This is a genomic window from Pseudomonas sp. 14P5.3.2 (assembly GCF_057799175.1).
Genome location: NZ_JBYOKU010000010.1, coordinates 112,527 through 167,054 on the forward strand (window position 1 = coordinate 112,527; position 54,528 = coordinate 167,054).

At 58.2% G+C, this 54,528-nt stretch carries 59 protein-coding genes and 2 pseudogenes (2 of these 61 running past the window's edge); 37 read left to right on the top strand and 24 right to left on the bottom strand.

The window, feature by feature from the left end; all coding sequences use genetic code 11:
• Positions 1-451, bottom strand: the 5' portion of a protein-coding gene (locus AC27VU_RS10800; protein WP_488724028.1) for a CAP domain-containing protein. The gene continues 401 nt to the left of window position 1, outside the view; 451 of the gene's 852 nt are visible here — the first part of the coding sequence; its start codon is at positions 449-451; its stop codon lies beyond the left edge, outside the window.
• A 199-nt stretch (positions 452-650) separates the two neighbouring features.
• Here AC27VU_RS10800 and AC27VU_RS10805 point away from each other — a divergent pair, with 199 nt between their 5' ends.
• Positions 651-1,271 carry a cell wall hydrolase gene (locus tag AC27VU_RS10805; protein ID WP_488724029.1) on the top strand — a complete coding sequence of 207 codons (621 nt, stop codon included), beginning with the start codon at positions 651-653 and terminating at the stop codon, positions 1,269-1,271.
• Here AC27VU_RS10805 and AC27VU_RS10810 read toward each other — a convergent pair.
• Complete coding sequence (locus AC27VU_RS10810; RefSeq protein ID WP_488724030.1) at positions 1,268-2,155, bottom strand: LysR family transcriptional regulator; 888 nt, start codon at positions 2,153-2,155, stop codon at positions 1,268-1,270. The two genes, AC27VU_RS10805 and AC27VU_RS10810, sit on opposite strands and share 4 nt — an antisense overlap.
• A gap of 101 nt (positions 2,156-2,256) precedes the next feature.
• Here AC27VU_RS10810 and AC27VU_RS10815 point away from each other — a divergent pair, with 101 nt between their 5' ends.
• A complete protein-coding gene (locus AC27VU_RS10815; RefSeq protein ID WP_488724031.1) occupies positions 2,257-3,645 on the top strand; it encodes an MFS transporter in 1,389 nt (462 codons plus the stop codon).
• On the opposite strand, the gene AC27VU_RS10820 is transcribed toward AC27VU_RS10815, so the two are convergent.
• Positions 3,593-4,306: a murein L,D-transpeptidase catalytic domain family protein gene (locus AC27VU_RS10820; protein ID WP_488724032.1), complete on the bottom strand. Its 714-nt coding sequence runs from the start codon at positions 4,304-4,306 to the stop codon at positions 3,593-3,595. The two genes, AC27VU_RS10815 and AC27VU_RS10820, sit on opposite strands and share 53 nt — an antisense overlap.
• A gap of 150 nt (positions 4,307-4,456) precedes the next feature.
• Here AC27VU_RS10820 and AC27VU_RS10825 point away from each other — a divergent pair, with 150 nt between their 5' ends.
• From AC27VU_RS10825 to AC27VU_RS10835, 3 genes are all read left to right on the top strand, one after another.
• On the top strand, positions 4,457-6,073 hold the full coding sequence (locus AC27VU_RS10825; RefSeq protein ID WP_488724033.1) for a L,D-transpeptidase family protein: 1,617 nt from the start codon (positions 4,457-4,459) through the stop codon (positions 6,071-6,073).
• 483 nt (positions 6,074-6,556) lie between these two features.
• The gene (gene glsB, locus AC27VU_RS10830; RefSeq protein ID WP_003226050.1) at positions 6,557-7,465 is read left to right on the top strand and encodes a glutaminase B; all 909 of its coding nucleotides are present in this window, start codon (positions 6,557-6,559) and stop codon (positions 7,463-7,465) included.
• Between the two features lie 200 nt (positions 7,466-7,665).
• A complete protein-coding gene (locus AC27VU_RS10835; RefSeq protein ID WP_488724034.1) occupies positions 7,666-9,168 on the top strand; it encodes an aldehyde dehydrogenase family protein in 1,503 nt (500 codons plus the stop codon).
• 123 nt (positions 9,169-9,291) lie between these two features.
• Here AC27VU_RS10835 and AC27VU_RS10840 read toward each other — a convergent pair whose 3' ends face one another.
• The 3 genes from AC27VU_RS10840 to cynS form a co-directional block, all read right to left on the bottom strand.
• Positions 9,292-9,951 carry a carbonic anhydrase gene (locus AC27VU_RS10840; RefSeq protein ID WP_488724035.1) on the bottom strand — a complete coding sequence of 220 codons (660 nt, stop codon included), beginning with the start codon at positions 9,949-9,951 and terminating at the stop codon, positions 9,292-9,294.
• A 12-nt stretch (positions 9,952-9,963) separates the two neighbouring features.
• The gene (locus AC27VU_RS10845; protein WP_103521585.1) at positions 9,964-10,200 is read right to left on the bottom strand and encodes a DUF2790 domain-containing protein; all 237 of its coding nucleotides are present in this window, start codon (positions 10,198-10,200) and stop codon (positions 9,964-9,966) included.
• A gap of 80 nt (positions 10,201-10,280) precedes the next feature.
• Positions 10,281-10,748, bottom strand: coding sequence for a cyanase (gene cynS, locus AC27VU_RS10850; protein WP_003226042.1), 468 nt, complete (start codon positions 10,746-10,748; stop codon positions 10,281-10,283).
• Between the two features lie 119 nt (positions 10,749-10,867).
• Between cynS and cynR the strand changes: the two genes are divergently transcribed.
• Positions 10,868-11,746, top strand: a complete 879-nt coding sequence (cynR, locus tag AC27VU_RS10855) for a transcriptional regulator CynR (RefSeq protein ID WP_488724036.1) — start codon at positions 10,868-10,870, stop codon at positions 11,744-11,746.
• Between the two features lie 189 nt (positions 11,747-11,935).
• Here the strand turns inward: cynR and AC27VU_RS10860 are convergent, their stop codons facing one another.
• From AC27VU_RS10860 to AC27VU_RS10870, 3 genes are all read right to left on the bottom strand, one after another.
• Positions 11,936-12,265, bottom strand: coding sequence for a hypothetical protein (locus AC27VU_RS10860; protein WP_007966852.1), 330 nt, complete (start codon positions 12,263-12,265; stop codon positions 11,936-11,938).
• Between the two features lie 511 nt (positions 12,266-12,776).
• On the bottom strand, positions 12,777-13,280 hold the full coding sequence (locus AC27VU_RS10865) for a GNAT family N-acetyltransferase (RefSeq protein ID WP_488724037.1): 504 nt from the start codon (positions 13,278-13,280) through the stop codon (positions 12,777-12,779).
• A gap of 202 nt (positions 13,281-13,482) precedes the next feature.
• A complete protein-coding gene (locus AC27VU_RS10870; protein ID WP_488724038.1) occupies positions 13,483-15,414 on the bottom strand; it encodes a DNA topoisomerase III in 1,932 nt (643 codons plus the stop codon).
• Positions 15,415-15,452: 38 nt separating this feature from the next.
• Between AC27VU_RS10870 and AC27VU_RS10875 the strand changes: the two genes are divergently transcribed.
• The 3 genes from AC27VU_RS10875 (at position 15,453) to AC27VU_RS10885 (ending at position 17,668) form a co-directional block, all read left to right on the top strand.
• Positions 15,453-15,623, top strand: a complete 171-nt coding sequence (locus tag AC27VU_RS10875) for a hypothetical protein (protein WP_201137277.1) — start codon at positions 15,453-15,455, stop codon at positions 15,621-15,623.
• Between the two features lie 70 nt (positions 15,624-15,693).
• The gene (locus tag AC27VU_RS10880; RefSeq protein WP_488724039.1) at positions 15,694-17,100 is read left to right on the top strand and encodes a serralysin family metalloprotease; all 1,407 of its coding nucleotides are present in this window, start codon (positions 15,694-15,696) and stop codon (positions 17,098-17,100) included.
• 199 nt (positions 17,101-17,299) lie between these two features.
• Positions 17,300-17,668, top strand: coding sequence for a DUF427 domain-containing protein (locus tag AC27VU_RS10885; RefSeq protein ID WP_262142602.1), 369 nt, complete (start codon positions 17,300-17,302; stop codon positions 17,666-17,668).
• Between the two features lie 157 nt (positions 17,669-17,825).
• Here AC27VU_RS10885 and AC27VU_RS10890 read toward each other — a convergent pair whose 3' ends face one another.
• The gene (locus AC27VU_RS10890; protein ID WP_003226027.1) at positions 17,826-19,448 is read right to left on the bottom strand and encodes an MFS transporter; all 1,623 of its coding nucleotides are present in this window, start codon (positions 19,446-19,448) and stop codon (positions 17,826-17,828) included.
• Positions 19,449-19,575: 127 nt separating this feature from the next.
• Entirely contained in the window at positions 19,576-21,243 is a 1,668-nt protein-coding gene (locus tag AC27VU_RS10895) for a GMC family oxidoreductase (RefSeq protein ID WP_488724040.1), read from the bottom strand.
• A gap of 133 nt (positions 21,244-21,376) precedes the next feature.
• Between AC27VU_RS10895 and AC27VU_RS10900 the strand changes: the two genes are divergently transcribed.
• From AC27VU_RS10900 to AC27VU_RS10970, 15 genes and pseudogenes are all read left to right on the top strand, one after another.
• Positions 21,377-22,261, top strand: coding sequence for a LysR family transcriptional regulator (locus AC27VU_RS10900; RefSeq protein WP_488724041.1), 885 nt, complete (start codon positions 21,377-21,379; stop codon positions 22,259-22,261).
• A gap of 122 nt (positions 22,262-22,383) precedes the next feature.
• Positions 22,384-22,521: pseudogene (locus AC27VU_RS10905) on the top strand (LysR family transcriptional regulator); the annotation flags it as partial.
• A gap of 197 nt (positions 22,522-22,718) precedes the next feature.
• Positions 22,719-23,066, top strand: coding sequence for a metalloregulator ArsR/SmtB family transcription factor (locus AC27VU_RS10910; protein ID WP_488724042.1), 348 nt, complete (start codon positions 22,719-22,721; stop codon positions 23,064-23,066).
• 25 nt (positions 23,067-23,091) lie between these two features.
• The gene (locus tag AC27VU_RS10915; protein WP_488724043.1) at positions 23,092-23,562 is read left to right on the top strand and encodes an arsenate reductase ArsC; all 471 of its coding nucleotides are present in this window, start codon (positions 23,092-23,094) and stop codon (positions 23,560-23,562) included.
• A gap of 12 nt (positions 23,563-23,574) precedes the next feature.
• Positions 23,575-24,273 carry an arsenical resistance protein ArsH gene (gene arsH / locus AC27VU_RS10920; RefSeq protein ID WP_201137284.1) on the top strand — a complete coding sequence of 233 codons (699 nt, stop codon included), beginning with the start codon at positions 23,575-23,577 and terminating at the stop codon, positions 24,271-24,273.
• A gap of 72 nt (positions 24,274-24,345) precedes the next feature.
• The gene (locus tag AC27VU_RS10925) at positions 24,346-25,185 is read left to right on the top strand and encodes a helix-turn-helix domain-containing protein (RefSeq protein ID WP_488724044.1); all 840 of its coding nucleotides are present in this window, start codon (positions 24,346-24,348) and stop codon (positions 25,183-25,185) included.
• A gap of 68 nt (positions 25,186-25,253) precedes the next feature.
• Positions 25,254-25,832 carry a LysE family translocator gene (locus tag AC27VU_RS10930; RefSeq protein WP_488724045.1) on the top strand — a complete coding sequence of 193 codons (579 nt, stop codon included), beginning with the start codon at positions 25,254-25,256 and terminating at the stop codon, positions 25,830-25,832.
• A 174-nt stretch (positions 25,833-26,006) separates the two neighbouring features.
• A complete protein-coding gene (locus AC27VU_RS10935; protein WP_007966874.1) occupies positions 26,007-26,555 on the top strand; it encodes a cytochrome b in 549 nt (182 codons plus the stop codon).
• Positions 26,556-26,759: 204 nt separating this feature from the next.
• Entirely contained in the window at positions 26,760-27,653 is an 894-nt protein-coding gene (locus AC27VU_RS10940) for a tetratricopeptide repeat protein (RefSeq protein ID WP_488724046.1), read from the top strand.
• Between the two features lie 127 nt (positions 27,654-27,780).
• Complete coding sequence (locus AC27VU_RS10945) at positions 27,781-27,996, top strand: DUF4287 domain-containing protein (protein WP_488724047.1); 216 nt, start codon at positions 27,781-27,783, stop codon at positions 27,994-27,996.
• Between the two features lie 13 nt (positions 27,997-28,009).
• Positions 28,010-28,495: a GNAT family N-acetyltransferase gene (locus AC27VU_RS10950; protein WP_488724048.1), complete on the top strand. Its 486-nt coding sequence runs from the start codon at positions 28,010-28,012 to the stop codon at positions 28,493-28,495.
• A gap of 158 nt (positions 28,496-28,653) precedes the next feature.
• The gene (locus AC27VU_RS10955; RefSeq protein ID WP_488724049.1) at positions 28,654-29,175 is read left to right on the top strand and encodes a GNAT family N-acetyltransferase; all 522 of its coding nucleotides are present in this window, start codon (positions 28,654-28,656) and stop codon (positions 29,173-29,175) included.
• A gap of 579 nt (positions 29,176-29,754) precedes the next feature.
• The gene (locus AC27VU_RS10960; protein WP_041062930.1) at positions 29,755-30,117 is read left to right on the top strand and encodes a DUF6124 family protein; all 363 of its coding nucleotides are present in this window, start codon (positions 29,755-29,757) and stop codon (positions 30,115-30,117) included.
• Between the two features lie 108 nt (positions 30,118-30,225).
• Positions 30,226-30,822 carry a GIY-YIG nuclease family protein gene (locus tag AC27VU_RS10965; protein ID WP_488724050.1) on the top strand — a complete coding sequence of 199 codons (597 nt, stop codon included), beginning with the start codon at positions 30,226-30,228 and terminating at the stop codon, positions 30,820-30,822.
• 450 nt (positions 30,823-31,272) lie between these two features.
• The gene (locus AC27VU_RS10970; protein ID WP_488724051.1) at positions 31,273-31,635 is read left to right on the top strand and encodes a DUF6124 family protein; all 363 of its coding nucleotides are present in this window, start codon (positions 31,273-31,275) and stop codon (positions 31,633-31,635) included.
• Between the two features lie 125 nt (positions 31,636-31,760).
• Here AC27VU_RS10970 and AC27VU_RS10975 read toward each other — a convergent pair whose 3' ends face one another.
• The gene (locus AC27VU_RS10975; RefSeq protein ID WP_488724052.1) at positions 31,761-32,480 is read right to left on the bottom strand and encodes a hypothetical protein; all 720 of its coding nucleotides are present in this window, start codon (positions 32,478-32,480) and stop codon (positions 31,761-31,763) included.
• A 327-nt stretch (positions 32,481-32,807) separates the two neighbouring features.
• Here AC27VU_RS10975 and AC27VU_RS10980 point away from each other — a divergent pair, with 327 nt between their 5' ends.
• The 6 genes from AC27VU_RS10980 (at position 32,808) to AC27VU_RS11005 (ending at position 39,314) form a co-directional block, all read left to right on the top strand.
• Positions 32,808-34,349 carry a phospholipase effector Tle1 domain-containing protein gene (locus AC27VU_RS10980; protein ID WP_488724053.1) on the top strand — a complete coding sequence of 514 codons (1,542 nt, stop codon included), beginning with the start codon at positions 32,808-32,810 and terminating at the stop codon, positions 34,347-34,349.
• Positions 34,349-35,005 carry a DUF2931 family protein gene (locus AC27VU_RS10985; protein ID WP_488724054.1) on the top strand — a complete coding sequence of 219 codons (657 nt, stop codon included), beginning with the start codon at positions 34,349-34,351 and terminating at the stop codon, positions 35,003-35,005. The genes AC27VU_RS10980 and AC27VU_RS10985 overlap by 1 nt, the downstream gene beginning before the upstream one ends.
• A 32-nt stretch (positions 35,006-35,037) precedes the next feature.
• On the top strand, positions 35,038-35,694 hold the full coding sequence (locus AC27VU_RS10990) for a DUF2931 family protein (RefSeq protein ID WP_488724055.1): 657 nt from the start codon (positions 35,038-35,040) through the stop codon (positions 35,692-35,694).
• 10 nt (positions 35,695-35,704) lie between these two features.
• Positions 35,705-36,361 (top strand): DUF2931 family protein, encoded by a 657-nt coding sequence (locus AC27VU_RS10995; RefSeq protein ID WP_488724056.1) that lies wholly within the window; start codon positions 35,705-35,707, stop codon positions 36,359-36,361.
• 392 nt (positions 36,362-36,753) lie between these two features.
• Entirely contained in the window at positions 36,754-37,842 is a 1,089-nt protein-coding gene (locus AC27VU_RS11000; protein ID WP_488724057.1) for a nucleoid-associated protein, read from the top strand.
• A gap of 2 nt (positions 37,843-37,844) precedes the next feature.
• Positions 37,845-39,314, top strand: coding sequence for a hypothetical protein (locus AC27VU_RS11005; protein WP_488724058.1), 1,470 nt, complete (start codon positions 37,845-37,847; stop codon positions 39,312-39,314).
• A 374-nt stretch (positions 39,315-39,688) separates the two neighbouring features.
• On the opposite strand, the gene AC27VU_RS11010 is transcribed toward AC27VU_RS11005, so the two are convergent.
• The 4 genes and pseudogenes from AC27VU_RS11010 to AC27VU_RS11025 form a co-directional block, all read right to left on the bottom strand.
• Positions 39,689-40,984 carry a hypothetical protein gene (locus AC27VU_RS11010; RefSeq protein ID WP_488724059.1) on the bottom strand — a complete coding sequence of 432 codons (1,296 nt, stop codon included), beginning with the start codon at positions 40,982-40,984 and terminating at the stop codon, positions 39,689-39,691.
• Positions 40,985-41,347: 363 nt separating this feature from the next.
• Positions 41,348-42,454 (bottom strand): DNA alkylation repair protein, encoded by a 1,107-nt coding sequence (locus AC27VU_RS11015; RefSeq protein WP_488724060.1) that lies wholly within the window; start codon positions 42,452-42,454, stop codon positions 41,348-41,350.
• A gap of 2 nt (positions 42,455-42,456) precedes the next feature.
• Positions 42,457-43,055 (bottom strand): annotated as a pseudogene (locus AC27VU_RS11020) (glutathione S-transferase).
• Positions 43,056-43,116: 61 nt separating this feature from the next.
• Positions 43,117-44,025 carry a MurR/RpiR family transcriptional regulator gene (locus AC27VU_RS11025; RefSeq protein WP_103520071.1) on the bottom strand — a complete coding sequence of 303 codons (909 nt, stop codon included), beginning with the start codon at positions 44,023-44,025 and terminating at the stop codon, positions 43,117-43,119.
• Between the two features lie 571 nt (positions 44,026-44,596).
• Here AC27VU_RS11025 and AC27VU_RS11030 point away from each other — a divergent pair.
• The 3 genes from AC27VU_RS11030 (at position 44,597) to AC27VU_RS11040 (ending at position 47,144) form a co-directional block, all read left to right on the top strand.
• A complete protein-coding gene (locus AC27VU_RS11030; protein WP_003225981.1) occupies positions 44,597-45,001 on the top strand; it encodes a TraR/DksA family transcriptional regulator in 405 nt (134 codons plus the stop codon).
• 606 nt (positions 45,002-45,607) lie between these two features.
• Positions 45,608-46,831, top strand: coding sequence for a methyl-accepting chemotaxis protein (locus tag AC27VU_RS11035; RefSeq protein WP_488724081.1), 1,224 nt, complete (start codon positions 45,608-45,610; stop codon positions 46,829-46,831).
• 112 nt (positions 46,832-46,943) lie between these two features.
• Complete coding sequence (locus AC27VU_RS11040) at positions 46,944-47,144, top strand: hypothetical protein (RefSeq protein WP_003225978.1); 201 nt, start codon at positions 46,944-46,946, stop codon at positions 47,142-47,144.
• 6 nt (positions 47,145-47,150) lie between these two features.
• Here the strand turns inward: AC27VU_RS11040 and AC27VU_RS11045 are convergent, their stop codons facing one another.
• Together AC27VU_RS11045 and AC27VU_RS11050 are read right to left on the bottom strand one after the other, a co-directional pair.
• Positions 47,151-47,387 (bottom strand): DUF2789 family protein, encoded by a 237-nt coding sequence (locus AC27VU_RS11045; protein WP_003225976.1) that lies wholly within the window; start codon positions 47,385-47,387, stop codon positions 47,151-47,153.
• A 46-nt stretch (positions 47,388-47,433) separates the two neighbouring features.
• On the bottom strand, positions 47,434-47,709 hold the full coding sequence (locus AC27VU_RS11050) for a hypothetical protein (RefSeq protein WP_103520069.1): 276 nt from the start codon (positions 47,707-47,709) through the stop codon (positions 47,434-47,436).
• Between the two features lie 424 nt (positions 47,710-48,133).
• Here AC27VU_RS11050 and AC27VU_RS11055 point away from each other — a divergent pair, with 424 nt between their 5' ends.
• From AC27VU_RS11055 to AC27VU_RS11065, 3 genes are all read left to right on the top strand, one after another.
• Entirely contained in the window at positions 48,134-48,583 is a 450-nt protein-coding gene (locus AC27VU_RS11055; RefSeq protein ID WP_051018090.1) for a hypothetical protein, read from the top strand.
• A gap of 8 nt (positions 48,584-48,591) precedes the next feature.
• Positions 48,592-48,789: a hypothetical protein gene (locus tag AC27VU_RS11060; RefSeq protein ID WP_103484200.1), complete on the top strand. Its 198-nt coding sequence runs from the start codon at positions 48,592-48,594 to the stop codon at positions 48,787-48,789.
• Between the two features lie 128 nt (positions 48,790-48,917).
• Positions 48,918-49,934, top strand: a complete 1,017-nt coding sequence (locus AC27VU_RS11065) for an ABC transporter substrate-binding protein (protein ID WP_488724061.1) — start codon at positions 48,918-48,920, stop codon at positions 49,932-49,934.
• Positions 49,935-50,031: 97 nt separating this feature from the next.
• Here AC27VU_RS11065 and AC27VU_RS11070 read toward each other — a convergent pair whose 3' ends face one another.
• Positions 50,032-52,164 carry a TonB-dependent receptor gene (locus AC27VU_RS11070; protein WP_488724062.1) on the bottom strand — a complete coding sequence of 711 codons (2,133 nt, stop codon included), beginning with the start codon at positions 52,162-52,164 and terminating at the stop codon, positions 50,032-50,034.
• 92 nt (positions 52,165-52,256) lie between these two features.
• The gene (locus AC27VU_RS11075) at positions 52,257-52,646 is read right to left on the bottom strand and encodes a DUF2946 domain-containing protein (protein WP_262142581.1); all 390 of its coding nucleotides are present in this window, start codon (positions 52,644-52,646) and stop codon (positions 52,257-52,259) included.
• A gap of 94 nt (positions 52,647-52,740) precedes the next feature.
• Between AC27VU_RS11075 and AC27VU_RS11080 the strand changes: the two genes are divergently transcribed.
• Positions 52,741-53,181, top strand: coding sequence for a DUF3995 domain-containing protein (locus AC27VU_RS11080; RefSeq protein WP_003225962.1), 441 nt, complete (start codon positions 52,741-52,743; stop codon positions 53,179-53,181).
• 127 nt (positions 53,182-53,308) lie between these two features.
• Here the strand turns inward: AC27VU_RS11080 and AC27VU_RS11085 are convergent, their stop codons facing one another.
• The 4 genes in view from AC27VU_RS11085 to AC27VU_RS11100 are tightly spaced (each overlapping or abutting the next) and all read right to left on the bottom strand, a layout consistent with a single transcriptional unit that may run on beyond the window.
• Positions 53,309-53,671: a Na+/H+ antiporter subunit G gene (locus AC27VU_RS11085; protein WP_003225960.1), complete on the bottom strand. Its 363-nt coding sequence runs from the start codon at positions 53,669-53,671 to the stop codon at positions 53,309-53,311.
• Positions 53,668-53,946 (bottom strand): K+/H+ antiporter subunit F, encoded by a 279-nt coding sequence (locus tag AC27VU_RS11090; RefSeq protein ID WP_003225959.1) that lies wholly within the window; start codon positions 53,944-53,946, stop codon positions 53,668-53,670. The genes AC27VU_RS11085 and AC27VU_RS11090 overlap by 4 nt, the downstream gene beginning before the upstream one ends.
• Positions 53,943-54,431: a Na+/H+ antiporter subunit E gene (locus tag AC27VU_RS11095; protein WP_488724063.1), complete on the bottom strand. Its 489-nt coding sequence runs from the start codon at positions 54,429-54,431 to the stop codon at positions 53,943-53,945. Before AC27VU_RS11095 ends, AC27VU_RS11090 begins: the two co-directional genes overlap by 4 nt.
• Positions 54,428-54,528, bottom strand: partial view of a monovalent cation/H+ antiporter subunit D gene (locus AC27VU_RS11100; RefSeq protein ID WP_003225955.1) — the 3' portion only. The gene runs 1,579 nt beyond the window's last position; 101 of the gene's 1,680 nt are visible here — the last part of the coding sequence; its start codon lies off the right edge, out of view — the gene reads right to left on this strand; it ends in the stop codon at positions 54,428-54,430. Before AC27VU_RS11100 ends, AC27VU_RS11095 begins: the two co-directional genes overlap by 4 nt.

The following is a 54,528-nucleotide window of genomic DNA, read 5'->3' on the forward strand; positions in this document are numbered from 1 at the left end:
TCTGGCCTTCAGCCTGCGCATCACCGAGCTTCGCCGAGAGCAACGGTCGCGCCAGCACGATTCGCCAGTCGCGATCGGCGCGGCTGACCCCGACATCGACGAACTGCGGGTCCAGCACCACCTGACAGAAACTTTCCTCAATCGCCTTCATCGCCGATGCCGCATCCCGTGGGCCGTTGAGCGTAATCGCCTGCACATTGACCATCGGGTAACTGGCGCTGGCCATGGCCTGTTGCAGATCGACCGCACCGCTGGCCGGCAGTCTCAGCCGTGGGTCGGCCGACAGCGGTGGCAACTCGTTGGACGCCTGGCTGCCGCAGCGCTGCGGCTGACTGCGATAGTTGTTGATCGACTCGATCAGTTGCGACTCGTCGGCAGCCATGGCCGAGGCGGCCACGACCAGACCCACGGACAGCGTGGCAAAACGCAAGACGGATGGCATGAAGCGCATGGAAATCTCCCTTGAGCTGAGTGCGCTCATGATGCGCGAAATGGCCCGGGGGAATGCAATGTCTTTTTCTTTACCGCGCGGATTTTTCTGCGGAACGTTACTGCGGTATTTGCCGTCTACACTCTCCGAAGGCCCCGGGAACCGGGCGTCTCCCCCACGAAATACCCCGCCCGGAACGGGCGCTGCCGGAAGAACTGACATGGGATTGAAATGGTTGGCTGGCTGTTTCGCATTAACCCTTATGGCCGGCGTTGTGAACGCCACCGATCAGACCCCGATCAAGGCCAAGGCCGAAGAGAAAGCCCAGGTGCTGGAAGAAAAAGCCGCCGATAAAGTCAGCGCCGCACCGGCACCCAAATCCGAAGCGATCACCCCCACTGAAGTACAAGCCGTGGACCCCGCCGGCACCGCGCCGCTGGACGATCCGATCACCTGCCTGGCACGCAGTATCTACTGGGAAGCCAAGGGTCGCGCCACCCCGGAAATGGAGGCGGTGGCCAATGTGGTGATGAATCGCCTGGGGCACGATGGCTTTCCAGGCACCGTGTGCGAAGTGGTCAAACAAGGTTCGGAAACCAAGAGCTGCCAGTTTTCCTGGTGGTGCGATGGCAAGGCGGATCAGGTCAAGGAAGACGCTGAATACACCCTGGCCAAGGATATCGCCGGCAAGGCGCTCAACCGCCAACTGCCGGATCGCACCCATGGTGCGCTGTACTTTCATGATCGCAACGTGCATCCCGGCTGGGCCAAGGAATACAAAAAGACCGCCGAAGTCGGCAAATTCCTCTTCTATAAACCGGCCGGTGGTGATGCGCGCTAGACGCAGACTTCCCGTACACAATTGCGCAGCCAGCGGTGCGCGGGGTCGGCGTCCATGCGCGGGTGCCAGAGCATCGAAACGCTGATCGGCGGCATCCTGAAGGGCAGGGCAAAACTGTGCAGGCCCATGCGCAGCTTGCTGGTGTGACGCTCCGGGACGGTGGCGATCAGGTCCGATTCGCGGACCAGTGTCAGCGCCGCCGAAAAACCGCCGAATGAAGTGACGATGTCCCGCGTCAGCCCTGCGGCGAGCAGCGCCTCGTCGACCGGGCCGCTGCTGCGCCCGCGTCGTGAGATGAGAATGTGCTGGCCGCCGGCAAAGCGTTTGCTGCTGATCTTGCCCGAACTCAATGGATGGCCTTCGCGCACCACACCGATCCACTGATCCTCAAACAGGATGCGGCTGTGCAGCGCCGGGTCAGTGCTGTCGTCGACCACACCGGTCTCCAGATCGACCCGGCCTTCGCGCAGCGGTGTGCTGTCCTTGTCGGCTTTCTGCACAAAGCGCAGGCGCACGCCGGGGGCCTCTTCAGCAATGCGCGCGAGCAGCGCGGCGGCAAAGGTTTCGACAAAACCGTCGGTGTTGCGCAAGGTGAAGGTGCGCTGCAACTGGCCGGGGTCGAGCACTTCGGCAGGGCGCAACACCGCCTCTGCTTCCTGCACCAGAGCGCTGACCCGTTCGCGCAACTCCAGCGCCCGTGGGGTCGGCACGAGGCCTCGGCCGGCGCGCACCAGCAACGGATCGCCGGTGGTCTCGCGCAATCGGGCCAGGGCGCGGCTCATCGCTGACGGGCTCAACCGCAGAATTTGCGCGGCACGCGCGACGCTGCCTTCGCGCAACAACACGTCGAGGGTGATCAACAGGTTCAGATCCGGTGCACTCATGACATGGCGTTCCATGCAGGTATCAAGTGCAAAGCATGCGTCTTGCGCCTTGCCTTGTCGAGACTCAGGCTATGCCGTCTGACCATCAGCTGGAGCGCCCGATGCCCCGAACTCCCTTGAACACTCAAACCCGCTGGGCGCTGACCAGTCTGGCGCTGTCGATGTTGATGCCGTCGCTGGACACCAGCATCGCCAACGCCGGATTACCGACTCTGGCGGCAGCGTTCGATGCGACGTTTCAACAGGTGCAGTGGATCGTGCTGGCGTACCTGCTGGCGGTCACCACATTGATCGTCAGTGTCGGGCGCCTGGGCGATGTGTTCGGGCGGCGACGCCTGTTGCTGATTGGCATCGGCATTTTTACCAGTGCTTCGCTGTGCTGTGCGCTGGCGCCGGGGTTGGGCTGGTTGATTGGCGCACGGGCGGTGCAGGGCCTTGGCGCGGCGATCATGTTTGCCTTGACCGTGGCGCTGGTGGCGGATGCGGTACCCAAGACAAGGGCGGGCAGTGCGATGGGTTTGCTCGCCACCATGTCGGCCACCGGCACCAGCCTCGGGCCGTCGCTGGGTGGACTGCTGATCGCGCATGTCGGCTGGCCGTCGATCTTTGTCCTCAACGTGCCGTTGGGCTTGCTCAATGCGTGGCTGGTTTATCGCTATCTGCCGGCGGATCGGCCGACGCGGTCGAGGGTGGCGTTTGATTATCTCGGCACTGCGGTGTTGGTTTTGACCCTGGCGGTCTACGCGCTGGCGATGACACTGGAGGGTTTCACCCTGATATTGCTGCTGCTCAGCCTGTGCGGCGCAGGCCTGTTTATCGCGGTCGAAATGAAAGCCAAGGCGCCGCTGATTCGTCTGTCGTTGTTCGCCGACTCGCGACTGGGCAGCAGCCTCGCGCTGACGTTGCTGGTGACGACGGTGATGATGACCACGCTGGTGGTCGGGCCGTTTTACCTGAGCCGTGGACTGGGACTGGGCAGCACCGTGGTCGGTCTGGCGTTGTCCGTCGGGCCGCTGCTGGCGGCGTGCGGCGGGGTGCCGGCCGGGCGTCTGGTGGATCGCTTCGGCGCGCGGCGGGTGGTGCCGGGGGCGTTGCTCGGGATGGTTGGCGGTTGCAGTTTGTTGGCGCTGTTGCCGATGAGTTTCGGTCTGCCGGCGTATCTGCTGCCGATGGCGCTGATCGCCAGCAGTTACGCGTTGTTCCAGGCAGCGAACAATACCGGGTTGATGGCGACGGTCAGTCAGGATCAGCGCGGCGTGGTCTCAGCCTTGCTCGGGCTTTCGCGCAATCTGGGCTTGATCACCGGCGCGGCAGTCATGGGGGCGGTGTTTGCGCTGGCCACGGGAGACCCGACGCAAGCCCCGGCCGAGGTGATCGGCCGCGGCTTGCACAGCACGTTTGGTGTTGCAGCCGCGCTGATGATCATGGCCCTTATCGTCAACTGGCGTGGGTACTCAAGATACTCGCCACCTGCTGTGGCTGGCAGTTGAGGTACGGCGAGGACTTCAGCCAGTGCTGGTCCGGGTACCAGGAGAACATGAACTGGCCGTCCTTGAGTTTGTCGATCACCTGCCTTGCCACTTGCGGGCGTACCGCCGGGCAACCCTGACTGCGACCGATACGGCCCTGACGTTTACTCCATAACGGGTTCACGTAGTCGGCGGCGTGGATCACGATGGCGCGGTCGCGGGCCATGTCATTGAAACCCGGCTCCAGACCGTCCATACGCAGCGAATAACCGTGGGTGCCCTTGTAGCTTTCCTGCGTGCGGAACAGGCCGAGGCTGGACTGGTAACTGCCTTCGCGGTTGGAGAATTGGGTAGCGAAGTTTTCCCCGGAATTGGACCCGTGGGCGACCAGGTCACGCAGCACCAGCTTCTGTCTGCTCAAATCGAAGATCCACAGCCGGCGGGCGGTGGAGGGCTGCGAATAGTCGATGATCGCCAGGTGGCGGGAAGGTCTCGCGCCGTTGTTGATCGCACATTGCATAGCGTTCAAGGCACCTTTCAGCGCCTGGGGATTGAGTTCCGGCGCGGCGTGCGCGAGGCTGGTCAAGAGAACCGGCGATGGTTTGCCGGCGGCGAAAGCTGGGCTGCTCACGACGACGAGAGTCGCAGTGGTCAGCAGAAGTCGGCGCAAAAACGTCAACATTTATAAAGTGTCCTCACTTGCTACTTAATTTGGCACTTTGGCTCCTGACTCCCAGTCATACCCACAGATCCCTGATTCGGACCTGACTGTTCAGCGCACCTGATGTAAGGTTGACCGTCATTGAGGCGGCCACGGATTGGAGTAAAGCAGTTGTTCAAAAAGTACGCATGCTACTTGAGCATTTGTTTGCTCGCTGCGCCGTTTGTCGCTTGTGCCGAGGAGCCGCTGCCGCCGTTGCAGACCCTGCCGACGCCACCGGCGCCAATGCCGGTTGAGCCGCAGAGTCCGCTGCAAGCGGTGCTGATCGGTTTGCCGCAGGCGTGCCCGGCGATTGCCGCGCATCTGAACGGCGCGGCGCTGTCGCAACTGCAGGCGTTCTACCAGCAGCAGGACTGGCTGCCGGTGTGGGCCAGCGAGACAGGGCGTTTGCCGGTCTTGCGCGCGCAGTTGCAGCTGTTGGCCGATGATGGGCTCGATCCAAAGCGCTATCCGGTAGCGGCCAACCCGCCGCAGGATGGCGAATTGTGTGCCGATATCGACATCAGTCGTTCTTACCTGCAAGCACTGCAGGACCTGCATTACGGTCGTCTGCTGCAGTCACATTTCGAGCCGCTGTGGCATGCCGATGAGGCCCCGCGTGATCGGCAGGCCGAATTACTCGCGATCGCCGTACCCGGCCTGCATGACATCAAGGCCGCTTTCGATCTGGCCCGTCCGCATCTGGCGCAATACCAAAGCCTGCGCCATCTCTACGCCAGTCAACGGCTGCAAGCCTTGCCGCACTGGCAGTCGGTGGGCAACGGCCCGTTATTGCGTCCGGCGATGGAAGACAAGCGCGTTCCGGAACTGGCCCGACGGTTGTACAGCGAAGGCTATCTGACCCACGCCATCGGTACGCCCGGCAACGCCTATGACGGTGTGCTGGTAGAGGCGGTGAAGAGCTTCCAGGCCAACCATTCGCTGCAGGCTGACGGCGTGGTCGGGCCCGGGACGATTGCCGAACTCAACATCACTCCGCTGACGCGCCGTGAACAATTGCGGGTCAACCTCGAACGCTTTCGCTGGCTGGCCCAGGACATGGAGCCCAACGGTTTGCTGGTCAACGTCGCTGCCGCCGAGCTGACGCTGTATGAGGGGGGAGTGCCGGTCTGGCAGACCCGCACCCAGGTCGGGCGTGCCGAACGGCAGACCCCGCTGCTCAAATCCCGGGTCACGCGTCTGACCCTGAACCCGACCTGGACCGTGCCGCCGACCATCTGGAAGGAAGACAAGCTGCCGGCGATCCGCAAGGATCAGACCTTTCTCAGCCGCCAGAACCTGCAAGTGCTCGACGCCCATGGTCAGCCGTTGGCCGCAGCGGATATCGACTGGGACAATCCCGGCAACATCATGCTGCGCCAGGACGCCGGGCCGCGAAATCCGCTGGGGCAACTGGTGATCCGCTTCCCCAACCCGTTCGCGGTGTACCTGCACGACACGCCGAGCAAGGCCCTGTTCGACAAAGGTCCGCGCGCCTTCAGCTCGGGCTGTGTGCGGGTCGAGCACCCGATGCAACTGCGTGACTTGTTGCTGACCCCGGCGGAACGCACGCGCACCGACACCTTGCTCGCCACCGGCAGCACCCACGAATTCCGCCTGTCGGCACCGGTACCGATCCTGATGACTTACTGGACGGCACAGGTCGGCAAGGATGGGCAGGTACGTTATGCGCCGGATATCTACAGCCGTGATGAAGCGCTGTTGGCGGGGCTGGATCGGGCACACTGATCCCCTGTCATCCACACAACCCTGTAGGAGTGAGCCTGCTCGCGATAGCGTCAAGTCAGCCGACATCAATGCTGAATGTACCGACCCCTTCGTGAGCAAGCCCACTCCCACCCTTGATCGCGGCCAGCCGACAATCCCTGACCCACCGACAATCCCCGGTGGGAGCGGGCTTGCTCGCGAAGGCGTCAAGTCAACCGCCATCAATGCTGAATGAACGGGCTCCTTCGTGAGCAAGCCCACTCCCACCCTTGATCGCGGCCAGCCGACAATCCCTGACCCACCGACAATCCCCGGTGGGAGCGGGCTTGCTCGCGAAGGCGTCAAGTCAGCCGCCATCAATGCTGAATGAACGGGCTCCTTCGTGAGCAAGCCCACGCCCACATTTGGATTTTCAGTGTGTCGGTCAGTGTGATTCGGCACCGGTCCGCAGCGTCTAGCCCCAGTGTCCCCGCAATCCCATGGGGCGAGACTTCGGAACCCGGCATGCAAGCGCTGTTGAACGAGATTCTTGACGCTGTCCGGCCCCTGATCGGGCAGGGCAAAGTGGCTGACTACATTCCCGCCCTCGGCACCGTGCCGGCCAATCAGTTGGGCATTGCGGTGTATGGCAACGACGGCGAAATGTATTGCGCCGGCGACGCCGAGACGCCGTTCTCGGTACAGAGTATTTCCAAGGTGTTCAGCCTGGTGCAGGCAATCGAGCATTCCGGCGAGGCGATCTGGGAGCGCCTGGGGCACGAGCCGTCCGGCCAGCCGTTCAACTCGCTGGTGCAACTGGAGTTCGAACGCGGGCGTCCGCGCAATCCGTTCATCAATGCCGGGGCGCTGGTGATCTGCGACATCAATCAGTCGCGATTCGCCGCGCCGGCCTTGTCGATGCGTGACTTCGTGCGGCGCCTGTCGGGCAATCCGCAGGTGATCGTCGACGGCAAGGTCGCCGAATCCGAATACCAGCATCGCGCCCGCAATGCGGCCATGGCGTACCTGATGCAATCGTTCGGCAACTTCCACAACGATGTCGAAGCGGTGCTGCGCAGCTACTTCAGCCACTGCGCGTTGCGCATGAACTGCATCGATCTGGCCCGGGCGTTCTGCTTCCTCGCCAACGACGGTTTCTGCAAGCACAGCGGCGAACAGATCCTGACCCGGCGCCAGACCCAGCAGGTCAACTCGATCATGGCCACCAGCGGCCTGTACGACGAGGCCGGCAACTTCGCCTACCGCGTCGGTCTGCCGGGCAAGAGCGGGGTCGGCGGCGGGATCGTCGCGGTGGTGCCCGGGCAGTTCACGGTGTGCGTGTGGTCGCCGGAACTCAACGCCGCCGGCAACTCGCTGGCGGGGATGGCGGCGCTGGAGATGCTCAGTTCGCGGATTGGCTGGTCGGTGTTCTGACCTGATCTTCCAAACACCACGAAACCTGTGGGAGCGGGCTTGCTCGCGAAGAGGCCAGCACATTCAATATCCATGTTGATGGTGCCGACGCCTTCGCGAGCAAGCCCGCTCCCACAGGTTCGGTGGTGTTTGTAGAAGGTGTGTTTCAGCGCAGAATCCGCTACATTTTCCGGCCGCCCCTCTTATGGTGAATCCGCTTCATGTCTCTTGCGCTCGAACGTCTAGTCGCTGGCACGCCGATCCCTTTCGCTGGTAACCGCGTGACCGTGGTCAGCCCCGAACTGGCGGCGCGGTTTCAGCCCGGTGACCACCTGCTGGTCGAGCAGGTGAGTGGCGAGCTGTTGCTGATTCCGGTGGTCGATCAACAAGCGGCTGCAGTGGCGATCGAGCGTGCTGAAGCGGCATTCACTGCATTGTCGGCAGTGTCCGACGAAGCCATCAGTCGCTTCTTCGACCTGTTCGCGCAACGCCTGGAAACCCCGGAATGCTGGACCTTGATCGAAGCCGCGAACCTGGCCGACATCGAGCGAGCCAAGGCCCGTGGTCGCTCGACCACCCGACTGCTTGCCGACGAACGCATGCGCCGCGACATGATCGCCGGTCTGCGCGCCTGGCGTGATGCGCCGGCCACGCGCGGCAAAGTCATCAGCTGCGTGGAACACGACGGCTGGAAGGTCGAGCAAGTGGTGTCGCCGCTGGGCATCGTCGCCTTCGTGTTCGAAGGACGACCGAATGTGTTCGCCGATGCCGCCGGCGTACTGCGCACTGGCAACACCGCAGTGCTGCGCATTGGCAGCGACGCGTTGGGCACCGCGCAAGCGATCGTCACTCACGCGCTGAACCCGGCGCTGGCCGATGCTGGTTTGCCGGCGGGTGCGGTGTCGCTGGTGGAAAGTGTCAATCACGCGGCCGGGTGGGCGATGTTCGCCGACCGACGTCTGTCGCTGGCGGTGGCCCGGGGTTCGGGGCGTGCGGTCAGCCAGTTGGGCAGCATCGCCCAGCAGGCGGGCACGGCGGTCAGCCTGCATGGCACCGGCGGCGCATGGTTGGTTGCTGATCGTGATGCCGATGCCACACGTTTTGCCGCCGTGGTACGCAATTCGCTGGATCGCAAAGTCTGCAACACCCTGAACGTCTGCCTGATTCACCGCGAGCGTGCTGCCGAACTGGTGCCGCTGTTTCTCGATGCGCTGAAGCAGGCCGGCAATGCACGCGGGCAGGGCTGCAAATTGCACATCGTCACAGGCAGCGAAAGTTACCTGCCGGCCGAGTGGCAGAACGCGACGGTCGAGGTCTATCGCGCCGAGGGTTATCAGACCGAAGCCCTGGCCGAAGCGCTGGCGGAATCAGAGCTGGGCCGCGAGTGGGAATGGGAAGAAACCCCGGAAGTCAGCCTGATGATCGTCGACGATCTGGATCAGGCGATCACGTTGTTCAACCGCTACAGCCCGCAGTTCACGGTGTCGCTGATCAGTGAGGATGCTGGCGCCCAGGAACGCTTTTACAACGCGGTGAACGCTCCGTTTGTGGGCAATGGGATTACCCGCTGGGTCGATGGGCAGTACGCGTTGAACAAGCCGGAACTGGGTCTTTCGAACTGGGAGAGCGGGCGCTTGTTTGCGCGCAGTGCGATTCTTTCGGGGGATGGGGTGTTTACGGTGCGGAGTCGTATGACTCAGATCGACCTCACCGTAAAACGCTGACGCTGATCCTGAAGTAGCCACCTGTCTCTGTAGGAGCTGCCGAAGGCTGCGATCTTTTGATCTTGTTCTTAAAAGCAAAATCAAAAGATCGCAGCCTTCGGCAGCTCCTACACAGTATGAGTATCAGGCAGCTGCGCTGGTGTTTGCCTGAATGGCACAAGTCGCTGGCTGCTCGGCCAGCGGCACAAACGTACGGCGGTCAGCCGCCAGCGCATCGATCGAGCCGGTCTCGATGTCATACACCCAGCCATGCAGATTCAGCAGGCCTTTCTCCTGGGCCAGGCGCACGCTCGGGTGGGTCTGAATATTCGCCAGTTGCGCGATCACATTTTCCCGCACCATCGAACTCAATTTCGCCGCGTCATTGGCGTGCGGCCGCGCCTCGTTCACCACTTTCGCCGACTCGGCATGTTGCAGCCAGCCGCTGACGGCGGGCAGATGATCCATGCATTTGCACTGGGCAATCGCGGTCATCGCGCCGCAATCGGAGTGGCCGCAGATCACGATGTCAGTCACCCCAAGCACCGCCACCGCGTATTCCACCGTTGCCGAAACCCCGCCCGGATGCGGGCTGTAGGACGGCACGATATTGCCTGCGTTACGGATCACGAACAGCTCGCCGGGTTCTTGCTGGGTCAGCAGTTCCGGCACCACGCGGCTGTCGGAACAGGTGATGAACAAGGTTCCGGGTTGCTGGGTGGTCGCCAGGTGTTTGAACAGTTCGGTGCGTTGCGGGAAGGCTTCGTTCTGGAACTTCAGGAAACCGTCGATCAGGCTTTTCATGGTGTAGTCCTCTTAGTTCGAGCAACCGTTGCCGAATTCGCTGTATTGAAGAATGTGTTTGTCGCCATTGCTGTCCAGATACGTCATCTCCACCGGCACCACGCCACAGACGTCGGCAACCGGGGTAATGCTCACGACTTCGGCGATGTCCAGGTGCATGCCGTAGTGGTAGGCCACGGCATCTTCATCGGCATGAACCTGAGTGGACAGGCCGGCAAGCAGGGCAAGGGCCAGCAGAATTTTTTGCATGGGGCAGCCTCCAGACGTATTGGGGAACGGTTGCAATGAAAGTGTTGGGGGGGGCCGCCCCTCGGGGCGGGCCAGGCGGATCAGAACGGACGCAGGGGCAGGAACTTGCCGTCGAGGGTGACCACGGCGCGAGAGCCGCCTTCCGGGTCTTCGACTTTCTTGATGTCGAGCTTGAAGTTGATGGCGCTGATGATGCCGTCGCCGAACTGCTCGTGGACCAGGGCTTTGAGGGTGGTGCCGTAGATCTGGATCATCTCGTGGAAGCGGTAGATGGTCGGGTCGGTCGGCACGCCGCTGAGGCTGCCACGCAGCGGGATGATCTGCAGGGCGGCAACGGCGTCGGCGTCCAGTTCAAGTTTGTCACCAACCACTTGCGCGGCGGTTTGTGGCAGTGGGTGCTGGCCGAGCAGGGCAGCGGTGACGTAGGCCAGGCTCAGGCCGGTGTCGTCGGCCAGATCCTGCCACGACAGGCCTTTGCGTGCCTTGATGTCGAGAATGCGGGTGGTCAGGGCCAGGCTGGCGTCGTTGTAGGCGTGGGACTGTTGCATGGTGTCACTCCTTTCAGGGTTGGCTTGCTGTGTGGGAGCAATCTTCTGCCGATTGATCCATAGCGTCCAAGACCGATATACAATACAATGCATAAGCCCTGCCTATAGATGGTGATCCCATGTTGTTGCGACATTTGCGTTATCTGCTGGCCGTGGCCGACCACGGCGGCTTCACCCGGGCGGCGGAGGCGTTGCATGTGTCGCAGCCGACCTTGTCGCAACAGATCCGCCAACTGGAAGAAAGCCTCGGGGTGAACCTGTTTGATCGCACCTCGCGCACGGTCAAGCCCACCGATGCCGGTGAGGCCTACATCGAATGCGCGCGGCGGGTGCTGGTGGAACTGGAGGCGGGCAAGCGGGCGTTGCATGACGTGAAGGATCTGTCCCGTGGCAGCTTGCGTCTGGCCATGACCCCGACCTTCATGGCCTATCTGGTCGGGCCGTTGGTGCGCGATTTCGCGGCGCGCTATCCGGGTATTCATTTGCAGATTTTCGAACTGTCGATGGACGACATCGAGGCTGGGCTGGCGGATGACTCGCTGGACATCGCGATTGCCTTTACCCCGGTGCGCCACCCGGACATCGAGTGCATTCCGGCGTTTACCGAAACCCTGGGGATCATGATCGGCCGCGAGCATCCGTTGTACCAGAGCACATCGGTGCTGACGGCGAGTGACCTTGCGCAGCTGGATTTCGCCTTGCTGGCATCAGACTTCATTACCCGGTTATCGATTGATGAGTATTTTCGTCAGCAGGGGATTACGCCGAAGGTGCGGATCGAGGTGAACTCGGTGAGCACATTGCTCGAGGTAGTGCGCCATTCGCCAATGGCGACGATGTTGCCGGAGGCGATTGCCACCGAAGACCGTGCGTTGCGTCGGCTGCGGGTCGAGAACGAAGCGCCGCAGCGCGGGGCGGCGTTGTTGCGGCGGCGCAATAATTACCACAGTGCGGCGGCAGTGGCGTTTATGAATCTGGTACTGGAAACGAAAATCTAACCAACGATACAGTCCCCCCCTGTGGGAGCGGGCTTGCTCGCGAAAGCGGTGTCTCAGTTGAGATGATGGTGACTGACACGGCCCATTCGCGAGCAAGCCCGCTCCCACAGGGTTATATGGTGACTCGCAGATGTAAAAAGGGCCTGCTTCTTTTGGAAGCAGGCCCTTTTTATTTATTGAAGTTTTAACTCAGTAGAACCGGTCAATCACCCGAACTTCATTCTTGTTCTGCATCGAATCCCACGCCTGTTTCAGCGTCTGCAGCACATTGCCGATGAAGTCCTTGTCGGCCGCAGCTTTTTTGCCGACATAACCGTGGCCGCGGCGGTACATCTTCAGGCGGGCCAGCAGGTTCTGGTTGCTGCGATCGAATTCTTCTTCACCAGCGTGGGGCGACAGGCAGTCGATATGCACCTGACCCGACTTGCTGATCCAGAGAATGTGGCTGTCGTGGCTGTCTTTTTGCGCAGCGAACATACGAGCCAGTTCTTCGATAGTAGGTTGATTGTTCAGATTCATGATGTTTGCCCCTTGACCAGTCTGGTGATCTTTCAAAGTTGATTCGCTAATACAGGTAGCCCATCGGTTAGTTGATCCCTGGCACCGAAACCAGGACGTCAGCGGTCGCCCGTGAGAAGTACGGGGTCATGCGTCTGTTGCATGTAGTCGTGTTGAATAACTGCTACGCAATAGCGTCACAACGAGGAGAAGCAGCGAAAACCGGGAGGCTCCTTGACGACGTTTTCAGGGTCGGCCACAAGCGTCTTGAGAATTTTCGCCAGCGCTTCTCGTCCTTGTACTGGACGTTCAGGCCAGGTCAGCTTCTTCAATCTGCCTTGTGGGCAGCGTGTATCCGGAAAAAACAACTCGGCGGTCAGACGAGTTTGCTCAAGCGTGTTACTGATGTTCCCGATCGGGGAACGTCTTCATCATGCAAAAGCAAAACGGTGCCGTCAACGGTTTTGTAGTGATTATTTTTGTTCACTACATATTGTCGGACAAAGCTGTTTTGGAATGAGAAAAGTTTCGTTCAGGCAACTGAAGCGGGGACGTTCAGGACGTAGAAGGTGCAGGGGTAACCGTCTACCGAGCGCTGCTGGCGGGTGAACTCGCCACCGCTCAATTGCGGGATCAGCCCGGCCCAGAAGCGCTGTGCAGGCAGGTTGGCGTCGATATGAAAAATCTGCCATCGACCTGGCAGACGGCTCAAGAGGGCAGAGACGACAAACTGCGCGACGCCTTGGCCACGAAAGCGTCGGGTGAGGAAAAAGTAGCCGATGTTATGTTCGGCGCCGTCGATGTGGGTTTCATCATCCACGGTCACGAAACCGGCCAACTCACCGTCGACGCAGATCAGGAACGGTTGGGTAGCTGGATTGCGCCAGTAATCGTCCTTCTGCTGAATGCTGAAGAAGCCATGTTCGCCGAGCTTAAGTGGTAGCCATTGGCTGAAGTCGTACATGTAGAACTGCATGAGGTTTTCGATGGTTTGCAGTTCGTCGCGGTGGGCGGCTAGCAGTTCGATGGTGGGCATTGGGGGGAATTCCTGAAGATTGCGACTTCAGTATTGTCGACTCAACACCCTGTGGCGAGGGAGCTTGCTCCCGCTGGGTTGCGAAGCGGCCCTAAAGCCTGCAATCGCGATGTTTCAGATAGACCATAGTTGCAGGTTTTGCGACTGCTGCGCAGCCGAGCGGGAGCAAGCTCCCTCGCCACAGGAGCTCAGCAGGTTTGAGTTATTTGGCGGTACGCTTGGTTGCACTGGCGGTTTTGCTGCGCGTCGATTTGCGTTTCTTCTTCCACGGCGCCGCAGCCTTGCCGGCAGGTGGCGGGCCGCTGATGGTCAGGCTCAGCGCCGAACAGCGGCTGACCTGCTTGCTCATCCACGCCGCCTGTTTGGTGACGAACTCTTCCAGACTCATCTCGCCGCTCTGCACCATGTCCAGCGCCTGTTCCCAGATGGCGGTAGTGCCGGGGTCGGCAATTGCCCGTGGCACGGCGTCGATCAGGCTGAAGGCTGCAGGCGTCGCGGCCAGCGCCTTGCCGTTTTTCAGCAGATAACCGCGGTCCAGCAGGCCCTGAATGATCGAGGCTCGAGTGGCTTCGGTACCGATGCCGGTGGTGTCCTTGAGTTTCTGTTTGAGCAGCGGATCTTCCACCAGTTTGGCGACGTTCTTCATCGCCTTGATCAGATCGCCCTCGGTGTAGGGTTTGGGCGGCTGAGTCCAGAGATCCTTGAGGTTCACGCCGGCCACGGCGCAATCGATACCCTGGCTCAGCGCCGGCAGGGTTTGCGGGGCTGGCGCTTCACGGCCCTTGGCCGGGGCGAGGGCTTCGGGCAAGGCGCGTTTCCAGCCCGGTTCGATAATCTGCTTGCCGACGGCGCGCAATGCTTCACCGGCGCAATCGAAATCGGCCTGGGTGCGATCGTATTCGTGGTTGGGCAGAAATTGCGCCAGATAGCGCGCGCGAATCAGCGTGTAGACCGCCCGGTGCTTACCGCTCAAACGCTCGAGATTTTTCGCCGCCGCTGTGGGGATGATGCCGTGGTGGGCGCTGACCTTGGCGTCGTTCCACGCCCGTGAGCGGCGTTGCGGGTCGAGGTGACCGTTCAGCGCATCGAGGCTTGAGTCGGCCTGACGCAGTGCAGCGAGTATCCCCGGCGCCTCGCTGTGCTGGCTCAGCGGCAGGAAGCCGCAATCACTGCGCGGGTAGGTGATGACCTTGTAGGTTTCGTACAGCGCCTGGGCGATGTCGAGGGTTTCCTGGGCGCCGAGACCGAGTTTCTTCGAGCAGACTTCCTGCAGGGTGCCCAGATCGAAGGGCAGCGGTGCCACTTCACGCATGCGCTCGGTGCGCAATTTCACCACCCGTGCGCTGGCCGCATTGCTGATCGCAGTCGCCGCTTGCTGCGCCAACGCCTGATTCAGGCAGCGATCCTGATCGTCGCAAACGTCGGAGGGCGCACGCCATTGTGCAGTGAACGGCGTGCCGTCGTGCAGCAGTTGCACATCGATCGCCCAATACGGCACCGGCACGAAATCGGCGATGCTGCGGTCGCGATCCACCACCAGCCGCAGTGTCGGCGTCTGCACCCGGCCGACGGGCAGCACGCCCTGATAGCCGGACTGCCGGCCCAATAACGTGAACAGGCGACTCATGTTCATACCAATCAGCCAGTCCGCGCGGGAGCGCCCCAGCGCCGAGTGATACAGGCTGAAGGTTTCCGCCCCCGGCTTCAGTGCGGCCAGGGCCTTGCGGATCGACGCTTCATCCAGCGCCGACAGCCACAGGCGACGGATCGGCCCGCGATAGCGGCAGTGCTCGACCAGTTCCCGGGCAATCATCTCGCCCTCACGGTCGGCGTCGGTGGCGATGATCAGTTCGCTGGCCTCGTCCAACAGGCGCTTGACCGCCTTGTACTGGCTGGCGGTGCGCGGCTTTACGGTCATTTTCCACTTGTCCGGAATGATCGGCAGATCCGCCAGCACCCAGCGCTTGTAGCGCGCGTCGTAGGCATCCGGCGGGGCAGTTTCCAGCAGGTGGCCGATGCACCAGGTCACCGTGACGTCCGTTCCCAGCCAGCAGCCGTCGCCCCGGCGCTTTGCACCGAGCACGGCCGCAATGTCTTTGGCCTGGGAAGGTTTTTCACAGAGGTACAGCCGCATAACCACCGTCGTCAATCAGTTCACTGGAGGTGCACAGAATGGCCGGAGTTCGCGCCTGGGGCAACTTTTATCTGTATGGATATACAGATAAAAACGTTGCCGGGAATGACCGGTATTACCGGGACGGCGCGGGCGACTATCGAGAAATCGAATGGCACCGCGCTTGCCGGGCATGGCAGGTTCGTCGGGCCTTTAAGAAACGCGAGTGACAGGACGATCTCGCCAGAAGATCGCCACGGTCCGAACGCACTGACCACTCTGAAACAAGGAAGTCCCACCATGGCCCAAGCCAAAGCGAAAACCAGCAGCGCCTATGACGAAGTGAATGCCTTCAGCCACCTGTACGACCGTGGCGTCGGCCTGGTGAACGGCAAACCGTCTTTTACCGCCGACCAGGCAGCCGACGAAATCCTGCGCAAAAACCTGTCGTGGCACGACAAGAACGGCGACGGCAAAATCTCCCTGACCTACACCTTCCTCACCGAGAAACCGGCGAACTACAACCCGAACCTCGGCAATTTCAGCCAGTTCAGCGCGCAGCAAAAGGCTCAAGCCATACTGGCGATGCAATCGTGGGCCGATGTGGCCAAGGTGACATTCACTGAAGGCACGGGCGGCGACGGCCACATGACCTTCGGCAACTACGATGTCAGCACCGGCGGCGCGGCGTTCGCCTACCTGCCGAGCGGCGGCAGCTACGATGGCCAGTCGTGGTACCTGATCAACAACCAGTATCAGGTCAACAAGACCCCGGACACCAACAACTACGGGCGTCAGACCCTGACTCACGAAATCGGCCACACCCTCGGCCTGTCGCACCCGGGCGCCTACAACGCTGGCAATGGCAACCCGACCTACAACGACGCAAAGTACGCCGAAGACACCCGTGGCTACAGCCTGATGAGCTACTGGAGCGAAGCCAATACCGACCAGAACTTCAGCAAGGACGGCAGCGGCGCCTACGCCTCCGCGCCGTTGCTGGACGATATCGTGGCGGTGCAGAAACTCTACGGTGCCAACTACGCAACCCGCGCCGATGACACCACCTACGGTTTCGGCTCCAACGCCGGCCGCGATTTCTACAGCGCTACGTCGGCGGCGTCGAAAGTTGTGTTCTCAGTGTGGGACGGTGGCGGTAACGATACGCTGAACTTCTCCGGCTTCACCCAGAACCAGAAGATCAACCTCAATGAAGGTTCGTTCTCCGACGTTGGCGGGCTGGTCGGCAACGTATCGATTGCCTATGGCGTGACCGTGGAAAATGCGGTTGGCGGTTCGGGCAATGACCTGCTGATCGGCAACTCGGCCGTAAACCATCTGTTCGGCGGAGCCGGCAACGACATCCTTTACGGCGGTGGCGGCGCCGATGTGTTGTGGGGCGGCGAGGGTGCGGACACTTTCGTGTTCGGTGCGGCCAGTGACTCGACCAACAACCAGCCGGACTGGATCATGGATTTCAAAAGCGGCGTGGACAAGATCGACATCTCGGGTATCGCCGGTTTCGCCACGGGCGCGGCCACGTTGAACTTCGTCAATGCTTTCACCGGCCATGCGGGCGATGCGATCCTGACTTACTACGCGCAGGGCGGTCAGACCACGCTGCTGGTTGATCTGACCGGGCAGGGGCAGATCGACTTTGCCGTTGGTGTGGTGGGGCAGGCGCTGGCGACTGATATCGTGGTTTGAGCTGATCCTGACTGACACCGATGCAGGGCAAGTGTTGTCCTGTGGCGAGGGAGCTGGCTCCCGCTCGGCGGCGAAGCCGTCGCAAAACCTGAAATCGCGTTATACCTGATGCAGCGCGATTTCCGGATTTGGGTCTGCTACGCAGCCCAGCGGGAGCAAGCTCCCTCGCCACAGTTCATTTGTCCCTGGAGAAACCCCCATGAGCACCACCGGCCTCAACCCCGTCATCACCCTCGAAGAACTCTCCGGTTGCCTGCTGGTGAAATTCCACGGCATCCAGGTCGCGGCGTCCTCTCATGTGCTGGTTCTCCATGAGGCCAACTACCCGGCGGTGTACTACGTGCCCCGCGAGGACATCGACGAGAAATACTTCGCCCGCACTGACCACACCAGTTATTGCCCGTACAAGGGCGATGCCAATTACTTCAGCCTGCAGGTGCCGGGGCATGAGGGGGCGAACGCGGTGTGGACGTACGAGAAACCGAAAATCTCGGTGGAGCAGATCAAGAACTATGTGGCGTTTTATCCGGATCAGGTGAAGTTTGAAGTGATCAAGGCTGACGCTTAGTTCCTGGATGAAGAGATTTAATTGTGGCGAGGGGATTTATCCCCGATGGACTAAGTAGTAGTCCCATTTTTCACGGGGGGCGCTACGCACCCCATCGGGGATAAATCCCCTCGCCACAGGTTTTTTTCACCAAAGGATCATGTGTGCAGGTTCAGAATCAGTTCTTGTCCAGATCGATATTCTTGGTCTCACGCAAACAGATCATCCCCACCACCAGGCTCACCCCGGTAATCAGCACCGGGTACCACAGCCCATAGAAAATATCCCCGGTGTACACCACCAGCGCGAATGACACGGTGGGCAGGAATCCACCAAACCAGCCATTGCCGATGTGATACGGCAGGGACATCGAGGTGTAGCGGATGCGGGTCGGGAACAGTTCGACCATCAGCGCCGCGAGCGGGCCGTAGCACATGGCCGAGATGATGATCAGCGCGACGATCAGCGCCACGATCATCGGTTTGTTGATCTGTTGCAGGTCGGCCTGTTGCGGGTAGCCGGCGAGGGTCACCGCGCCACGCAGGGCGGATTCGTCGTAGCCGTCGATCTTCACGTCACCGACGCTGACCTGCACGCCACTGCCGGCCGGGGCGGCGGCGCTGGAGTAGGGCAGGCCTTGCTTGACCAGGAAGGTCTTGACCTTGTCGCACGGGCTGTCGAATTTGGCCTTGCCCACCGGGTCGAACTGGAAGGTGCAGGTGGCCGGATCGGCCAGCACGGTGATCGGTGCCTGACGGCTGGCTTGATCGATTGCCGGGTTGGCATAGTGCGCCAGGGATTTGAAAATCGGAAAGTACAGCGCCGTCGCCAGCAGCAGGCCGAGCATCAGCACCGGTTTGCGTCCGACCTTGTCCGACAGCCAGCCGAAAATGATGAAGAACGGCGCGCCGATCACCACGCTGATGATCAGCAGGGTGTTGGCCACCGCCGGGTCCATTTTCAGAAACTGGGTGAGGAAGAACAGCACGTAGAACTGCGCGGCGTAGAAGGTCACCGCTTGCCCGGCGTTGATGCTGAACAAGGCGATCAGCACCACTTTGAGGTTTTCCCATTTACCGAAGGATTCGCGGATCGGTGCTTTCGATGCCTTGCCTTCCTCTTTCATTTTCAGATACGCCGGCGACTCGTGGAGGCTCAGGCGGATCCAGGTGGAAATGCCCAGCAGCACGATCGACAGCAGGAACGGAATACGCCAACCCCAGACTTCAAACTGATCGCCAGTGAAGTAGCGGCACCCGAGCACCACCAGCAGCGACAGCAGCAGGCCGAGGGTTGCAGTGGACTGAATCCAGCTGGTGTGGAAGCCGCGTTTGCCGATTGGCGCGTGTTCCGCCACATAGGTCGCCGCACCGCCGTATTCACCGCCCAGGGCCAGACCCTGGAGCATGCGCAGCACCACCAGAATGATCGGTGCGGCAATGCCGATGCTGGCGTAGGTCGGCAGCAGGCCGACGCAGAATGTGGCGATACCCATCAGGATGATGGTGGCGAGGAAGGTGTATTTGCGTCCGATCATGTCCCCCAACCGACCGAACACCAGCGCCCCGAACGGCCGCACGATAAACCCTGCGGCGAAGGCCATCAGCGCGAAGATGAACGCCGTGGTGTCGTTGACTCCGGCGAAAAACTGCTTGCTGATCACCGCCGCGAGGGCGCCGTAGAGGAAGAAGTCATACCACTCGAAGACCGTCCCCAGGGACGAGGCGAAGATGACTTTCTGCGTGGCATTGCTGGTGCTGGCGCCGCTCGCGGCGTCCAGCGGCTGAGCGTGTTCTGACATATCGAAATCCCTCACAGTGATTGTTTTTGTTGTTCCACTGGTGTTGCGTGTCCGGGTGAAGCGCGATGTCTTGAATCTGCTGTTGATTCCTGTGGGAGGGGGCTTGCTCCCGAAGGGGCCGTGTCAGTCAAATCATGGGTGAATGACACTCCGCTTTCGCGAGCAAGCCCGCTCCCACACTGGGGCTGTGAACAGGTCCTGAAAGGATCAGCTGTGCCGCCTTCTCGGCAATCATCAGCGTAGGCGAACAGGTGTTGCCCGAGGTGATACGCGGCATGATCGAGGCGTCGGCGACGCGCAGGCCGGGCACGCCATGCACGCGCAATTGCGCATCGACCACCGCGTCAGCGTCATTGCCCATGCGACAGGTGCCGACCGGATGGAAAATCGTCGTACCGATGCGCGCCGCCGCTTCGTGCAGTTGCTCCTCGCTTTGCAGGCTGTCGCCGGGCAGATATTCCACCGGTTTGAACGCTTGCAGGGCCGGGGCGCTGACGATGCGGCGGGTCAGGCGGATCGCATCCGCGGCGACGCGCAAATCTTCGGGATGACTCAGGTAATTGGGTTGAATCAGCGGTGCTTCCTGCGGATCCGTCGAGCGGATTTCAATGCGACCCCGGCTCTGCGGACGCAAATCACACACCGACGCGGTGAACGCCGGAAAGCTGTGCAGCGGCTCGCCAAAACGCTCCAGCGACAGCGGCTGCACGTGGTATTCAAGGTTGGCAGAAGTCTGCTCTGGCCCTGAGCGGGCAAACGCGCCCAACTGACTCGGCGCCATCGACAGCGGCCCGCTGCGGTCATACAGATAACGCAGGCCCATGCCCATCTTGCCCCACACGCTGCCGGCGATCTGATTCAGGGTGCGGGCGTTTTGCAGTTTGTAGATCAGGCGCAGTTGCAGGTGATCCTGCAGATTGCCGCCGACCCCCGGCAGCTCATGAGTCACGCCAATGCCGAGGCGCTCGAGCAGCGGACGCGGGCCGATTCCGGAGCGCTGCAGAATGCTCGGTGACCCGACGGAGCCAGCGCAGAGGATGATCTCCTTGCGTGCCTTGAAGCTTTTCGTGTGCCCTTCGTGACGTGCGCTGACCTTCGATGCCCGCCCGTTTTCCAATAGCACGCGATCAACCTCAACCCCGGTCAGCACCGTCAGATTGGCCCGCTCGCGAATCGGTTTGAGAAAGGCCTTGGCCGCGTTCCAGCGCACCCCGGCCTTCTGGTTGACCTGAAAGTAGCCGCAACCCTCGTTATCGCCCTGATTGAAGTCGTCGATGCTGGCGATGCCGCTCTGCTCGGCGGCGCTGCGAAACGCGTCGAGAATCGGCCACGACAGGCGCTGTTGCTCGACCCGCCATTCACCCTTGGCGCCGTGAAATTCAGCGGCGCCGGCAAAGTGATTTTCGCTTTGTTTGAACAGCGGCAGCACGTCGTTCCAGGCCCAGCCCGAATTGCCTTCGGCCGCCCAGCCGTCGTAGTCACCGGCCTGGCCGCGCATGTAGATCATGCCGTTGATCGAGGAGCAGCCACCGAGCACTTTGCCGCGTGGGTAGCTCAGGCTGCGACCTTGCAGGCCGGGTTGCGCTTCGGTCTTGAAGCACCAGTCAGTGCGCGGGTTGCCGATGCAGAACAGGTAACCCACGGGGATGTGAATCCACGCATAGTTGTCGCGTCCGCCGGCTTCGAGCAGCAACACCCGCTGCTGCTTGTCTGCCGACAGTCGATTGGCCAGCAAGCACCCGGCAGGGCCGGCGCCGACCACGATGTAGTCGTATTCTTCAAGGGAAGTCTGCATTCCCTGACCTCGCTTTTTGTTTTTATTGTCGGACACTCTAGTTGTTAGCTTTCGTCAAAAGAATGTTAGTTTTTGCGCAGCCGCTGTGCGTTTTCAAACAGCCTGGATTGACGATAGCTGACAAGGACACCCCATGTTCGACTGGAACGACCTGCGGTTCTTTCTGGAGTTGCAACGCAGCGGCCGCCTGCTCACCGCTGCCCGGCGTCTGAACACCACTCACGCCACCGTGGCCCGTCATATCGAGGCCATCGAAAAGAGCCTCGGCACCGCGCTGTTCGTTCAGCACGCCCAAGGCTACGAAATGACCCCGGCAGGCGAGGCGCTGCTCAAGCACGCCGAAGCCATGGAAAACGTTGCGCTGCTGGCTCAGGAAGAAATCACCCAGTCCACCGCGCCGCTGGGCAAGATCCGCGTCGGCGTCACTGAGGGGCTGGGCATCAAGTTTCTCGCCAGCCGCATGATCGGCCTGTTCGAACGCTATCCGGGGCTGGAGGTGGAACTGGTCGCCGTGCCGCGCTTCGTCAGCATCCTCAACCGCGAGGCGGAAATCAGCATTCATCTGGAGCGCCCGGCGGCAGACATGCTGGTCACGCGCAAGCTCACCGACTATCGGTTGGCGCTCTACGCCAGCCAACGCTACCTCGACAACGCGCCGCCGTTGCGCAGCCGCGAAGACCTCGGGCGGCATGCGTGGATCGGTTATGTCGATGATCTGCTGTTCAGTCAGGAACTGATGTTCCTCAACAGCTTCTGCCGCAGCCCGCGCGTGGTGTTCCATAGCACCAGCGTCATCGCCCAGCAGGAAGCGGCGCGCTCGGGATTGGGCATTGCGGTGTTGCCTTGCTACATGGCGGCGTCGGATCCGGATCTGGTGCCGTTGCTGCCGGATGACAGCATCGAGCGCAGCTACTGGATCAGCACCCGACGCGAGTTGCACAAGTCGGTAAGGCTGCGGGTGGTCTGGGATTATGTCGTCGGCCTTTGCGAAGCGGAGCAGGGCCTGCTGCGCGGATAGTCCAGCCCACACAAATCCCCCCTGTGGGAGCGGGCTTGCTCGCGAAAGCGGTATGTCTGTGACATAGGTATCGACTGACACTACGCCTTCGCGAGCAAGCCCGCTCCCACAGGGGGCTGCGGTTGTTGCCGGATGGCAGCATCGAGCGAAGTTACTGGATCAGTACCCGGCGCGAGCTGCACAAATCGGTGAGGCTGCGGGTAGTCTGGGATTATGTGGTGGGGTTGTGCGAAGCGGAGCAGGGGCTGTTGCGCGGATAGTCCAGCCCACACAAATCCCCCCTGTGGGAGCGGGTTGCTCGCGAAAGCGGTATGTCTGTGACATCGATATCGACTGACACTACGCCTTCGCGAGCAAGCCCGCTCCCACAGGGGTTCTGCGATGTGGCTTAAATCCGGGGTTGAATAATATATGGATATCCGTATATTCGGTTTTCCATATGTACGAGCCCACCCCCATGCTCACCCCCACCGAACTGTTCAAAAGCCTGGCCGATGAAACCCGTGTCCGCGCAACCTTGCTGATTGCCGAGCAGGGTGAGCTGTGTGTCTGCGAGCTGATGTACGCCCTCGACGACAGCCAGCCGAAAATCAGCCGCCACCTCGCGCAACTGCGCAGCAATGGGTTGTTGCTTGATCGCCGTCAGGGCCAGTGGGTCTATTACCGGCTCAACCCGGATCTGCCGGATTGGGTTCGGCAGATCCTCAAGGTCACGGCCACGGCCAACACCGATTGGCTCAAGGACAATGCCTGTCGCCTGCACAACATGGATGGTCGTCCTGCCCGCGAAACCGCGTGCTGCTGAACTTCAAATATTCCCGGAGCTATCCATGCGTGTCCTGTTCATGTGCACGGCCAACAGTTGCCGCAGCATCCTTTCCGAGGCCGTGTTCAATCATCTGGCACGCGAGGGTTTCGAGGCTGTGAGCGCCGGCAGTTTTCCCAAGGGCCAGGTGCTGCCACGCAGCCTGACGACTTTGCAACAGGCTGGTATCGCTATCGACGGTTTGTACAGCAAGGGCAACGACGCCTTCGAAGGCAACCCGCCGGACATCGTCATCACCGTCTGCGACAAGGCGGCGGGCGAAACCTGCCAGGTGTACTTCGGGCCGGCGATCAAATGCCATTGGGGGCTGGAAGATCCATCCGATGTGATCGGTGATGAGGCGACAGTGGATGAAGCGTTCCGTGCCACCGTGGCGATCATCGAGCGCCGCTGCGCAACGTTCCTCGGTCTTCCTTTCAAAACACTCAGCCGCGTTGAGCTTCAGCGCGAACTTGATCGCATTGGCTCCCTCTGAGCCGGAGGACATATGTCAGAGCATCTGCCCAATCTTGATCACAGCCTGTTCGAAGGCCGGATCACATCACCTTCGCACGAACATCAACCGCGCATCCTGCTGCTCTACGGCTCGACCCGCGAACGCTCCTTCAGCCGTCTGCTGGTGGAGGAGGCCGCACGCTTGCTGGAGCACTTCGGCGCCGAAACGCGCATCTTCAATCCGTCCGGTTTGCCATTGCCGGATGACGCCCCGGTCGACCATCCCAAAGTCCAGGAACTGCGCGAGCTGGTGCTGTGGTCGGAAGGTCAGGTCTGGTGTTCGCCGGAACGCCACGGCGCGATGTCTGCGGTGTTCAAGGCGCAGATCGACTGGATTCCGCTGGAGCTCGGCGCGGTACGTCCGACGCAGGGCAAAACTCTCGCGGTGATGCAGGTCTGCGGCGGTTCGCAGTCGTTCAACGTGGTCAATCAACTGCGCGTGCTGGGGCGCTGGATGCGCATGTTCACCATCCCCAATCAGTCTTCGGTGCCCAAGGCGTTCACGGAATTCGACGAGGCGGGGCGCATGAAACCTTCGCCGTTCTATGATCGCGTGGTCGACGTGATGGAAGAGCTGGTGAAGTTCACCGCGCTGCTGCGCGACCGCCAGGAATTTCTGGTGGATCGCTATTCCGAACGCAAGGAAAGCGCCGAGCAACTGATGGCGCGGGTCAATCAACGCTCGATCTGAAATGCACAAACCTTCTAGCCTCAACCCGCCAATTGTGGATTACTGGCCCCAGCCCACCACTGTACGCACGCCATGAGCAACTGGATCGACCTTGCCCGCGACCGGGAAACCGGCATCGAAACCCTGCACGCGCATTTCGCCGGGCACGCGCACGCCTACGATCCGCACTGGCATGAAACGTATTTGATCGGCTTCACCGAGCAGGGCGTGCAGCGCTTCAACAGCCGTCGGGCGCGGCATGACAGCACGCCGGGCAAGGTTTTCATGCTGGAACCCGGCGACATCCATGACGGTGATGCGCCCAGCCCGGACGGCTTCACCTATCGCATGCTCTACCTGCAACCGGCATGGCTGGAGCAGGCGCTGGACGGTGTGCATCTGGGCAGTTATGGCAGCGGCTTGCCGGGGATCGGCAGTGTGCTCAACGATGATCCTGAACTGGCTCGCGCCACCTTGTTTGCGTTCAATGCGCTGCATCAGCAGGACGTACGCATGGTGCGCGAGGTGGCGCTGGATGCCTTGCTCGAACGACTGGCGATTCATCTGTACCGGCGACCGCAACCGAGCGCTGCCAACCGCGCACCGTTGATCGCCCGGCAGGCACGCGATTACCTGGTGGCCTACCACGAACAGGACATCAGCCTGCAAACCCTGGCCGACGTCTGCGGCACCGACCGCTTTCGCCTGACCCGCGCGTTCAAGGCAGCCTATGGACTCGCGCCACACGCATGGCTGATCCAACTGCGTCTGAGCCGTGGCCGGCAGATGCTTGCCGCCGGCATGCAGCCAGTGGAAGTCGCCGGCCGCCTCGGATTCGCCGATCAAAGCCATCTCGGCCGCTGGTTCGTGCGTGCCTACGGCATCACACCGGGCGCCTATCAGCAACGCGCCATTGGTACCTTTCGACGCTGAACAAACGTTCAAGACCGTCACCTTGCTCAACCATCACAGTGGGCCCTGACTTACTACAGGGCCGTGCCATGCTTGCGTTCATCCTCTTTGCCTTCGTTGCCTCGATCACCCCGGGGCCGACCAACCTCATCGTACTCAGCACCAGCGCCCGACGCGGCTGGCGGCCGTGCCTGCCGATCATTCTCGGCGCGGGGGCGGGCGCTGCGTCTTTGGTTTGGGTGGCCGGCGCTGGCGCCAGTACGCTGATGCTGCCCGGTGTGCGCCCGGTGATCAGTGCGCTGGGGATGGGCTGGATGCTGTGGCTGGCGTGGCAGATCTTCACTGCCCCCGTTACCGCCATCGACCCGGAAGCGGGGGAAACCAAGACTGAACTGGGTTTGATCGGCGCAGCCTTCTTGCAGTGGGTGAACCCCAAATCGTGGTTCATGGCGATTGCCGTGATCAGCGTGTTTACCGCGCAGGGGCAGGGGTTGAATGCGCTGTGTCTGGCGTTCTTTCTGGTGTCGTTGCCGTGCCTTGGCGTCTGGGCGTTGTTGGGGCGTGGGGCGGCGCGCTGGCTGAGCAATCCGGTGCAGTTGCAGTGGCTGAACCGTATTCTGGCGGTGTTGCTGGTGGTTTCATCCGCCGCTGCGTTGCTGCACCACTGAGGCAATGGTTGAGTGATATATCAGAGGCTTTTTTTTCACAAAATTTGCAGGTGAAGTGACGATAATGAGCGGGCAATCTGCAGGGGGGGTTGAGGCTGCGAGGGCAGGGTGGTGCAATCGGTTCGCCCTGCCATTGCGATGAGACCCTCGCTCACGACAATCACGAGGCACGTTATGACTCGCGACACCGCCGTCACCCGTTATGGAAAACTCTCAATCACCCTGCACTGGCTGATGCTGGCCTTGTTTGTCGGCGTCTACGCCTGCGTCGAAATCAAGGGCTTCATGCCCAAGGGCAGCGAAGCGCGCGGCCTGCTGATGGGCTTCCACGGCTTGTTCGGCACGAGCATCTTCGTTTTGGTCTGGGTGCGCCTGCTCGGCCGCCTGACCCCACGCCCGCCAATCACCCCGAAGCCGCCAGCCTGGCAGACCGGCATCTCGCACCTGATGCACCTGGCACTGTACGTGCTGATGATCGCCACCCCGATCCTCGCCTGGCTGATGCTCGCCGCTGCCGACAAACCCTTCCCATACTTCGGCTTCCACGTCCCGGCACCGGTGGCGATCGACCCGGACTTCGCCAAACAACTCAAGTACTGGCATGAAACGCTGGGCAGCGCGGGCTACTGGCTGATTGGCCTGCACGCGGCGGCGGGGCTGTTTCACCACTACTGGGTGCGGGATAACACGCTGGTGCGGATGTTGCCGGGGCGCACGGAATAACCCTGATCTCCTTCAACCCCCAATCCCTGTGGGAGCGGGCTTGCTCGCGAAGGCGGTGTGTCAGTCAGCAATGATGCCGGCTGACACGACGCCTTCGCGAGCAGGCTCGCTCCCACAGGTTTTTGTTGTGTGTTTGAGTGCTCGGACTTCAGGTTTTGCGCCGGCCTGCCGATGAAATCTGCACGATTTCAACGGATGCCGTTCATGAACAAGGTTGTTGCTCTACTGGCGCTCACCGCCCTCATCGCAGGCTGCAAATCCCTTAACCATCTTCAAGTTGCGGATCAGGAATTTCCCTCTTTCCGTTGCGCCAACTACTTCAAACAAGCGTCGATGAGTGAACAGCAGGTCGCTGAAATTCGCTATCTCAGTACCCAGAACGCCAATTGCAAAGTGATTCTCGGCGAGATGTACGAACAGGGCCGTGGTGTGCCGCAGGACATCGACAAGGCCAAGGATATCTATGAGTCGGTGGCCCGAAGAGCGCCGAATGTCTATAGCCGACTTGGTGACATGGCTGCAGCGGGTGTCGGCGGGCCGGTGGATCTGGTGGCGGCACGGGATTTTTATCAGCGTTCCATCGCCGAACCCGGCAATACCGAAATGGAACTCAAAGTTGCCGATTTCCTGGAAAACGGCAGAGGTGGCCCGCAGGATCTTCAAGCTGCACTGAAGCTCTACTTCAAAGCCAACGCCTGGGACAACCTCCAACGCCTGCGCGCCAAAGGCGTGGCAATGACGACCGAGCAACAACAGCAGTACAACAAGATTTACGTCCGTCAGGTGCAGTCCGGCGTCAGAGAGAAGATGCAAGAGATCGAGGAGCGTCTGGCGCAAGAAAAACTGGCGACCCCCGAGCGCAAACCAGTGCTCCTGGAGCTGATGTACACCCCCGGCTCGTTAGTGCCAGTGATCTCGCTGCAGCAAAGCTGTGGCAGCAGCGTGATCGACCAAAAGGTCTTGCAAGGCTTTAGCGATTACCGATTTCCCGGTGATCCGATTTTGCCGCCAGAGCAGAAGAATCACGCGACCATCGCCAGCGTCAGAACAGACGGGCTGACCGAGAGGGAACGACTCAGAGCGCTATCAAGAAAATAAGTGCTGCGGCGTATTCCGAACTGCCTATGTGGGCCACTTGCCGGAACAGCGTCTCGCGTCCACTCTATGGGCATGCCGACAAGGAGCGTCCGCCGACCCTCCGTCGTGACCCAAGGGAGCTTGCAGCATGAGCGAAGACAACAAGGTAAAAGGCCCGGCGTCGTACTTCCCCTCCATCGAAAAGAAGTACGGCCAGCCCATCGATCACTGGCTGAACCTGCTCGGCGGCATCACCGACAAGAAACACATGGAACTGGTGGCGTGGCTCAAGGATGAACACGGCATGGGCCACGGCCATGCCAACGCGCTGGTCGCGCACCATTTGGCCGCAGGCAAACAGTGAGGGCAGGGCAGCCATGAACTTTACCCACCGACCAGTGACGGCCGACGACGTCAAAACCCTGTGCGGCTTTCCGCAGGGCGTTCAAGAGTTGTACTTCATGTTCCCGAAAGCGCAGTACCCGCTGACGGAAGAACAAATGCAAACCGCGATCAGCCAGCGCTTCGACTCCACGGCATTTCTGGCCAACGGCGAATTCGTCGGCTTCGCCAACTTCTACCGCGCTGAGCACGAGGGCGTCTGCTGCATCGGCATCGGCAACGTCATCGTCGCGCCTTACGCCCGTGGCCAGGGCGTCGCGCGCTACATCGTCGAAACCATGACTGCGGTCGGCTTTGAAAAGTATCAGGCCAGCGAAGTGCAGCTTTCGTGCTTCAACGAAAACACCGCAGGGTTGCTGCTCTACCCGAAACTCGGCTTTACCCCGTTCTCCATCGAAGAGCGCGCGGCACCGGGTGGCAGACGCGTGGCGCTGATCAACATGACACGCCACCGACAATAATCGTCCCCCAGTCCCCGTGGGAGCCGGGCTCGCCCGCGATGGCGTTCGTCCGGCCGGACGTGCTGCCAAGTCTTGCGCGGAACCTGTGGGAGCTAGCCTGCTAGCGAAGACGTCAGCCCAGCCGCCACATAACCCGCGGAATCACCAAGGTTTTGACCATGCCAGACACCACAACACGCCTGCTCTACCGACGCCCACAACAAGCAGACCTGCCCACTGTTTTCAGCATTTTCGGCGACCCACAAACCAACCTGTTCAACCCCGCCGGCCCCATGACCGACATCACACAAGCCGAAGCACTGCTGGATCGCTGGCTGCAACATTGGGAAGTCCACGGCTACGGATGGTGGGCAATCAGCAGCGCACAAGCCCCTGAGCACATTTTCGGATTCGCCGGCATCGCCGCCCACGACTACCTGGGCAAAAAGGTCATCAACCTCGGCTATCGCTTCGCCGTCGAAGCGTGGGGCCACGGCTATGCGACAGAGGCCGCGCAAAATGCGCTGACCCACGCCTTCAATCATCTCGGCTTGCCCGAGGTATTCGGCCTGGTCAGGCCTGACCACACCGCCTCAATCCGCGTCCTGGAAAAGATAGGCATGTGCCGCTTCGGCGAACTGGACGATGTCCCCGGCAAAGCCCCCAGCCTGGTATTCCGAATCCAGCGAGATGCCCGCTGATTCGAACCACCTCCCTCTGTAGGAGTGAGCCTGCTCGCGATGACGCCAGTCCAGCCCTCACCAATCTCAATCCAGCCAAAAATCCCTGCGGGGGGCTAGCCTGCCAGTGATGGCGTCCGCCCAACCAACACCAATCCCAACCCCACCACAAATCCTCTGTGGGAGCGGGCTTGCTCGCGAAGCCGTCTGCCCAATCACCCCATCAACCACTGACCGAAATAAACAGAAAAATCACCCACGTTTAAATGAAGCCTCCCGTAACCACCCAAGCCCTACAACGCCTTGCGTCATCGCCTACGAGTACGCCAGAATCCGCCGGCTTGTGCGTCTGGCGCGCCCTCCGTACCTTGGTTCCTGTCACTGCTCATCAGTGATCGGGTCTGCAAGCCCGCCGGAAAACCAGTCGCATAGCCATGCCAAATGGACGCTCGTTCGTGTCCACAAAATGGCAGCTTTGTGCGGGAGACCTTCAGGTCTGCCGGGTTCCTGGTTTCCCGGTCTTGCAGACCCGCGCACAGCTGCCACCCATCATCTGCAAGTGATGCCGGTAGCTCCTAATGAACAATCAGGAATTTCACCATGATCAAACCAACACCCAACCCGCCAGAAACCGACCTCGCATCGCCCTACGAATCCCTCGATTCCAAAAAACTCCACGAAGCCGCCGAACGCGCCCTCGATCACTACCTCACCCCGGCCACCCAAATCATGGCCAGCCCGCACAAACCCGAACCCATGTACCTCGCCAACCCGAAGTGCGACACCGAATCCCTGCTCGCCAACGCCAGCGAAACCCTCGGCTCCGCCAGCGAAATGCTCAACAACTTCGCCGCCACACTCGACACCTCCCACCGCAAAACCGCACTGGGCATCGCTCAAGTCGTCATGCTCGGCGAACTCGCCGTAAACCAGGCCCTCGACAACGTCGAAATCGCCCACTGACCCGGTCTCTCTCCGTAGCGAGTACCAGATTTTTTCGCTACGGAGGGCTATCTATTACTACGACTTCCCAAATCTGGCGCTTCAGTTACCGCGTCGGAATGGACGCTAATGACGTTACTTGTACTGGTAGAACTTATCGCGCTAGCGTTGGCGTTTATCTTTATCGCGAGCGCGAAATTCATGCCACTACACGAATGCCCACACACATTTGAAGAGCTAGCCACAACGGTCTTGCCTGCGCATATGAACAGAATGAAGACCGCCCTTAGAGATCCGCGAGAGATGAAGGTGTTTGGCATTCAGGGTGTTGGGGCTAAGTCTCTGCTGAAGCAGTTCGACCTGGCACATGACTTTTCGGGTTGTTACGTTCTGATAGACAAGGGAACGCCTATTTATGTTGGTATTTCCCGAAGTGTGATCAGCCGGCTTCGGCAACACGTATTCGGCAAGACACACTTTGATGCAAGCTTGGCTTTTCGCATTGCGATGGCAAAACATCCTGATCGAACGATCTCCAAGCTCACTCGTGCAAAGGCAATGGACGATCCACTATTCGGTACTTCTTTCGCAGAAGCGCAAGCCTATTTACGCTCACTTCAGGTTGCTGCAATAGCTATCGAAAATGCGCTTGAGCTGTACGTGTTTGAGCCCTACTGTGCACTGGCGCTGGATACCCATCAGTGGAACTCCTTCGAAACTCATTGATTGAGACAGTGTGAGCTGCGATTCAGAAATCATCGCCAGCCGGTTGGAGTGGGCTTGCTCGCCAAAACGCCGACTCCATCAACCGCAGACCGAAATAAACAGAAAAATCACCATTGTTTAAACGAAGCCTCCCGTAACCACCCAAGCCCTACAACGCCTTGCGTCATCGCCTACGAGTACGCCAGAATCCGCCGGCTTGTGCGTCTAGAGCGCGGGTTCTATCGTCTGTCGGTCACTGAAAAACAGTGATCGGGTTTGGTAGCCCGCCATAACTAGTCGCATCGCGCACCGTTCGCAGACCTCATCAGGTCGCTGCTCAATGGTGGCCATGCGCAGGACACCTTCGGGTGTGCCGGGTCCTAGTTACCGGTCTACCAACCCGCGTGTGGCCGCCACCCTTCGTTTGGTAGCGAAGGTGAAGGCTCCTCTTCAATAACTAGGAGTTTCACCATGATCAAACCAACACCCAACCCGCCAGAAACCGACCTCGCATCCCCCTACGAATCCCTCGATTCCAAAAAACTCCACGAAGCCGCCGAACGCGCCCTCGACCACTATCTGTCCCCGGCCAGCCAAATCATGGCCAGCCCGCACAAACCCGAACCCATGTACCTCGCCAACCCGAAGTGCGACACCGAATCCCTGCTCGCCAACGCCAGCGAAACCCTCGGCTCCGCCAGCGAAATGCTCAACAACTTCGCCGCCATGCTCGACACCTCCCACCGCAAAACCGCACTGGGCATCGCCCAGGTCGTCATGCTCGGCGAACTCGCCGTAAACCAGGCCCTCGACAACGTCGAATTACAGGGATAGGCATTATCCAACTGTGGCGAAGGTGCACGCGTCGCCACAGTGGAATGCTGCCGGTTACTAGAGGTTGTTTTTGTCCTTCAGCTGTTGATCAACTTGTATTTGTGCTTTTTCAGGTCGCTTCAACGCTATATCTGTGGAGGCTGATCCCTTGTTGAGTCTATTTTAAGCCTTATTTCGCCCGTGACTTTTGCAAGCCTCAACGCGATTGCCGCACCAAGTAAAATTGACGCTACGTATTTTATTATGTCAAAGATTTTTTCGAAGTGCCTGAAGTTAGATCTTGCTTTTTCAATTGAGTTGCTCTGTATTACATGTTTGGCGTGCTCTTGGATCAGATTGTCAAATCTTTCTTTTATCAAAGGATTGTTATATCTAATTATTCCTTTTTTCTCGTCGGTAAAATAGCGGGCGATTTTCAAGTCAACTTGCGTTTTTGTCGGCTCATCAGGTCTGATTTTCCGATATTCCTCGCATGCTGAAGCCAGCTCTTTGGAAACAGCCGTCGCGTGAGTGTTTGCTGACGGCGGGATACAAATCGGAGGGTCGCTAAGCCTCGCAGCCGCCATGTTGAGATTTTGGCTTGTGAGTCGGCCCATGCTTTCTTCCATATTTATAGTGGATTGATTAATCGCAGTTCCCGACTGGATTGATTGGATAACAAATCCAAAAGCTCCAATTATAATCCACCAGTAATCAGCTTTTTTCCAACCGATATCATCCAAGCGCGTCGGAAGATACTTGGTTTTCCTGATAAGCAACCAATAAAAAACGCAGTATAGAAGGGCTATGCTTCCTGCGATGATGCATGCAATTAATATCATTTGCATGATCGGATCGTACCCCATGTTAGTGCTCCTTTGTTCTTCGTAAACTCGGTGATTCTTTTTATCGGCATAGATTTACTTTGCTAGAGGCGGAGGTGCAGAGATGGCGCTGCAATCCAGTGGATGGTCGTTAAATGTGGGTCTCCTTAATAGGATGCTGGGCTGACTTTCCTTAGGCGAAAAAATGATCTGAAGTACGTCACCGAATCCATCCTTACCTACCTCAGCGAAGCCTTGGACACAGACGGCTTTCTCAACTGCGCTGGCACAGGGCCACGCCTTGCGCCTCCAGGCCTCGGCTGTCACCCTTCGGCCCGTTCTTCAAGGATCAGAACAAGGAATCAAGGATTGAGTGGCTACGTTCCCAACCCCCCGAAAAACTACCGCTACGAAGAAGCCAAACCCGTCGACATTCATGCCCAGCGTTGGGCGGAGTATGAGAAGCATGGGAAAGAGCCTGCGCGCGAGCCCGAGAAAATCGGCATTGCGTTGAGGATTGGGGTGTTCTTTGATGGTACTGGCAACAATGCGAACAACACGGCGGCAGGGTTGCTGTGTGGTGCGCAGCATCCGATTGCGCCGCAGGATATTCCTGCTAGCTGTCAGCCCTATATGGGGGATCCGGACAGCAGCTATGGCGCCGGGCCTACCAACGTCAATAAATTATTTTCACTGTATGAAGAGATCAAAGAAGCCAAGGGTGAAGGTTCTTTGAGACGTGTTTCGCGTGCTCTCTACATTGACGGTATCGGTACACAGAGCGATAAAAAAGACAGTGTGGTGGGTTCCGGAATGGGGCGCGGCGACACAGGTGTGGCCGGCCGCGTGCAGGCATCTTTCAAACAGATCAACAGCATTATTGAAGAAGCATTGAAGGAGAATCCAAACTGCGAAATTGCTTCTCTGACTTTTGATACGTTTGGCTTTAGTCGCGGAGCTGCTGCAGCACGGCATTTTTCGAATGAGGTTGTCAGGGGGAAGCAAGGGCCGTTAGGGAATTTACTAAACAGCAACGCCAGAGATTTCAGTCGAACCTTTGATAGTCAGTACGGAAGCGGCATCAACATGGGGTTCATCGGGCTCTTCGACACCGTGCCTTCAATCGCCGGATTCACGAATTTCGGGCGCGTGAAAAGTCCCATTGCTCCCGGTGTGAAGCTGTATCTGGATCGCAAGTACTTCAAGGACGTTGTCCACTTGGTCGCTCGTGATGAATGCCGCGCAAACTTTGCGCTCAGCCGGGTGAAACCCGCCCACCCAGAGTACAGTTTTCCTGGCGTCCATTCTGATATCGGTGGCAGCTATCTCGACGAAGTTGAGGAATGTGTGCTGGTGAGCCCGATGCAGTCCTTGACGGTGTCTACTTTTACCGATGTCACAAGTACGTCGATCTACCATGATGCTGCACGGGCAAAAAGTGAATGGGTCGCCAATGGATGGCCTGCGCATTTATTGGAAATTGTCACCCCCGCCTCTGTTGAACTCCCGCGTGATCATCAGGACAGGCTCTCCCCCAGACAGAAGCGTGTGTTTGCTGCCCTCCAGCTCAAGCGGCCAGTTAGCGGCAAGCTTTCCAGGGTTTACCTGAGAGTCATGTACCGACTGGCAAAAGAAAAGGGTGTTCGCTTCATCGACATGCCCGACGATGGTGAGTATTCCGTACCCGACGAACTTCAATCGCTATGCGATCGATTCGTTGCCGGCGATTACACAACCACTCCAGAGGAAGAGGAGCTTCTCAAGCTGAGGTACATTCATACCTCTGCCAACTGGAATCATCCTCTTGGAAGAAGAGATGGAAGTGGCATAGACGCGGTATATATCAATGCCCCGACGGATGACGGGGTCCGCGTACAACACCCTCATGTACCTGACTGGAATTTTTGGTAATGAAAGCGATGATTGCTCTGCTGGGTGCTCTACTGTTGGTGGGATGCCAATCGGGAGGTGCCGAAACTGGTGAAAACGACCCTAAGTATTCGTCGTGGGAATTAGTGTTTGTTGAACCGAATTACATGAAAGTCTGGGTGGAGGACAGCTTCGTTCAAGACGTCAATGACAAAATATTTTTCAAAGCAGGCAAACGCACTGCCGCTTCAGGAGAACCCGACATCTCGACCGAATCGGCTCGAGGCTGGGGAGCAGTGACTGGCTCGGGAATGCCTGTCACGGGGGCCGACCTTCCAAAACGCATTTCCGTTCGCTGGCAGTCAATCACAGAGCAGAAAACCTATCGCGGATTCATTGATATTCCTGAGGAAGCCCGGCGGTTGATGGTGACATCCACACATCAACGTTGCCCGGAAACACCGGATAAAACTGCTCGTTTCATGGCGTCTCTTTACGTAGGTCTTGCTCCAGGTGGCGTTCTACAGGCTTGGGTAAAAGACTCATGCCGGAATCCTGTCAAGGTCGCTAGAGGCCAAGGCGAGATTGAGCCGCTGGGTGCACAACAAGGGAAAAACGGTGGTCGCTATGCCTATCCTGTGAGTGAAAAGGCGAAGCTGTATGTCGAGAAGTACGGCATTCCGTACGGGAGTTGGTAGTGGTGGCAATTGAATAGTTGGGTGCTTGGACAATGAGAATGCTCGTAACCCTGTTGGGCGGTTTGATCGTCACTGGTTGTCATGTCACAAGCACCAACTCTGATGAAAACGATCTCAAGTATCCTTGGTGGGAGCTGGCATTTATCAAACCCAACTTCATGAACGTTTGGGTTGAAGACAGCTCCGTGGAGGACATCAACGGTAAAGTCGTTCTACGTGCCGGGGGAGGGAACGCCAGCGGCGCAGAACCGAATGATGACAAGGAGTCTGCTCGCGGTTGGATTGGTGTCGGAGGTACAGGCAAACCGGTTATTGGGGCTGGACTACCCAAACGCATCTTCGTCCGTTGGCAATCAATCCCGGAGCAAAAAACCTACCGGGCTTGGGTAGATATTCCTGAGGAGGCCAGACAGGTGATGGTGACGTCTACCCACCAGCGTTGCCCGGAGACTCCCGAGAAAACGGCACGTTTCATGGCCTCGGTCTATTTGGGACTCGCACCGGGTGGAGTGGTGCAGGTGTGGGTAAGAGACCTTTGTCGGCGCCCAGTTAAAGTCGCCCGCGCTCAGGCTGAGTTGGAGCCGCTGGGGCCGGAATTGGGCAAGAACGGTGGTCAGTATGCTTATCCTGTGAGTGAAAAGGCTAAGCGGTATATCGATAAGTACGGCATTCCGTACGGGAGTTGGTAACCGTCGTCCGATGAAAAGATTTTCAACGATACTTTTTGCCCTGTTGATTAGCGGCTGTGATTCAAGTGATCCGCTATCAGCCAAAAACGACCCCAAATCTCCTTGGTGGGAACTAGGCTTTACCGAGCCCAACTACATGAAAGTCTGGGTTGAGGACACTTCGGTCGAAGACATTAAAGGCAGAGCATTCATGCATACCGGAGGTGGATCGGCCTCAGGCGGGCAGCCAGAGGATGGAACAGCATCTGCTCAAGGTTGGCACGGCGTGGGAAGCAACGGAAAAGCTGTTGTAGGTGCTGATCTTCCCAAAAGGATCTATGTCCGTTGGCAGTCCATTGTTGAACCGCAAACGTACAAGGCCTGGGTAGATATCCCAGAGGAAGCCAGACAACTCATGCTTGAGTCCGTCAATCAGCGCTGCGCTAAAACACCTGAACAAAAGGGGCGCTATAACGCTTCTCTCTACTTGGGCCTGGCGCCCGGTGGTGGCGTGCAAGTCTGGGTTCGAGACTCATGCCACCATCCTGTCAAAGTCGCCAGAGCACAGGCAGAGGTCGAACCGCTGGGGCCTAGTCAAGGTAAGAACCAAGGGCGCTATGCGTATCCCGTCAGCGAAAAGTCTAAGCGGTATATCGAGAAATTCGGCATTCCGTACGGGAGTTGGTAGGAGGCAGCAAGAAGACATCTCCTGCCTGTCCTTACGTCGAGTCATTGCTGCGTCCAACGAATGGGCGCTTTCGGCCAGAAGCAGACATTCGGGACAGGCTAGCTATGGGCCACTTTCGGAATTTGTTGATGGGGCTGGGGGGGCTCCCTTGTCTCATTCTCCAAGATCCCTCTCTAGGAGCCCTCACGACGCCAGTCGTCGCTTCGGCGTAGCTAGGCTGGCTGATTATGGCAAAATCCCGCTCTGCATGCTGTGTTTTTGTACAGTATTTTGTTAGGGCACGGATGATTGAAAAATCGCAGACGGCGTGGACACGTTATGTTTCATTGATTATCGTGAAGGCAATGTGTCATCAATTTCTTGATGGTTGCTCTTGAAAGGGAATTTTAATAGTGAGAAATCGTGTCAGTGTATTGACTGAAGTCCAGCGAAATGAACTCGTCGTTGAGAATTTTATTTATCACATTCTGAAGTCTGGCGAGGACGAGCCCGAATGTCTGGATGAGGTTCTTCTTTCAAGTGATACACAAAGAGCATTCTTCAAGAAAATAATATCGGAAACAGGGCAGGGTACTCAATACACCTTCGTCGATAAAGAAAACTCCCACTTAGTGACGGCATGTAATGCAATTGTTGATGATCCTGATGTTCAGTTTGTCGAGCAGTCTAAGGAAATAGCTAGGTTGTTTTTGGGGCAGCATTCAGCGGGGCAAACAGCTGACGGAGTACTAATCGTAGCAAGGGTGACAATAATTTCTGGAACTTCAAGGCAGTCTCTAGTTGCTTTAATTAAACTGGATTATAGCACCGTGCTGCGTCAGCAAAGAGATGCATTACAGAATACGAGAGTTCGGTTGGAAGAAATCATTGAGGCTCTATCTGAGCAAGCTGCTGCTGTTCAAAAGAAGGCTCTGATTCAGCTTGGAGATGATTTTTCTTGGGACGTACTGGCAGTAGAGCGGAAAAAAACAGGTGCGGTGCTGGATACGGAGGACGCTATTACTGATTATTTCAAGCGATTCCTTGGTGTCCGTCTTAGAGTAAATGATTCTACCTTGACTAAACAAATGGTAGTGGCGTGCCATCGATGGGCAAGAGCATATGACGGGGACTTGGGCGGTAGAACTCCTTCAGACGTTAGGCATTCAGTAATCAGTATGCTTGACGCATTTGCAGATGGTGAGCTTGCATATAGTGAGATTAAAGATCGTATCTGTATTCATACTGATCCAGCACAAGTTACTCGTATGAAAAGCAGCTTTGATTCGTATATGGATGAGCTTGGACTTGGTGGAGTGTCGTTCTCACCCAAGCCGGGGTCAATTCCTAATAAGGATAGGAAAGGTGAGTGGATTACTGATGCAGGGGTCAAAGTGATTTGGCAAGGAGAACGAAATCCAAATATTCTGGATAAGGCAAAGCAGGCTGATGGTTCATACATTATTACCATTAGAGCTACTACCGTAGAAGAGCGGGAGTAGTTATGGCTGTTGATCTGGGGGTGTTGTCTGGAATTATAGTCCGGTTACAGCGGGAGGCTGATATCTCTTATAGTGAGAATTCATTCGGAGCTAACTACTCTGGTCTTCTTAACGCCACTTCTCGGGCTGTTTTAAACGAGTTGTCTCAGTTAGTTTGTGAGCATGCTATAACGAGCCTACGCTTGCAGGTCGATGGGCAAGATGAAGCTTGGGATGAGGTGGATTTTTCTGACCAGCGTATGCTGGACTGGGTTGTGTCTGTAACCGATAAGGCTGCTTTGCTTCGAGATTCCTTAGCGGTTAATGTCGATATAGATGGTTTGTTGTTTTTTGATAAGGTGTATTTCTTAGAAAGTTGGCTTCCGGAAGTTTCTGGTTTACTAGGTGGTGATCTACACCAGAGTCTTCAGTCTGAAAGACCGCTTAAAATATTTGTATGTGGTCTCGAAGATTCGTTTGGCGGACCTAGAATTGCAATAGTCCCGACAAATAAATATGATCAAATTTTGCCTGTTGAGTGGATGAAGTCAACGAAGCTTCCTAATCTGGAGAAGCTTCTTAAATCAGTGCATTTTGTTACCGGAAATGCCGTTATGGTGTCCCCTGAACGTTTTTTATTTAACTGGGGGGGTGTTGATAATGTCGTTGCAACTTACTTTAATAAGGCGTGTGTTGTTTATTCCATGATCTCATTAGTTCAAGAGTTTTATGGTTGGGATAAAGTTGTCTTGAAGGGGCGTAGAAAACTTGAGCTAAGTGTCTGTGATAACAAATTGCAGCAATTTTCGAAGCGGGATATTGATGCGGTGATTGCTTGTGTTGAATGGTGCTATGCAGAAAGTGATGAAGAAACTAGAACTTTACTTGTCGTTGATAGGCTGACTCTTGATTTAAAGGATGATCAGGCTTTAATTGACGCAGTTCGTCTTGTTTTTGCTGCGTTTGCAGAGGCAAGATCTAGGTATAAATATGTAGTTTTGGATAGGAAAAAAGATTACACGAAAGAACTGTCTGATATACAAAAGGATTTGTCTGGTGTAGTGGATAAATATGTTTCAGCAAGTCATCAATTTACGGGGAGCTTGCTTACGGATGTATTGGCTCTAGCGTTTGTGCTCACTGCTGGAGTCGTGTCGCGTAGATTTATTGCTGAAGACGCGCTGAAGAGTCCGGAAGCAATAGTGCTATTCAAGTCGTTTTCAATTTATTTAGTTGTGGCTGTGATTTTGAGATTCTGGGGGGCGATTTCTGTAAGTCTAATCTCTACAAAATTATTTACAGATTGGAAAGGCATCGTTAGATCGCATATGTCGGCAGACGAACTTCAGAGAATTGTTGATAATTCTTTGTTTTCGGTTAAAGTAAATTTTTGGATTACGTGCGCTGTTGTGTTCGTTATTTATGTGGTTATGGCGTTATCGTGTTGGAATGTTGAGCTGACATTGAATTTGTTTGGGGTGCTTGGCCGGTAGTCGAAAACGTACTTGTAGAGCCCATGCCTGTCCGCCATCTATAGAGGAGTCCCTGAAATCAATGTTTTCAGGTTTTATTGTTGCCGGTTGTACGTGGGAGTTGTGCGTAGGTTTCACCTGCAGTTTTTTGGATCTGGGAACTTGGGATTTGCAGTTTTTTAGATTTGGCTATGCACCCAAAAGGGATCCATAATGCCTTTTAATCCGTCCTGAAGCATGTGGTCGGACGCCACCCCACCACCTCACCCCCTCAGCCATATTTGTTGTGACTTTGTATGGATTGCACGAATTTACCTCGCCTGTGATGCCCTCGTGCATGAGCGGAAGAGAGCCTCGGACAATTTCGTTTAATTAGAGTTCGGTACAGGTTCTAATTAGACGGCGAAATATTCTGAACGCTCAAGCAGTTTCAGTTGCCACTGTTTAAGATAGTCCAGACTCTTCAATTCAATATTGCCTTTACTCTTCTCCAGGATATTTTCTTCCTGATATGGAGGTAATATCAATGCTGATTGAAAATCACTTTTCGACAATATGTTTAAAACTTGTTCAAAGTTATATTTGTCGAAGTTGTAGATTAGGCCATCCACTAAGAATAGCGTAAGTTTTTGCTTGCATGTTTCGCGCGCTTTAGTTACGGCGAAACTCACCAGTAGCTTGCCATACTCGCTCGTCGCCAAGCGATTTAGAGTTACCCAATGCTGGCCGCCGTGCCGCCGAAACAAAAGATTTATGTAGGGTTCATCATCTGGCTTGTATTTCTTTCTTGATATCTCTTCATCGAAATCATTGTACTCAATGTCTACGGCTTGCTCGAACCTCATATCTCCAGGTAGCAATTCTCCGCCGCCCATCTCGGCCAAGTAAAATAAAGCAGTTTTATCTATGCTCAGGTAGCGCATCAAAAAATCAACATCATCTTCATGCGGCTTACGACGCGTCTCCCGTTCTGAACATAAAATGACTTCCAAATCTCCGGGGGGAAGCAGGTAAGTTGTGCGACCTTCTTTGCGTATAAGGCTACCATTGCACATTTCCAGCTCTAAAGTCTTATTGAACGTGTCGACAGTAGAGTACTTAATTTGCACTTTGTATTTAAGGTGAGCGCCATTTCTATGGGTGTCACTGAATGTCTCGGCATACTTTGAATCACTAACTGATGCAGCTGCTTCCATCAGAGATGTCTTTCCGCAACAGTTTGGCCCAAAAATCAACGTATTTCTTGATAGCGTGATACTAGGAGGAGTAATTAGATTGCCGTACTCTGAAAACTCTATCGTATCCACCCAGCCAAGTGGAGAAGGCGCGTCATCAAGTAGTTTTCTTATTCGGGCCTCTGCCAACGCTTTCCATGCAAATAATACAGCGGCGGGAAACTCATTTCCTTTTTTCTTATCAATTAAAGAGGCGTGAGAAGAGCAGCACCAAATACCATTTTTTTCGCTACTAATGAATGCATCCGTCTGTTCGCCCCGGCCGCGCGGCCCATCCTCAGCAGCACTATAAATATGGCAAGCAACGCCCATATTTACTGCGCCCTCAAATTCTAGAAAAGGACCAATCGTAACGTTGGTACATCGGGGGACAGAGCAGCGGCCATTTACTCTCTTAAAAATTTCGAGTTTTGTAGTTTGAGAAAAATCTATTCTAACTTCCTTTGGTGTCGCCATCTTTAATCCCTCGTGTGAACATCTGCTCAGTCCGCCTTTCACTGCTAAGCCGGATTGTTATTCATGCGATAGCAACTCTTCAAGCTTTTCTTATTGCAAAGTGTATTGTGTAAACCCTTCACCGCCAACCATAATTTGCCATTGGGCTTCGGAGCGCCCCTATAGTGATTAGTACGCAGTCGATGATGAGACGAATCAACCAGTGGTTCGACTAACTACTTTTGCCCAAAAGCGAATCTCGCCAAGCGTCCGCTTTGGGTAAGTGGTAGTGCGGGACCAGTGTCCGCTTCTGGCCGAAAGCAGCCCCTTCGTAATTCCCTATCAGTCCGAGTTCTGCCAGATCAACGGAATCCAATAGCGATATCAATCAGCAACGATCTCAAACACAGCACTCCCCCAAACCTCCCCATTAACCAAAACCCTAACCCCATGCCGCCCCAAAAAATGCTTCCGCGTCGTAAAATCCCGAATCACCTGTCGCCTCCCCACAACCACTTCCCCAAACCCAGCCAACACCAGCGTCTTCAACTTGAAAACCTTCCCCGAAACCCCGCCATTCGCCTTCACATAGTCAATCGCATAATCAATCACCAACCGCTGTTCATGCGCCACTGTCGACTTCACCGTAAACGACAACGTAATCGCCTCACCCAACCTCACCACCGCCGGCTCAACCCGCACATCCAGCAACTCAACCTCAGCCTTGGCGCCCGCACCAATTACCGTCAGCGCGCGCAAATCGCCCTGTTTGATCAAGCTGCGCAACGCATGCTTGGCAATCCACGCCGTGTGTTTGTTCTCCAGTGGCCAGCCTTCAATCGTGTCCAGCACCCATTCCGGATGTTCCTTGGTCACGTCATTCAAATGGTTCGCCACGGACTTGCGTACGTACAGACTCTCGTCGGCTTTCAATCGATCGAGGATGCCGGAGGTCAGTTGCGGGTTGGCTTGCACGGCTTCCAGGCGGAATGACCAGGGCAGGCGAGGGCGGGTGCCTTCGCTGGCGAGGCGGCGGATGTGGTGGTTTTGGTCTTGGGTCCAGTCGTGCATGAGTTCCAGCGAGCGTTCGAGGTCGCTGCGCAGGAAGTGGCGGATGGCGAATTCGGAGGAGCCGAAGGTGGTGAAGTATTTCAGCGCTTGCATCGAGGTATCGAAGGCGTGGCCGCCGTAGCTGGCGACGTAGTGCGGCAGGCACATGCTGACGAATCCGCTGTTGAGGCGGGGGGCGAGTTCGCGCAGGACTTCGAGGGAATCTTCGTAGTCCAGCGGCAGCACGGCGTGCAGGCTTTCGCTGACGCGGGCCATACGTTGCATCACCGGCAATTCCGCCAGCCCTTGGTTGGCGTGCTTGAGAAACGCCTTGGCCTTGAACGCCGGGTACACGGCGCTCATTTCGCTGGCGATGTGTTGCAGGCGTTCGGCGTTGAAGATTTCCTTTAGCGCCGGGGCAGCGGTGTCGGTGGTGCTCATGGTCAGGTCATCGGGGTGCTGACGAACGCTTCGAGGGTTTCGGCGTAGGCGGTGTATTGGGCGATGTGCGGGTAGCGGCGGGTGTCGATTTGGTCTGGGACGACGAGGTCGGTGAAGCTCCAGGCGACGGCGAGGCTGATGCCGGCCTGGGTGAGGGTGCCGTCGGTGGGCAGGCCGGTTTTTTCCAGTTCCTGTTCGAGGGCGGTGAAGGCGGCGGCGAGTTGGCCTTCGACGCGTTCGACCCACGGTTGGTATTGAATGTCGGCCGGGCGCAGGTTGCGTTCGTAGTAGAGCTGCACGGCTTTTTCGCAGGCGGCGAGGCTGAGGCCGATCAGGCGCAGGGCGTGGGCGCGTTGTTTGAGGTCGGTCGGCAGCAGGCTTTTGCCGCTGGCGGCTTCGAGGTAGTCGAGGATGAGGGTGGAGTCCATCAGGACCACGCCGTCATCGAGGATCAGCGTGGGCGCCTTGACTACCGGGTTGATCTGCTGGAATTGCTCGAAATGGCGGAACACCGAGACCGATTCATGTTCGAGGTCGATGCCGAGGCGGAGATCGCCACGCGGCGCACGTAAGGGGAGTCCAGCATGCCGATCAGTTTCATGACGCGTTCCTTCAAGTCGAACCGGTGGGAAGGCATAACCTAGCCGAGCCTGAGGTAAATGTCAGTCGTCAAAACCGGCTTGTTCGTGAATCTCATCCACATTCAATTCCAGCCGATACGCCACCGCCACAAACAGCGCCTGACACAAACACAAGGTCGCACTCAGCGAACGGAACGCTAGTGCGCTGCCCTCATTCACCAGCAACAGGCTGTTGGCGTTTTTAGCCAAAGGCGAGAGCTGGCTGTCGGTGAGGATCAGGGTGTTGGCCTGTTGCTGGCGGGCGTAGCGCAGGCAGTGTTGGGTTTCCTTGGCGTAGGGGGTGAAGCTGATGGCGATGACCAAATCACCGCTACGCACGCTACGCATCTGCTCGCGATAGCTGCCGCCCAGCCCGGAAACCAGGTGAATTCGTTTGTGAGTGTGTTGCAAGTTGTAAACGAGGTAGTCGGCGACGGCGAAGGAGCGGCGCACGCCGACGACATAGATGTTGTCGGCGTTGACGATCAGGTCGACGGCTTTCTCGAACGCGACGTCGTCGAGTTCGCGGCCCAGGCGTTCGATGCCGGAGCGGGTGGCGTCGATGCATTCGCGGGCGAGGTCGCCGTCGCTGGCCGGCTGCGACTGGTTGGCGATCATGCTGCGGATGCGTTGCTGGTAGTTCTGCACTGGCGAGGCTTTATGGGTGTAGGCGCTGCGGAACAGCGCCTGCATTTGGCTGAAGCCGCTGAAGCCGAAGCGCTGCGAGAAGCGCACGATGGCGGACGGATGCACTTCGCATTCCCGCGCAATGTCGCTGATGCGATCGACCATGATCCGGTCGCTTTGCTGGCTCATGTAGGTGGCGATGCGCTTGAGTTGGCGCGGCAGGGTGTCGTATTCGTCGGTGATCAGTTGCAGCAGACGCTCGGCATTGATCGGGGGGCTGGCGAGAGGGCGCTCGTCGTTGGCCGGCAGATCGGGGCGGGGCATAAGTTATCCTTCGGGCTGATCAAATCACACTGTGGCGAGGGAGCTTGCTCCCGCTGGACTGCGAAGCAGGCCCACTGCTTTTTAAAGTTGAAGAGCAAGGGCCGCTTCGCGCCCCAGCGGGACGGTGCGACGATTCGACGAGCTCCCTCGCCACAGTTATTTGCGGTGTGCCTGATGATAGGCGGGGTGCGGACAGTTGGCAGGGGAGATCTTCGGCACCTGCGCAGCTGAAACGATGCACTGCGCGGGCGGCATGGCTGAAAAAAATGCGACCAACTGCCGCTCGGTTAGCCGTTTGTCTTCTATATACAGCCGCTCGACTGAATTTCTTGCTATAAACGCACTCCGATGACCGCCACGAAGCCTGTGTCAGAGCTGTTTACGGCTGTTGTCGGACAAATTCCCGGTATTTACAGTTGCTGAGGCCTCAAACGGGCCTTAGACTGCCGCCCCTTCGTAAATTGAGTGCCGGGTGGCGTTTGCAATAAACGATGCCTTTTCGTCGACCGGACACGGTTCGCCGGAACGCTCCCTATTTCGCCTTAATGCACGTTTTTTTATAGAGATATCAATGACAAAGGACAAGTTGCTGGCGATGCCGGCAGATGACTACATGAATGCCGAGCAACACGCTTTCTTCACTGAGCTGTTGCAGAACATGAAAGTCGAAACCCACGAGCGCATTGAGCAAAACCGTATCGCCATCGAAAGCCTGGACACTCCGGCCGACCCGGCGGACGCGGCTTCGGTTGAAGAAGAGCGCACCTGGCTGGTCAACGCGATCGATCGCGACCAGCGCATGCTGCCGCAACTGGAACAAGCCCTTGAGCGCATCAAGGAAGACAGTTTTGGCTGGTGCGACGACAGCGGCGAGGCCATCGGCCTGAAGCGCCTGCTGATCAGCCCGACCACCAAGTACTGCATCGAAGCTCAAGAGCGTCACGAGCAGATCGACAAGCACCAGCGTCAGGCCTGATTCCATGGCTGCCCCCTGAATCGGGGGCGCCTGCAAAAGATCGCAGCCTTCGGCAGCTCCTCCACGAGCTGACGGGGCTGCGATCTTTGCATTTTTTCGTCTGCGATATTTCGCGCGCCGTTCCTTTGACCTGCTGCAGACCCCACGACTAACGGACCATGGATAATGGCGTTCTAGTGGCGTTTAATGCAGTCACAACAATGAGAACAAGCGTGGGGTGTTGATATGACGAGAGATGGATCTCTGGTTGGGGCTATGCCCGCACCAGTGCTGTTGCCGAAAAACCGCTGGATCGCTCCGACCCTGCAAAGCATCGCCCTGATGCTGTTGCTCGCCGGCATGACGCTGGGTGGATGGTCGCTGTACATCGGCATGCCGCTGGCGATGCTGATTGTTTGGCTGCCGCGCCTGCGCTCGCGTGCCATTCCCGATGTTGTGCCTGCCGAGACCGGTAGCGCGATTTCCGAACTCACCCGCGATCTTTCCCACACCACCAGTCATAACGCGCTGTCAGCCGCCGGCGTGGCGTTTTCCGTCAAGCAACTGGCGAGCAAACTGGAATCGCAACTCGACGCGGCGGCGCAGATTGTCAGCAACGCCGAAGTGATGATCGCCACCGAACACGCCACCTCACAGCTCAGCCGTGAAGCGCTGGAGGCTGCCAGCGAAGCGCATCACAGCAGCGCAGCCGGGCGCACCGAGCTGGTGGATTCGATTGCGCGTATGCATCAACTCAGTCAACGCGCCAATGCCAGCCGTGAGTTGATCGAGGCCCTGAGTCTGCGCAGCGATGACATTCAACGCGTAACCCTGGTGATTCAATCCATCGCCAGCCAGACCAATCTGCTGGCGTTGAACGCGGCGATCGAAGCGGCGCGGGCTGGCGAGCATGGTCGTGGTTTCGCAGTGGTGGCGGATGAGGTGCGTGGTCTGGCGGCCCGGACGGCCTCGGCGACCGGCGAAGTCGGGGAGATGGTCGCCGATATTCAGCAACGCACGGCGCAAGTGGTGGAGCAGATCCGCGAGCTGTCCAGCGATCTGCAGACCGGTGTCGAACAAGTTGAAAACACCGGCCAGCATTTGGAAAACATCGCGCGGCTGGCGGCCGGGGTGGAAACCCAGGTCGGTGAAATCGCCCGTGGCGCAGAAACCAACCGTGAGCAGCTCGACAGTCTGTTCAAGGCCATTGAGCAGATGCGCAGTGATCTGGCGATCAGCGATCAACAGACCCGGCGCCTGGCCGAGGCCGCCGTACAGATGGAAGGCCAGGCGGAAACCATCAGCGAGCGTCTGGCCGAAGTTGGTCTGGATGACTATCACCAGCGCGTCTATGACCTGGCGCGTGAGGGCGCGAGTCAGATTGCGGCGCGGTTCGAGGCGGACGTCGATCAGGGGCGGATCAGCCTCGATGATCTGTTCGACCGTCAGTATCAGCCGATTCCCGGCCCGCAACCGGCGAAGTTTCAGACTCGTTTTGATCGCTATACCGATCAGGTGCTGCCGGCGATTCAGGAGCCGTTGCTGCCACGCCACGAGGGCTTGGTGTTCGCCATCGCCTGCACGCAGCAGGGTTATGTGCCGACGCACAACCTGGCGTTCAGTCAGCCGTTGACTGGCGACGCGCAGGTGGACGCGGTGGGCAACCGCACCAAACGCAAGTTCGCCGATCGCACCGGGATTCGCTGCGGCAGCCATCAACAAGCGGTGTTGCTGCAGACTTACACCCGTGATACCGGGGAGCTGATGCATGACCTGTCGGTGCCGATCATGGTCAAGGGGCGGCATTGGGGCGGTCTGCGCCTGGGATATAAGCCGGAGAGTCCGCGCTGATCGATTGTTACCGCTCGTGCAATGAATCTGTGCACGGGCGTTGCTGTTTCCTCTGCAACGAAGTCACTACCATTGCTATTAATTAGGTAGCTAATGAAGTCGAGAGGTCAGTATGTGCAGAGTCGATGTCGCAGTGATGATTGGCAGTGGTGTGCCCGCCGGATTGCGCGCGATGGGCCGCAGCGTCTGCTGGGTGGTGTTGCTCAACGGTGAGCGGCGTGGCACCGCGTTCGCCAGTCGCGACGAGGCGGAGGAGTGCAAGGCTGCCTGGCTCGCGCAACTGATGGCCGAGCCTGGCGACAGCCTGCACTGACATGTATTAACGGCCGTCGTGCAGGCGTACGTTCAATTCATCGACCATCACCGCTTCTTCGCCGTCGGCGCGCAGCCATTCCTTCAGAAGCTGCGCCTGTTGCGGCGTCCAGAAGTCAGCATCGATCAACTTGGTGTTGGCGTCCAGCGGATGCGCTTCGATGAAATCGTCGATTGCTCCGTCTTCCGATGGCAGGCCCAGTTGGTCGAACAGGGTTTTCAGATCATATGCTGGCAGTTCCATCGTGTACTCCTTTTGCGTGTGCCGGAATGGCGCTGTCGCTTGCTCTTTATCTGAGGCAGCCGTTGGACAAGAGTTCGATTCGTGATTCAAGCGAGCGGGCGAGGGCGCACGCTTCGTTATGGTCTTCGCGGAAACCTCTTACACGTCCGGTAGACGATTCCTTGATATGAAAGAACGCGTTACCCGCCGGTACTACCTGAAATCGCGGCGCGTAAGCGCTTTGTGCGTAGGGTGCAAGGTCCGGTAAGTCAGCGCCTTGCAGCACGAAAGGTTGATCGATGCCGGGGTTGGAAGGCTGGGCAAAGTGAGTCAGAGTGCACATATGAAGTCCTTTTCATGGGGTAGCCGACGGTTACAGGTCGGTTTGGGTAGTCGGAAGGAGCATCGCTGCTCTAGAATCGCCAGTGCCTGTTGGCGACAGGTGTCTATCTAAAGCAATTTTTTACCGGTGATATGTCGGAAAAAGGCTTTTTTTCGTCAGCTTTTTCCCTAAAGTTTGTAGTCCGTCTTCACTACGCTTAAGTGAGGACTTTTCCTTCAAGGCCTGGCGAACGTCGAGCCAAGTTTCTCGCGTGACTTTCCAGTAGTCTTGCGAACTCGCGATGAATGGGCGTTCTGCTTGTTTCAGGTTTACTGAAGTCATTCGGTAACAGCATCGGCCTGGCCGTTTTTTTTTGCCGTGCGCGTTTTGGCGCAGGGTACTTTTCAGATGTGGGGATGTTTCTTTGGCAGTCAGTAACCTCGATATGCATGCTTTGTTCGTGTTGGGTGATTTGCGTGCAAAGCTGGTCAAGCAGTTTCAATCGCGTTTTGTTTACATCACCGAACAGAACGCCGAAGGCATTTATGTGGCCGAGATCGACACCGAAAGTGCGTTGGTAGTCGATGACAAACCGGGGCTCAAGCTCAAGGTCGGCGATCATTTCAGCGCTGCCGTTCTGCCCAGCCGTGAAGGCGGCAAGATGGATATTCGCTTTCGCGAAATCAAACTGACGGTGTATGGCCTGGGCGACTATGCCTTTGTCGATACCGCGGACGGTCACGCGATCCTGTTCAAGGAAGGCCATAGCGTGGTGACGGTGTTTGCCGCGCATCAGCAATTGCAGGAAGGCCTGACCAAGACCCTGAAAGCCGTGACCGGTAAAGCGGCGAAGTGGCGCAAGGGCGAACTGATCACGTTCAAGGCCAGCGAGTGAGCGGTGGTGTGAGTCGTGCCGACTTCCATTCGCAGAACCTCGATCGCGCGCGTGAAGAGGCCTTGCGGCTGTTTCACGCCAAAGCCGAGTTGCAGGGCGCGTGGCTGAACTGGGTGGCAGCGCAGATCTACACCTTGCGGCCTGCGGAATACGCCAGCATGGTCAGACGCGAGCTGCAAAGCTTGCAGGAAAAGTCTGAAACGTAACCTCGTCGGGAACCGGTCCCGGAAAAAGCAGGAACCTCGGCTACAGTCAGTTGACTGAGTATTCAGAGGCTTGCGGTCTTCTGCCAGGCCATCCTGCTATTGCTGAGAACAGCACGAGGTGCAAAAGCATGAAAGGATTTCGACGGTTACTGGCCGCCAGCGTGGTCTCGTTCGGTGTGCTGGCATTGGCGCAACCGGTGACGGCGGCGCAGACGCCCATCCATTTTGCCGACATGAACTGGGAAAGCGGCAGCCTGATCACCGATGTTCTGCGGATCATCGTCGAGAAGGGCTATGGCCTGCCGACCGATACGCTGCCGGGCACCACCATCACCCTGGAAACCGCCCTGGCCAACAATGACATTCAGGTCATTGGCGAAGAGTGGGCCGGGCGCAGTCCGGTGTGGGTCAAGGCCGAAGCCGAGGGCAAGGTCGCCAGCCTGGGGGATACGGTCAAGGGTGCCACTGAAGGCTGGTGGGTGCCGGAATACGTGATCAAGGGCGATCCGGCCAAGGGCATCAAGCCCATGGCCCCGGACTTGCGCAGTGTCAATGACCTGAAGAAATACAAGGACGTGTTCGCTGATCCCGAGAACCCGAGCAAAGGGCGTTTCCTCAACAGCCCGATCGGCTGGACCTCGGAAGTGGTGAACAAACAGAAGCTGACCGCTTACGGCCTGCAGGATGACTACACCAATTTCCGCAGCGGATCGGGTGCGGCGCTGGACGCCGAAATCACCTCATCGATTCGTCGGGGCAAACCGGTGCTGTTCTATTACTGGTCGCCAACGCCGCTGCTGGGCAAATTCAAACTGGTGCAGCTGGAGGAGCCACCGTTCGATGCCGAGGCGTGGAAGACGTTGACCGATGCCGACAACCCGAATCCGAAACCGACCCGTTCGCTGGCGTCGAAGCTGTCGATCGGGGTGTCTGCACCGTTCCAGAAAGAGTATCCGCAGATCGCGGCTTTCTTCAGCAAGGTGGATTTACCTATCGAACCGCTGAACAAGGCGCTGGCCGAGATGAGCGAGAAGCACACCGCGCCACGCCAGGCGGCGGAAGCGTTCATGAAGGCGCATCCGGAGGTGTGGCAGGCGTGGGTGCCGAAGGATGTGGCGGAGAAGGTGGCGGCTGATCTGAAGTAGGTGACGAGTCCGCTGGCCTCTTCGCGAGCAAGCCCGCTCCCACAGGAAGACGCGTTCCAATTGTGGGAGCGGGCTTGCTCGCGAAGCTTTTACGTTTTTAAAACTTCGTCTGTACCGCCAATTCAAAGGTGCGCGGCGTACCCAGATAGTACGCCGGCGAAACATGCGCAAACTCGGCATACACCTCATTGGTCAGGTTACGCACCCGACCGGTGACGGTGGTGTGCGAGTCGACCTTATAGCTGAGGAAACTGCCGAACAGCGTGTACGACGGCACGGTCATGGTGTTCGCCGTATCCGCATACACCGACGCCACATACCGTGCATCGACCCCACCTTGCCATTGCGGCGAAAAATCATAGGTCAGCCACAGATTGCCTACCCGATCCGGAACGTTGGTCGGCGTGTTGCCCTTGCGCGACACCACTACGCCGGCGGCATTCTTTTCGGTGAAGTCGTCGTACTGCGCATCGACCCAGGCGAAGTTGCCTTCGGCCAACAGCTTGTCGGTGATCCGCAGGGAACTGGCGATCTCGATGCCTTTCGAGGTTTGCTGACCCACCGGGATGCTGCTGGTCGGGTCCAGCGGATCGGTCACGGCGAAGTCTTTGCGCTCGATGGTGTACGCGGCCACCGTCGCCGAACCACGGCCATTCAGGTAGTCGAACTTGCTGCCGATTTCCCACTGTTTGCCCGTTGAAACATCGAAGTCTTGAGTACCGTTCGGCTGCTCGGCGGCGGTGCTGTATTGCACGTAGACGTTGGCCGACGGGATGAATTGGTAAGTCAGGCCGACGCGCCCGGTGACCGGCTCCCAACTGCGTTTGAGGTGCTTCGGATTGGCGGCCGTCACGGTGCGATGGTTGGTCACGTCGAGGTCGATGTCGTCGTAACGCAGGCCGCTGAGCAACGCCAGTTTGTCGGTCAGTGCCAGACGGTTTTCCACGAACAGCGCTTTGGTGGTGACCTCGTTGGTCTTGTCGCTGATCAGTGCCGGGTTGGTGCCGGGAATGTCGTAGAAATGCCCCGGACGGTAGTTGTTCGGATCGACCGTGCTCGCGCCTTTGATATTCAGCGGAGAGTTGGTGGTCTGGTTGACCTTGTACTCGAAACCGCCGGACCAGGTGGTGTCGAGGCCGAACAGGGTGTTGTCGTGGCGCAGTTCGAACTGGTTGCCGTTCTGCTCGCCCTGATGCCGAACTTGATAGGCGGTGGAGCGGTTCACCGCGCTGTTGTCAGCGTTGTACTGATAGGTTTCGAGGTTGCGGTAATCGCGCTGACTGTCGAGGTGATACAGCGTGTTGCGCAGGGTGGTGCTGTCGTTGATCCGGTAGTCGATGATCGAGCGCACCCAGATCGTGCGCTGTTCGTAGCGCCCGTCCTCGACGTTGTAGTTGTTGAAGCGGTTGTGTTTGTCGATCTTCAACTCGCCGGCCTTGGGGTTGAGCACCGGCGTGCCCCAGTAGGGGCTGTTTTCGTGTTCGTCCTGATATTCCAGGGCCAGGGTGTGCGACAGATCCGGCGTGAGGTCGCTGAGCAACGAAAACGCCACGCTCCAGGCATCGCGTTCCTGGCGGTCGATGTAGCCGTTGCTGGTGTTGTGGCTGACATCGAGCCGCGCGTAGTGCTGCACGTCGGCGCTCGGGTCGGTCAGCGCGTGATTGAGGCCGAGCGCGGTTTCGGTGGTGTCGTAACTGCCGTAGCTGACGCGACCTTCAGCGGCTTTTTCGTCGCGAGTTGCCAGTTTGGTCACGTAGTTCAGTGAGCCGCCGACCGAGCCGGCGCCGTTGATCAGTGACGAAGGCCCGCCCACCAGCTCGACCCGATCATAGATCCACGAATCTACCGGCCGGGCGAGGCCACCGGAGACGGTGACGCCATTGAACATCTGGGTGATCTGGCTGCTGGTGAAACCGCGATAGGAGACGAATCCGCCGAAGCCTGGCGGTGCGCTGGCATTGACCCCGGGCAGGGTGTTGGCGGCGTCCTGGAAGTTTTGCGCGCCGTGACGTTCGATGTCGTTGCGGTTGGCGACGGCCACCGAGGCCGGCGTGTCGCGCACGCTGAGGCCGAGGCGCGAGGCCATGCCGCTGGATTGATCGAGGCTCAGGCCCGGTTCGCTGGTGGATTCGCCGTCGATGGTGATCGGCGCCAGGTCCACGGTGGATTGCGCCCAGGCGTTAAGGGACAGGCAGCCGCACAGGCTCGCCAGCAGAGGAATATGTTTCATCGTTGAATCCTGAATGCTTGTCTAGGAGTCAGCGCACAGGCGAACGCCGCGCGTTGGCGCAGTGGGCTGAACAATCAAAAGGGCGAAGACACTCAGGCGAGCGGTGGGGCGCGAGGGTTGGCTGAAGGCCAGGTGAAGCGGGCAGGGAGGTCGGCGCTGACGATGGGTGCCAGCGGCGGGCTGTGTTGCTCGGGCAGAACCGCGAGGGTCAGGCTGGAGTTGAATGCCGGGCCCATGCCGCCGCCGACCGAGCACAGCGGACAGCCGAACGCCTTGGACAGGGTCGGCAGTTGCTCTTCGGTGGGATTGCTGGCCAGCGGCGCTTGAGTGGCCGGGTCGACCGCACAGAACTGGCCGCCGATACCGTTGAGCTGCATCCCGACCATTTGCCCGTGACCGATGCTGCAGGCGAACACGTTGAACAGGACGCAGCAATAGAGCATCCAGGCCAGCAGTGAGCGATCGGAACGGGTGAATTTCATGGGGCGGCACTTTACCGTACCGCCGATCGGTCGTGCACTTCAAAAAATGCCAACTAGGATGTTTTGTTCAAATCCCTGGAAAGGATTCTCGACCATGACCTTTGTGTTGGCTCAATGGCTGGTGACGATATTTGCAGTGATCGCCCTGGTACATGTGTATTGGGCGCTGGGTGGACAATGGGCGGCGGTGGCGGCGGTACCGCAAGTGCCGGTGCAAGGTCTGGTGGCAACGGTGCGACCGGCGTTCAAACCGTCAGGCTGGATTACCTTGGTGGTGGCGGCAGCATTATTGGCGATTGCCGCGCTGGTGTGCATGCGGGTCGGCTGGGGCATGCCGGCGGTGCACCACAAGGCGTTGCAATGGGTGATCAGTGCGATTGCATTGTTGATGTTTGCCCGGGCGATCGGCGATTCGAATCTGGTGGGGTTCTTCAAAGAGGTGAAGGGTTCGCGGTTTGCGCGGCTGGATACCTGGGTGTATTCGCCATTGTGCCTGGTGTTGGGGGCGGGGTTGCTGGCGGTGGCTTGGATCTGACCCGGTTCATGGGTTGGCAGTACCGGCCTCTTCGCGAGCAAGCCCGCTCCCACAGGGGAAATGCATTCCAAATGTGGGAGCGGGCTTGCTCGCGAAGAGGCCCGCTCAGACACCATAGGTGTAGAAACTAACTACCACTATCGGTCCTGCGACTACTCACCTCAGCCGGCACATCATCCCCGGCCATGCGCTTGCGGAACAATGCCGCCCGCGCCAGCAGCAGCGTGGTCACCGGTACGGTAATCGCCAGCAGAATCGGAATCAGCCACGCGTGCAGCACTGGCCCGGACTTGAGCACCGAGAAGCAGATGATCGATGCCAGCGCCACACACCAGGCGCCCAGCGTCGAGGCCAGCGCCGGCGGGTGCATGCGCTGGAAGTAATCCTTCATGCGCAGCAATCCGGTCGCACCAATCAGCGCAAACACCCCGCTGAGCACCAGCAGGATCGCCACCGGAATCTCGACCCACAGCGACAATTCAGCATTCATTCGATCACCTCGCCACGCAGCAGGAATTTCGCCAGGGCAAACGAGCCGACGAAGCCGAACAGCGCGATCAGCAGCGCCGCCTCGAAGTAAGTGTCACTGGAATAACGAATGCCCAACGTCAGCATCATCAGCATGGCGACGATGTACAGGTAATCCAGAGCGAGTACCCGATCCTGTGCCGAAGGCCCCTTGAACAGGCGAATCAAGGTCAGGACCATCGCCAGCGAGAATAGAAACAGCGTCAGCAGAATCGCGTTCGACAGCAGCGGGCTCATTCGAAAATCTCCATCAACGGCTGCTCGTAGGCAGTCTTGAAGTGGTGGATGAAGTGCGCCTCGTCATCCAGATCCCAAACGTGCAGCAGCAGGATGCTGCGATCCAGCGCCAGCTCCGACCACACGGTGCCGGGCACCACGGTGCAGATCATCGCCAGAGTGGCCAGACCGTGGGCGTCGCGCAGGTCCAGCGGCACTTTGACGAAGCGCGAACGCGGCGGCCGGCGACCGGCGTTGAGCACGCCCCAGGCGACGATCAGGTTGGAGAGGATCACGTCACGACCGACCAGCAGGAACAGGCGCAGGATCGTCAGCGGGCGGCGAATGCGTACCTGTTTCGGACGCAGCTTGCGCATCATCAGCGGTGCCGCGAACCCCAGTATTGCACCGAGCAGCAGATTGCCCGGGCTGACAGACAGGTTCAGCGTGAGCCACAAGGCCCACAGTGCCAGTGACAGCCACGGCGCGGGAAATACACGCTTCATGGTTGCACCTCCAGCATCGCCGCCTTGGCTTCAGGGCTTGGCACGGCGCGAGTGCCGAGCACCGCCATCACGTATTGCTGCGGATTGTTCAAGGCGT

What these genes read in the sequence shown, in the direction of transcription:
- AC27VU_RS10805 (WP_488724029.1), top strand. Translation starts at nt 651, where the DNA reads ATGGGATTGAAATGGTTGGCTGGCTGTTTCGCATTAACCCTTATGGCC.
- AC27VU_RS10810 (WP_488724030.1), bottom strand. Translation starts at nt 2,155, where the DNA reads ATGAGTGCACCGGATCTGAACCTGTTGATCACCCTCGACGTGTTGTTG.
- AC27VU_RS10815 (WP_488724031.1), top strand. Translation starts at nt 2,257, where the DNA reads ATGCCCCGAACTCCCTTGAACACTCAAACCCGCTGGGCGCTGACCAGT.
- AC27VU_RS10820 (WP_488724032.1), bottom strand. Translation starts at nt 4,306, where the DNA reads ATGTTGACGTTTTTGCGCCGACTTCTGCTGACCACTGCGACTCTCGTC.
- glsB (WP_003226050.1), top strand. Translation starts at nt 6,557, where the DNA reads ATGCAAGCGCTGTTGAACGAGATTCTTGACGCTGTCCGGCCCCTGATC.
- AC27VU_RS10835 (WP_488724034.1), top strand. Translation starts at nt 7,666, where the DNA reads ATGTCTCTTGCGCTCGAACGTCTAGTCGCTGGCACGCCGATCCCTTTC.
- AC27VU_RS10840 (WP_488724035.1), bottom strand. Translation starts at nt 9,951, where the DNA reads ATGAAAAGCCTGATCGACGGTTTCCTGAAGTTCCAGAACGAAGCCTTC.
- AC27VU_RS10845 (WP_103521585.1), bottom strand. Translation starts at nt 10,200, where the DNA reads ATGCAAAAAATTCTGCTGGCCCTTGCCCTGCTTGCCGGCCTGTCCACT.
- cynS (WP_003226042.1), bottom strand. Translation starts at nt 10,748, where the DNA reads ATGCAACAGTCCCACGCCTACAACGACGCCAGCCTGGCCCTGACCACC.
- cynR (WP_488724036.1), top strand. Translation starts at nt 10,868, where the DNA reads ATGTTGTTGCGACATTTGCGTTATCTGCTGGCCGTGGCCGACCACGGC.
- AC27VU_RS10860 (WP_007966852.1), bottom strand. Translation starts at nt 12,265, where the DNA reads ATGAATCTGAACAATCAACCTACTATCGAAGAACTGGCTCGTATGTTC.
- AC27VU_RS10865 (WP_488724037.1), bottom strand. Translation starts at nt 13,280, where the DNA reads ATGCCCACCATCGAACTGCTAGCCGCCCACCGCGACGAACTGCAAACC.
- AC27VU_RS10870 (WP_488724038.1), bottom strand. Translation starts at nt 15,414, where the DNA reads ATGCGGCTGTACCTCTGTGAAAAACCTTCCCAGGCCAAAGACATTGCG.
- AC27VU_RS10875 (WP_201137277.1), top strand. Translation starts at nt 15,453, where the DNA reads ATGGCCGGAGTTCGCGCCTGGGGCAACTTTTATCTGTATGGATATACA.
- AC27VU_RS10880 (WP_488724039.1), top strand. Translation starts at nt 15,694, where the DNA reads ATGGCCCAAGCCAAAGCGAAAACCAGCAGCGCCTATGACGAAGTGAAT.
- AC27VU_RS10885 (WP_262142602.1), top strand. Translation starts at nt 17,300, where the DNA reads ATGAGCACCACCGGCCTCAACCCCGTCATCACCCTCGAAGAACTCTCC.
- AC27VU_RS10890 (WP_003226027.1), bottom strand. Translation starts at nt 19,448, where the DNA reads ATGTCAGAACACGCTCAGCCGCTGGACGCCGCGAGCGGCGCCAGCACC.
- AC27VU_RS10895 (WP_488724040.1), bottom strand. Translation starts at nt 21,243, where the DNA reads ATGCAGACTTCCCTTGAAGAATACGACTACATCGTGGTCGGCGCCGGC.
- AC27VU_RS10900 (WP_488724041.1), top strand. Translation starts at nt 21,377, where the DNA reads ATGTTCGACTGGAACGACCTGCGGTTCTTTCTGGAGTTGCAACGCAGC.
- AC27VU_RS10910 (WP_488724042.1), top strand. Translation starts at nt 22,719, where the DNA reads ATGCTCACCCCCACCGAACTGTTCAAAAGCCTGGCCGATGAAACCCGT.
- AC27VU_RS10915 (WP_488724043.1), top strand. Translation starts at nt 23,092, where the DNA reads ATGCGTGTCCTGTTCATGTGCACGGCCAACAGTTGCCGCAGCATCCTT.
- arsH (WP_201137284.1), top strand. Translation starts at nt 23,575, where the DNA reads ATGTCAGAGCATCTGCCCAATCTTGATCACAGCCTGTTCGAAGGCCGG.
- AC27VU_RS10925 (WP_488724044.1), top strand. Translation starts at nt 24,346, where the DNA reads ATGAGCAACTGGATCGACCTTGCCCGCGACCGGGAAACCGGCATCGAA.
- AC27VU_RS10930 (WP_488724045.1), top strand. Translation starts at nt 25,254, where the DNA reads ATGCTTGCGTTCATCCTCTTTGCCTTCGTTGCCTCGATCACCCCGGGG.
- AC27VU_RS10935 (WP_007966874.1), top strand. Translation starts at nt 26,007, where the DNA reads ATGACTCGCGACACCGCCGTCACCCGTTATGGAAAACTCTCAATCACC.
- AC27VU_RS10940 (WP_488724046.1), top strand. Translation starts at nt 26,760, where the DNA reads ATGAACAAGGTTGTTGCTCTACTGGCGCTCACCGCCCTCATCGCAGGC.
- AC27VU_RS10945 (WP_488724047.1), top strand. Translation starts at nt 27,781, where the DNA reads ATGAGCGAAGACAACAAGGTAAAAGGCCCGGCGTCGTACTTCCCCTCC.
- AC27VU_RS10950 (WP_488724048.1), top strand. Translation starts at nt 28,010, where the DNA reads ATGAACTTTACCCACCGACCAGTGACGGCCGACGACGTCAAAACCCTG.
- AC27VU_RS10955 (WP_488724049.1), top strand. Translation starts at nt 28,654, where the DNA reads ATGCCAGACACCACAACACGCCTGCTCTACCGACGCCCACAACAAGCA.
- AC27VU_RS10960 (WP_041062930.1), top strand. Translation starts at nt 29,755, where the DNA reads ATGATCAAACCAACACCCAACCCGCCAGAAACCGACCTCGCATCGCCC.
- AC27VU_RS10965 (WP_488724050.1), top strand. Translation starts at nt 30,226, where the DNA reads ATGACGTTACTTGTACTGGTAGAACTTATCGCGCTAGCGTTGGCGTTT.
- AC27VU_RS10970 (WP_488724051.1), top strand. Translation starts at nt 31,273, where the DNA reads ATGATCAAACCAACACCCAACCCGCCAGAAACCGACCTCGCATCCCCC.
- AC27VU_RS10975 (WP_488724052.1), bottom strand. Translation starts at nt 32,480, where the DNA reads ATGGGGTACGATCCGATCATGCAAATGATATTAATTGCATGCATCATC.
- AC27VU_RS10985 (WP_488724054.1), top strand. Translation starts at nt 34,349, where the DNA reads ATGAAAGCGATGATTGCTCTGCTGGGTGCTCTACTGTTGGTGGGATGC.
- AC27VU_RS10990 (WP_488724055.1), top strand. Translation starts at nt 35,038, where the DNA reads ATGAGAATGCTCGTAACCCTGTTGGGCGGTTTGATCGTCACTGGTTGT.
- AC27VU_RS10995 (WP_488724056.1), top strand. Translation starts at nt 35,705, where the DNA reads ATGAAAAGATTTTCAACGATACTTTTTGCCCTGTTGATTAGCGGCTGT.
- AC27VU_RS11005 (WP_488724058.1), top strand. Translation starts at nt 37,845, where the DNA reads ATGGCTGTTGATCTGGGGGTGTTGTCTGGAATTATAGTCCGGTTACAG.
- AC27VU_RS11010 (WP_488724059.1), bottom strand. Translation starts at nt 40,984, where the DNA reads ATGGCGACACCAAAGGAAGTTAGAATAGATTTTTCTCAAACTACAAAA.
- AC27VU_RS11015 (WP_488724060.1), bottom strand. Translation starts at nt 42,454, where the DNA reads ATGAGCACCACCGACACCGCTGCCCCGGCGCTAAAGGAAATCTTCAAC.
- AC27VU_RS11025 (WP_103520071.1), bottom strand. Translation starts at nt 44,025, where the DNA reads ATGCCCCGCCCCGATCTGCCGGCCAACGACGAGCGCCCTCTCGCCAGC.
- AC27VU_RS11030 (WP_003225981.1), top strand. Translation starts at nt 44,597, where the DNA reads ATGACAAAGGACAAGTTGCTGGCGATGCCGGCAGATGACTACATGAAT.
- AC27VU_RS11035 (WP_488724081.1), top strand. Translation starts at nt 45,608, where the DNA reads ATGATCGCCACCGAACACGCCACCTCACAGCTCAGCCGTGAAGCGCTG.
- AC27VU_RS11040 (WP_003225978.1), top strand. Translation starts at nt 46,944, where the DNA reads ATGTGCAGAGTCGATGTCGCAGTGATGATTGGCAGTGGTGTGCCCGCC.
- AC27VU_RS11045 (WP_003225976.1), bottom strand. Translation starts at nt 47,387, where the DNA reads ATGGAACTGCCAGCATATGATCTGAAAACCCTGTTCGACCAACTGGGC.
- AC27VU_RS11050 (WP_103520069.1), bottom strand. Translation starts at nt 47,709, where the DNA reads ATGTGCACTCTGACTCACTTTGCCCAGCCTTCCAACCCCGGCATCGAT.
- AC27VU_RS11055 (WP_051018090.1), top strand. Translation starts at nt 48,134, where the DNA reads ATGCATGCTTTGTTCGTGTTGGGTGATTTGCGTGCAAAGCTGGTCAAG.
- AC27VU_RS11065 (WP_488724061.1), top strand. Translation starts at nt 48,918, where the DNA reads ATGAAAGGATTTCGACGGTTACTGGCCGCCAGCGTGGTCTCGTTCGGT.
- AC27VU_RS11070 (WP_488724062.1), bottom strand. Translation starts at nt 52,164, where the DNA reads ATGAAACATATTCCTCTGCTGGCGAGCCTGTGCGGCTGCCTGTCCCTT.
- AC27VU_RS11075 (WP_262142581.1), bottom strand. Translation starts at nt 52,646, where the DNA reads ATGAAATTCACCCGTTCCGATCGCTCACTGCTGGCCTGGATGCTCTAT.
- AC27VU_RS11080 (WP_003225962.1), top strand. Translation starts at nt 52,741, where the DNA reads ATGACCTTTGTGTTGGCTCAATGGCTGGTGACGATATTTGCAGTGATC.
- AC27VU_RS11085 (WP_003225960.1), bottom strand. Translation starts at nt 53,671, where the DNA reads ATGAATGCTGAATTGTCGCTGTGGGTCGAGATTCCGGTGGCGATCCTG.
- AC27VU_RS11090 (WP_003225959.1), bottom strand. Translation starts at nt 53,946, where the DNA reads ATGAGCCCGCTGCTGTCGAACGCGATTCTGCTGACGCTGTTTCTATTC.
- AC27VU_RS11095 (WP_488724063.1), bottom strand. Translation starts at nt 54,431, where the DNA reads ATGAAGCGTGTATTTCCCGCGCCGTGGCTGTCACTGGCACTGTGGGCC.